This window comes from Streptomyces sp. NPDC006544 (assembly GCF_040611715.1).
Taxonomy (GTDB): domain Bacteria; phylum Actinomycetota; class Actinomycetes; order Streptomycetales; family Streptomycetaceae; genus Streptomyces.
Map to the genome: position 1 here is coordinate 1 of NZ_JBEXOV010000009.1, position 56,593 is coordinate 56,593.

The window sequence follows — 56,593 nt, forward strand, 5'->3', positions numbered from 1 at the left end:
CGCAGATGGTGTTGGTGTGCTGTTTGGGGGGCGCCCAGGCCCCCCGGGCGAGCGCGCGGGCGGGGGGGGCGCCGGCCGGGCCCGGCCCGCCCGCCCGGTCCGCGCCGCCGACCGCCAGGACCGGCGCCGTCGGCGAGGTGTGCCGGTGACCGCAGGGATCGAAGACCAGGACCACCGGCCGGCCCGGGCGCTGACGCCAGGAGATGCGTTCCGGTGCGCCGTCGCACACCGGGCAGCAGGGCAGCGCGCCGCTCTCCGGCCGGCAGTCGGGGGCGGCCGCGAGCGGCGTGGAGTGCGGATCGCGCATGGAGACTCCCTGGTCGTGCGGCGGGGCTGCTCGCACTGTGCCATGGACGGACCCCTGTCCGCACGGGTGAATCCGCCCGGGTTCCGGCTGGTCAGCGCCGCCGTACGCAGGTGGCCGGCGCGCGAAGGACCGTAAGGGGTCCTTCGCGCGCCGGCCACCTGTCACCACGCGCCCCGGTCACGAACCCGCTCGGGCCCGGACCCGGCTCACGCCAGCTTGTCGACCTCGGGGTGCTCGGTCAGCCAGGTGCGCACGGCCTCCTGCTCCTTGCCCTTGCCCGACTCCTGGATCTCCGCTTCCAGACCGGTCAGCTGGGCCTCGGTCAGCTTGAACGAGGAGAGCCACTGGGCGATCTTCGGCTCGTCCTCGGCAAAGCCCTTGCGGGCGATGTTGTGGATGCCGTCACCCTGGCCCCATACGCCCTTCGGGTCCGCGAGCTTCGTCAAGTCGTAGGTGGAGTAGGCCCAGTGCGGCGACCACAGCACGACCGCGACGGGCTCCTTCTTCTCGTACGCGCGCTTCAGTTCGGCGAGCATGCCCGGGGTCGAGCCGTCGACGACCTTGTACTCCCCGTCGAGGCCGTACTCCTGGAGGACCTTGTCGTTCAGGATCCCCATCGCGCCCGCGCTGGGCTCGATGCCGATGATCCGGCCCTTGAACTCCCCGCCCTTGCCCTTCAGATCGGCGAGGGACTTCACGTCCTTCATGTAGGACGGGACGGACAGCTCCAGGGAGGTGGGTCCGTACCAGGAGCCGAGGTCGTCGAGCTCGTTCCCGTACTTCTTCCAGTACTCGGCCTGCGTCACCGGCAGCCAGGAGTCGGTCTGGAAGTCGACCTGGCCTCCCGCGAGCCCCGTGTAGAGCGCGCCGAGCTCCAGCTGCCGGGCGTCGACCTCGTACCCGCGGCGCTCGAGGAGCTCCTTCCAGAGGAAGGTCGACGCGATGCCCTCGTCCCACGGGATGTAGCCGATGCTGACCTTGCGGCCCTTGCCGATGTTCGCGGCGCCGGCCCCGGCGGCCGCGTTGACCTGCGACTTCCCGGAGTCTCCGAAGACTCCGAGGCCGCCGGCGACCAGGGACAGCACCACGGCCGAGGCCACGGCGAAGACGGGCTGCGGACGGTGGCTCCACACCTTGGCGGTGCCGGTGGCGGCGGAGCGCGCCTTGGCGAGGGCGCGGCGGCCGAGCGGGGAGACCTGGCGGCCGAGCGCCCCGGTCATGCGGTCCAGGTACATGGCGAGGATGACGATGGAGATGCCCGCCTCGAAGCCGAGGCCGATGTCCACGCTGCCGATGGCGCGGTAGACGGCGCCGCCGAGGCCGCCGCCGCCGACCATGCCGGCGATGACGACCATGGACAGGCCGAGCATGATGACCTGGTTGATGCCCGCCATGATCGTGGGCAGGGCCAGCGGGAGCTGGACCCGTACGAGGGTGTCGCGCGGGGTGGTGCCGAACGCCTCGGCGGCCTCCACGAGTTCGGCGTCGACCTGCCGGATGCCGAGCTCGGTCATCCGGACGCCGGGGGCCAGCGAGAAGATGATCGTGGCGATGATGCCGGGGACCACGCCGACCCCGAAGAAGATGATGCCGGGGATCAGATAGACCATGGCCGGCATGGTCTGCATGAAGTCCAGTACGGGTTTCAGCACGGCGCTGACCCGGTCGGAGCGTGAGGCCCAGATGCCCAGCGGGATCGCGAAGAGCAGCGTGACCAGGGTGGCGACCACGACCAGTGCGAGCGTGGACATGGCGTCGGGCCACAGCCCGACGGAGTCGACGAGCGCGAAGCCGGCGAAGGCGAGCAGCGCGGCGAGCAGCCCGCGCAGCCACCACGCGGCCACGGCCAGTACGCCGGCCAGGAGCAGCGGGTTCGGCGCGGACAGCACGGCTTCGATGCCGTCGTAGAGCCCGGTGACGACGGAGCTGATGGCGTCGAACAGCCAGGACAGGTGGCTCTGGAGGAAGTCGACACCGCTGTCGACCCAGGCGCCGAGGTGCAGGCGGGGCATCACGCGGCCACCTCTTCGCAGTGCAGGGGGGATCGTCGCTCGTCGCCGATGAAGGCGACCAGGCGGTCCTGCGGGACCGAGCCGACGACGGCGCCGTCCGCGTCGGTGACGCGGACGGGATGCGGGACGCGGGCGCTGACGGCGCACAGGTCGGCGAGCGGGGTGTCGGCGTCGACGGTGGGGCAGTCACAGACGGCCCGGTCCCCCGCGTCGTCCGTCATGACGGCGTCGGCCGTGAGCACGCGCGAGCGGTCCACGTCCTGGATGAAGGAGGCGACGTAGTCGTCGGCGGGACGGGTGAGGATGTCCTCGGCCGTGCCCTGCTGGACGATGCGGCCGTCGCGCATGACGGCGATGCCGTCGCCGAGCCGCATCGCCTCGTTGAGGTCGTGGGTGATGAACACGATGGTCTTGCCCAGGCGTTGCTGGAGTTCGAGCAGCTGGTCCTGCATGTCCCTGCGGATCAGCGGGTCGAGCGCGCTGAAGGACTCGTCCATCAGCAGCAGTTCGGCGTCGGTGGCCAGGGCGCGGGCCAGGCCCACGCGCTGCTGCATGCCGCCGGAGAGCTCGTCGGGCCAGGACTTCTCCCAGCCGCCGAGCCCGCACAGCGCGAGCGCCTCGGCGGCCCGCCGTTCGCGCTCGGCCCGGGGGACGCCCTGGACCTCGAGGCCGTAGCCGGCGTTCTCCAGGACACTTCGGTGCGGAAACAGCGCGAAGTGCTGGAAGACCATGCTGATCTTGGTGGAGCGAACCCGGCGCAGCTCGCGCGCGGAGAGCGCGGTGAGGTCCTCGCCGTCGAAGAGGATGCGTCCCGCGGTGGGCTCCAGCAGTCCGTTGAGCATGCGCAGCAAGGTGGACTTGCCCGATCCCGACAGACCCATGACGACGAAGATCTGGCCGGGCTCGACGCGGAAGGAGGCGTCGATCACCGCGGCGGTCGTACCCTCGGCGCGCAACCGGTCGCGGTCGGTGGCGCCGCTCTCGAGCGCGCCCACCGCCTTCGCGACGGCCGGGCCGTTGTCGGGTCCTTTGCCGAACACCTTGTACACGTGCTCGGCTATGAGCGTGGACACATACACCTCACGGGTCGTACGGGGGACGGCCCACCGGCGTGGCATACGTGCGGCCGGCGGGCCATGGAGCGCGACGGGATCCGCCCGTCGCCCGCGCTTCGGCCGTGTCGGCCGGCGGACGGGTCCGCTCCAGGGCCGCTACTGCCCTGCATTAACCCGCGCAAACAGTGAAGTGAGTCATGTCACTTGGGTACGCCGCCGCCCGCGCCCCGGGACGCACCCTCCGGGCCTGATTCCGCTTCCTGCGCGGCCCCCGCTCCGTCCTGGTCCGCGTCGGCCAGCATGGAGGTCCTCAGATGCGCGAGGACCCGGGTCAGCAGACGCGAGACCTTCATCTGCGAGATGCCGAGGGCGGCGCCGATCTGGGCCTGGGTGAGCTCCTCGCCGAAGCGCATGGACAGCATGCGGCGCTCCTGGTCGCTGAGCTGTTCCAGCAGCGGTGCCAGGCTCTGGATGTTCTCGACGTGCTCGAGGGCGGGTTCCTCCGCTCCCATGGTGTCGGCGAGGGAGTGGCCGTCGGTGCGGCCGTCGCCGTGGTCTGCCTGGAGGGCGTCGAGGGAGCCGCTGGTGTGGCCGTTGGAGGCGACGATGCCCTCGATGACCTCCTCCTCGGTGAGGTCGAGGTGTGCGGCGAGGTCCGCGACCGTCGGCGGCCGGTCGAGGAGCGCGGTCAGGCCCTCCTTCGCCTTCGCGAGGTCGATGCGCAGCTCCTGGAGCCGGCGGGGGACGCGGACGGCCCAGCTGGTGTCGCGGAAGTGCCGCTTGATCTCGCCCCTGATGTACGGCATCGCGAGGGAGGAGAACTCGATCTCCCGGTCCGGGTCGAACCGGTCGATGGCCTTGATCAGGCCGATCGTGCCGACCTGGAGGAGGTCTTCGAGGTCGCCGCCGTCGCTGCGGCTGCGGAAGGGGCGGATGGCGAACTGGACGAGCGAGACGTTCATCTCGACGAGCGTGTCGCGGACGTAGCGGTGCTCAGCGGTGCCTTCGGTGGTTTCGCGCAGCCGTCGGAAGAACAGTCTCGACAGCTCGCGCGCGTCCGCCGGGGCCACCTCGCGGGGTTCGTCGATCCGGGGCAGGGGGACGGACGGTGCGGGGCCGGTCGACGGCTCGGCGGCCGCGCGGGCGGCTGGGCCGGCGAGCGGTCCGGTGCGGGGGCCGGCGGTATGGGAGAACTGTGCGGGGATCAGCATGGTGTCGCTCCTTGGGCTGGTCGGCTTGCGGCGCGTGACCTTGATGGTCGTCCACCTTAGCCGGTTCCGCATTCCATCCCCAGCCCCGGCTCCGCATCCCAACCGGCCGGGCCCGGGCCACATTTGTTGCCCGCTCCCGTTCCGGTTGCACATCAGCCGGGCGCGCTGAGCGCGGTGAGTCGTCGGTCACTCCCCCACGGCGGCGCGGGGAAATGCGGCGTCCGCGGCGGTGCATGTGGCCGAGGTCACGGCCCTTTCGCGTCGCCCGCCCGGGGAGAGGGAGGGGAGAGGAGGGACCCCCCGTCCGCGCCGCGCTCGCACGGTTCCCCCCGTCTGTGAGCTCGGTCTCGCACCGGGCCCACCTGTACGTATAAGGATTCTGTTGGGGTGACCTGGGAGGGTTCGGCGGAGAAAGACCCCAGGGCGGGAGGCTCGGTTCCCCCTCTTGCGCCCCATCGCCCCCGGTACCCCCGGGCGTCACCCCGGCACCCTTGTGGGAAGGGCGTCCCCGGCAGCTACCTCGTCGTCCTCGATCCGGCCCGCGCACAGGCCCGTACGGCGTCCGGCCCGTCCCTCCTCGCACGGTACGTCGGGACGGTCCGGCACACGTACGGCTCCGCACTGAGCGGCTTCTCCGCCCGGATGACCGAGCGCCAGGCCCGGCGGCTCGCCGCCGACCCGGCGGTCGCCCAGGTCGCGCAGAACCGCACGCTGCGGCTCGACTCCACCCAGCCGGGCCCGCCGTCGTGGGGCGTGGACCGGGTCGACCAGCGCCGGCTGCCGCTGGACGAGGCGTATACGTACCCGAGTTCGTCGGGACAGGGCGTGACCGCCTACGTCATCGACACCGGGATCAACATCGGCCACCAGGACTTCGGCGGGCGCGCCTCCTACGGCTACGACGCGATCGACGACGACTTCGAGGCCGAGGTCGAGCACGGGCACGGCACGCACGTCGCCGGGACCGTCGCCGGCACCACCTTCGGGGTGGCCAAACAGGCGAAGGTGGTGGCCGTCCGGGTGCTCGACCGGTCCGGGGAGGGCACGACCGAGCAGGTGGTCGCCGGGATCGACTGGGTGACCCGCAGCGCGGTGAAGCCGGCCGTCGCGAACATGAGCCTGGGCGGGGATCCGGACGACGTCCTGGACGCGGCCGTGCGCGGCTCCATCGCCTCCGGGATCACCTACGTGGTGGCCGCGGGCAACCAGGGCATGGACGCCTCGGGGCACTCGCCGGCCCGGGTCTCCCAGGCCCTGACGGTCGGGGCGGCCAACGATCACGACGCCCGCTCCTCCTACTCCAACTTCGGCCCCGGACCTGTTCGCCCCCGGCGACCACATCACCTCGGCCGTCTACTGGGACGAGGAATGGAGCACCGTCATGTCCGGCACCTCGATGGCCACCCCGCACGTGACCGGTGCGGCGGCGCTCTACCTCTCGGACCACCGCACCGCCACCCCGCCCCAGGTGGCGGCCGCCCTGACGGCGTCGGCCTCCACCGGCGCCGTGCTCGACGCCGGACCGGGCTCGCCCGACCGCGCCCTCTACGTGGGCAGCACCCCGAACCGGGTGCCCGGCAAGCGTTTCGCGAACACCACCGACCTCCCGGTCGGGGACCTGGAGACCGTCGAGTCGCCGATCACGGTCAGCGGGGTGCCGGGCCGGGCGCCCGCCCAGTTGGAGGTGGAGCTGTACGTCAAGCACCCGGCTTCCGGAGAACTGCGGATCGACCTGATCGCACCCGACGGGTCGGTGTACCCGGTCAAGGACGAGTACACGGGCTGGGGCGAGAGCGACCTCGTCGCTCTGTACGCGGTGGACGCCTCCTCGGAGACGGCGGCGGGGGTGTGGAAACTGCGCGTGTTCGACGCCTGGGCCGGATACACCGGCTACCTCGACGGCTGGGCGCTCCGGTTCTGAGCGGTCACGGGCCGCTCGCGGACGCGTGACCCGGGGGTGCGGCGCGGGCCGGCGGGCCCGCGGCGCACCCCCGCCTCGCGAAGGCCGGTCAGGCGCCCGGGACCGTGTCCACGAAGGCCGTGCCCGCCGTGCGGTAGGCCCCCACCTTGGCCGCGACCTGGGCCGGGGTGAGCACCTGGTCCTTGACGTGCAGGACGTAGTCGACCTTCTGGTCGTAGGCGCGGGGCGTGGATCCGGGCTGGCCATTGAGGTCGATCAGCCATTGGTTGAAGTTGATCGACATCGGGCGCTCGGGCAGGTACCCGGCGTCGTGCGTGCCGAAGACCCGACCGTCGATGAAGTAGGTGATGGCGTTGCCGTCGATGGTCAGCACCAGGTCGTGCCAGCCCGCGTAGCTGGTCCGGGACTCGGTGTGCTGGTTGACGGCTTCCCACGGGTCGGGGCGGTACGTCTCCCAGGACGTGGTGTAGAGGATGTCCGAGGGCTCGCCCCAGCCGCCGTTGGGGAGGTACTCGAAGTCGTACTCGGCGTAGTCGTCGGCCATCGGGGCCTTGAGGTCGTTGATGGTGAAGAAGGTCTGCACGAGGTGGTCGCCGTCCGGGCCGTACTTCGGCGCGTCGGAGAACTTCACGCGCGCCGCGTACGTGCCGTTCTTGAACTTCGTCGCCTTGGTGAGCACCTCGGTCTGCTTGGTGCTCTCTCCGGAGCCGGCCGTGGAGGTCTCCAGGTTCATGATGGAGTTGCCGCCGTCGGCCGCGAAGGTGACGTTCTCCGGCGACCAGGCCGCTCCCGGGACTCCGGGGCCGCCGGAGTTGGAGCGCACGCTCCAGCCGTGGGCCGCGATCGCCGGATCCGTGGACGAGGTGTACGTCAAGTCGTCGAAGAGGGTGGCTCCGGCCGGTCCCGGGTCGGTCGGGGTCGGGGTGGGGCCGGTCGGCGTGGGCGTGGGGTCCGGGGTGTCGCCTCCCGGCGCGGTGCCCCAGACGGTGGTGGAGCCCAGCTGGGCGGTCACCTTGTCCCAGTCCCCGTACGCCGTGCGGGACCCGTCGAAGGAGTAGTCGTCGGACTGCCGCAGCGGCTGCCAGTCGGCGCGGTAGAAGCGCAGCTGCATGTCGCCGGTGTCGGCGCCGGGCGCGAGGGTGCCCGCGCCGGCGGCGAAGGTGATCTCCAGGTAGCGGTCGGCGGTGGCCGTGGGGTGGGCCAGGGTCCCGAAGGTGCCGGTGATGTCGGCGCAGCCCTTGACCGCCCAGGAACAGGCGTAACGGTACTGGGTGTCCGGACCGTCGGCCTTGAAGTAGTAACGGAGTGTGACCTGGCCGAGGGAGACGGCGGCGGCGCCGTTGTTGACCACCTTGAACCAGGGCTCCACCTGGTCGGCCGTGGCCCCGGTGGCGCTGGTGCGGTACTGGACCTTGACGGAGTCGGCCGCGGCGGTCGCGGGCAGGGCGGTCAGGGCCGCCGAGCCGAGTCCGGCGGTCAGGGCCGCGGCCAGGGCAAGGGCCGTACGGCGCTTGCCGGTTCGGCTGCCTCGGGGGACCTCGGCGGTTCGGAGCGTTCGCATGCTGCGTCCTCTCGGGTGGGGGGGATCTCGGGGTGGGGGGGATCACGGGATGAGCAGAGGGGGGTGCGGGGTTCGGCCGCGCACGCCGAGGGCGGCGAGCCGGGTCTGGTGGTGGTCCTGCCGGCGGCGGAAGTGCGGCCAGTCGCGGTGCGCCGACCAGGCGGTGTCGGCCAGGGCGCACAGCCTCGGGAAGGCCAGGTACTCGAGCTCCGCCGGGGTGCGGGCGTACTCGGTCCACAGCTGCGCCTGGGTGCCCAGTACGCGGCGCGCCGCCTCGGGCTCCCAGTGGGCGGGGACCGGCTCGTTCTCGTAGACGCCGCGCAGGTCGAGCACTCCGTCCTGACCGCGTGGCTCGCCGGGGTCGGCGGACTGCGGGTAGTCGAGGTAGGTGGAGCGGTACGGGGCCATGACCACGTCGTGGCCGCGCAGTGCGGCGGCGCGTCCGTGCTCCGCGTCACGCCAGGCCAGGGCCGTGAACTCCGCGGGGAGTTCGCCGCCGGTGTCGGTCCAGCCGAGCGGCCGGCGTCCGAGCCGGTCCAGGTGTGCGGCGACGGCTCCCAGGAACCAGCCGTGGAGCGCTCCCGGCCCCGGCAGTCCCTCGGCGGCGATGCGTGCACGGGCGGCCGGCGAGCGTTCCCATTCGACGGTGGGGCACTCGTCACCGCCGACGTGGACGTACGGCCCGGGGAACACGTCCGCGACCTCGTCCAGGACGTCCCGGCAGAAGTCGAGCACCGCGTCGTGGACCCCGAAGACGTTCTCGCAGACTCCCCAGCGGGTCCACGGCTCCAGCCGGACGCCGGGCCGGTTGCCGAGTCCGGGGTAAGCGGCGAGCGCGGCGCGGGCGTGGCCGGGCATCTCGATCTCGGGGACGACGCTCACCCCGCGCCGGGCCGCGTACGCGACGAGCTCCACCAGCTCGGCCCGGGTGTAGGCCCCTTCGTGCGGCGTGCCGTCCCCCGCGCTTTCGGCTCGGCGGCCGCCGATCTCGGTGAGCCGGGGACGGGCGGCGACGGGCATCCGCCAGCCCTGGTCGTCCGTGAGGTGCAGGTGCAGGACGTTGAGCTTGTGGAGGGCGAGGAGGTCCACGAAGCGACGCAGGTACGCCACGGGCTGGAAGTGCCGGGCCACGTCCAGCATGGCTCCGCGCCAGGCGAACCGGGGCCGGTCGGTGATCCGCACACAGGGCAGCGACCAGCCGGGGGCGGCCGTACGGGGCTGCGGGCCCCCGGCGGCCAGCACCTCGGACGGCAGCAGCTGGCGCAGGGTCTGGACCCCGTGGAGCAGCCCCGCGGGGCGGGCGGCCCGCAGCAGGACGGCGTCGGGACGGACGGTGAGGACGTACCCCTCGGCGCCGAGGCCGGCCTCGGCGGGATCCAGGAGGAGGGCGATCCGGCCGTCGGGGCTCGGCCCCAGGGCCGATCCGGTCGCGGGGGTGAGCAGTTCGCGCAGGAGTGCGGCCGCCGCCTCGGCGCCGGGTCCGGCGCGCAGGCCGTCGTGCCGGTCCAGGGCGAAGCGGCCGGGCTGGACGGTGAGCGCGTCGGGGCGCGGGACGAGCCCGAGGTCGGGAGGGAGGGCAGCGGCGGCGGACACGGCGTCGGGGATTCCTCACCTGGTCGCGGGCCAACTCCCCCGGGAAGACGGCGGGTTGACCAATTGACCAATTGGTTAGCTGAGTGGCTAGAAGGTGACACGGCCCGCGTGCGCCGTCAACCCCGAACGTACCCATGAGTTTTGGCGGACACCTCGCAGCCCCCCGCGTCCGAGTGGTTAGATGGGCATGACCAGTTGGACAGGTGACCGGAAGAATGTGGAGCGGACCATGGAGAAGGACGCGTCCGGCTCTCCGCACCCCTCGGGGGCGGTTCTCAAGCGGGAGCGGGTCCGCGAGCACCTGCTGGGCCTCATCGACATCCGCCGGCCCGGTGACGCCATCCCCTCCGAACGCACCCTGTGCGCCACCCTGGAGGTCTCCCGGCCCACCCTGCGTGCGGCGGTCGACGAGCTCGTGGCCACGGGCGCCCTCGTACGGGAGCACGGGCGCGGGATGTTCGTCGCCCCGGCCAAGATCACCCAGGAGCTGGCTTCCGACGAGGCGGCGTTCGCCATGCGCCAGGCGTCGGGGCACTGGTCCAGCCGGGTCCTGGAGCACTCGACCGTCCCGGCGGGCGCCCGCATCGGCCGTCGGCTGCGGATCTCGCCGGGCGCGCAGCTGCTGTACGTCGCCCGGCTCCGGCTGGTGGACGGGGCCCCGATGGCGATCGAACACCTGCACATCCCGGCCGCCCTGGTGCCCAGCCTGAGCCCGGCGGAGCTGGAGGCCGGGGACCTCTACGAGCACCTGCGCAACCACCACGGCGTCTTCGTGCACGAGGCGCGGCAGTCCATCGAGCCGACCGTGGCGAACGAGGCGGAGGCGGGCCTGCTGGACGTCCCGCCGCTCTCCCCCGCCCTGCTCATCGAGCGGCTCACCACGGATTCCACCGGCCGCCCCGTGGAGTACGTGCATTCCGTCTACCGGGGCGACCGCTACCGGATCGTCTCGCGGCTGGCCCTCGGGGTCTCCCCGGGAGCCGGGCGGCCGGGCGGCCACCATCCGGGGATCCCGCCGGGCGACCTCGGCCGTCGGGCGGTCATCACCTCCACCACCTCCGGGGACATCCACACCGGGTCCTGACGGCTGCGGGCCCGGCCCAGGGAGGGCCCCGGGCCCCTATGTCACCCGCAAGCCGTTCACGGGATGGGTCCGGTCGAAGGTCAGCCGGTCCCAGGCGGGGAAGGCCAGATCGGTGACGGCGAGCAGCCTTCCGGCGGCGTCGTAGAGGGTGCGGCGTACGGAGAGGCCGCCACCGGCCGGGGCCGCGGCCCGGGGGAAGGTGATCCGGGTCATGGTGATGGTCTCGGCGATCCGGCCGGCCTGGGTGGTGCGCTCCAGCCAGAGGTGGAGGGGGCGCAGGTCCTCGTCCCTCACGCCCGCCGCGGCACGCTCGCGGTAGCCGGCGAGTTCGGGGCTCTCGGCGACGGTGCGCGGGCAGAGGTACGTCACCGCGTGCCGCCGCGTCTGGCCCCCCGGCCCGTTCTCGCGGTGGTGGTGGACCAGGGTCCGTTCGCCGCCGGTCATGCCGAGCTGGTCGGCGAGCGCGGGGGCCACGGTGACGAGGGTGAGCCAGTCCTGCGTGGGGCCCGGGTCGGGCGCCGTCGGCGGGGACACGGGCGCGGCCGTCGTCGGTGCGGGCCCCGACGTCAACGCGGGCGCCGGCTGCCGGTCCGGCCCCTGCGTCCGCTCCGGCACCTGGTGCTGGTGGGCCGGCCGGGTGCCCCGGCGGCCGGTGACGGCGAGGCCGCTGTCGCGCAGGTGCTGGAGGGCGGCGCGGATGGTCTGCCGGTTGACCTGGTAGCGGACGGCCAGACTGCGCTCGGAGGGCAGTTTGCCGCCGGGAACGAGAGCCGTGCGGTCGAGTTCCTGCCGCAACGCTGCGGCGATCCGCTGGTACTTGGGCATGACGGCCGGGCCGCCGCCCCGCGAAGGGGAGGGCATGGCTTCTCCTCTGACGGGTGGTCAAGGACTGCGCGGTCTGCCCGACCAACGTAGCATTGGTCTATACCTCTCAGGCCCCAGGTATCCGGATTCCGGACCGGTTTGGCCAAAAGCGCACTCCCCCTCAGCAGTGCAGCGGATTGGGAAGCGGCAGGTAGCGGGCGTCCGCGCCGTCGGCGCGGGTCCAGCGCAGCAGCAGGTTGGTCTTGGCCGGGAGGGTGGGGGCGGCCAGCAGGGCCGCGATCTCGGGGAGACCGCGGGCGGCGTCGAACCGCCGGAACTCCGCGCGGGCCGCGGGCCAGAGCCCCGCGGCCGCCTCCGGATGGCACGCCGCGAGGGCTCCCGCCACCTCCGTCAGGTGGTTGACCACCAGGCAGTAGACCAGGCGCTGCCAGGCGGCCCCGCGCTCGATGTCCGGCAGGAGCTTCACGCCCTCCGCGTCCCGGAAGAGGGCCTGCGCCGGTACGCCCGCGGCGTCGACGGCGACCAGGGTGTTCTGGAGGTGGGCCTCCAGGACGATGCCGTGCCGGGCGAACAGGTGCAGCACGGGCGGCACCACCTGGCGCAGGTACGCCCGCCACCATCCGGCCGGGTCGGACGTGCCCGCGAGCGGGCTGCCCCGGTACCCCTCCGCCAGCGCGGCGGCCAGCAGCGGCGTGAGCCCCGGCTCCCGGTGCGGCCGCAGACCGTCGCGGACCAGCACGGCGAGCTCCTCGAACGCGAAGGCGGCCGTACGGTAACCCCGGTCGGGAAGCCAGGCGGCCCTCGAGCCGGTCCGGCGCAGCTCCTCGAAGCCCGCCTCGACCGCCGCGTCGGTGCGCCGGAGTTTCAGCAGGTCGTGGCGCCAGAGCCGGCGCACGTCGTTGGTGATCCGTACGTCGAGGCTGAACTTCACGAAGAGGTCGCCCGCCCCGTCGCCCGCGCGGTCGCCGCCGGCCGTGCCGCCGGCACCGGCCCGGGAAGCGCCGCCGGCACCGGCCCGAAAAGCACCGCCCGCACCCGCGTCGCCCTCGTCAGGCTCTTTTGCCCCGGGCACGTAGAGGGTGCGGACCGAGGCGGTCGGCCAGACGGGCTGCCGGCCGGTCCCCAGCCGCAGCAGCCGCCCGTCCGCGAAGGCCTCGCGCACCGCCCCCCGGGCCCCGACCAGCTCGAGCTGCCAGGGATGGGCGGGCAGCAGCCGGTAGCCGGCGGGCGGGCGGGGCCCGCCCCGTGCCGCCGCCAGCGAGTCGATCGCGGCGGCCGCGCCCGGTCCGCCCTCCTCCACCACCTGGTCCTCCCGCAGCCCCAGGAAGACGAGCGGGAACCGCGCGAACGCCTCGGGGGCGTAGGGCAGCCAGCTCGCCGCCGGCGCGCCGCCCCGGGCCTTGGGCGCCGGGTGGTGCGGATGGCCCATGACCAGGGACTGTTCGGAGCGGACGTACGGGTCCACGGGCGGCTCGGCCGCGGCGCGGGCGGCCAGCAGCGCGGCCACCGTCTCCCGGCTGTCGGCGATCTCGACCGGGAGCTCGTCGTTGGACACCCCGGTGTACTGGCGCAGTTCGTCGGAGACGAGTTTGACCAGCTCGGTATGGCTGAGCGGGTGCCAGGCGCCCGCCGTGCGCAGCTCGGGACGTTCGGGCCGGCGCCCGGCGCGCACGCGCAGCAGCCTGCCACTGCCCAGCAGCCGGTAGGAGCGATCGGCGCCCTCACCGCCCCCGGTGCGCTCGGCCGCCTCCCTGAGCAGACAGTTCAGCAGCGGGGCGGCCGCGTAGGCGTCGGCCGCGGCGTCGGCGTCGGCGTCGGCGTCGGCGGGGCGGGCATCGTCGGCGGAGTTGAGGTCCACTGCTTCCATTCGGTCATTCCGGTACGCCGGTGGTCCGCGGGACGGGACCACCGGCCGTGATCTTCAGTATCCGCGATGATGAACTGATCACCACGCCATCCGAGAGGACCGGACCCTGCGCCCCAGCATGCACCTCCCCGACACCCCGGCCGAAGAAGCCGTGGCCGCCGAGCTGGCCGCACCGGCCGGAATCCGCCCCGGCCTCGGACCCGCGTACGCCGCCGCGCTCCCCGGTGCCCGCGCCGCCGTGCTGACCCGGCTGTGGCGGGCACTCGCCTGTGAGCCCCTGCCGTGGGTGGAGGGTGTCGAACGGGGCTCCGCCGGCCTGGCGCTCCGGCTCGCCTCGGGCGCCCGGCTGGAGGGGCCGCACCCGGATCCGTACGCCACCGCGCCCTACGTCACCGAACTGCTGCTCGACGGCCGCCCGTACCGGCACGCCGCGCGGCTGGTGGCGGCGCTCGGGGTGGCGCACGGGGAGGAGTTCGCCGCCGAGCTCGACGGCAGTACCGCCTCCCTCGCCCTGTCCCGGGCCGGGCAGCCGGCCGGTTTCGACCCCGAGCCGCGGACCACCTGGGATTGGGAGCAGCGGGTCGTCGACGGGCACCCGTACCACCCCAACTGCCGGTCCCGCCCGGGGTTCACGGTCGCCGAGGAGCTGGCGTACGCGCCCGAGCACCGGCCGTCGGTCCCGCTCGGGCTGGCCGTCGTACCGGCGGGCGAGTGCCTGGTCGCCGGGGACTGGCCGGAGAGCTGGCGGGAGGCCGGGCGCATCCTCGTGCCCGTCCACCCCTGGCAGGCCGAGCACGTCGTGAAGCAGGGGGGTCCGCCGGGGCGGGAACTGCGGCCCGGACCGGACGCGCATCCGCTGATGGCCCTGCGCACGCTCTCCCCCGCCGACGGCGGCCCGCACGTGAAGACCGCGCTCAGCACCCGCCTCACCTCCTCGGTGCGCGACATCTCCGTCTACTCCGTCGAGACGGCCGCCGCCGTCTCGGCCTTCGCGCAGCGCCTCGCCGAACGGCTCGACGGCCGCCTCCACATCACCCGCACCCTGGGCGCCGTCACCGCGCGCACCCCGGACCTCGCCGCCGTGCTCCGCGAACCGCCCGAGGCGTACGCGGACACCGGCGCGGGCGAGCGCGTCCTGCCCGTCGCCGCCCTCGCCCTCACCCCGTACGCGCGCTCCGCGCCCTGGCGGGCCGGTTTCGCCCGCCTCGCGCTGTCCGTGTGCCTGCGGGTCCTGGACCTCGGGGTGGCCCTGGAGGCCCACGGGCAGAACCTGCTGGTCGTCCTCGCGGCGGACGGCGCCCCCGTGCGCCTGGTCTACCGCGACCTCGCCGACATCCGCATCAGCCCGGCCCGGCTCGCCCGCCACGGCCTGCCCGTGCCGCCGCTGTCCGGCCGCCTGATCACCGACGACGTGACCGCCCTGCGGCGCAAGCTCTTCGGCTCCCTGGTCGCCGGGGCGCTCGGCTCCACGGCGGGTTCGGCCGCCGCCCTCGGTGCGGACCTCGCGGCGGCGGCGCCGGGCCTCGCGCGCACCGCCGACACCGAGGCGCTCCTGACCGGCCCGCTGCCCACCAAGGCGCTGGCCCTGATGCGGCTGAGCCCCGGCGTGCCCGGCGATCAGTGGGCCGGGCTGGACAATCCGCTGGGGGTTTCCTGATCCGGCCCGGGTCCCGCGGCGCCGGCGGGCTACTGTCCGGGGGCATGGCATCGACTTCGCACCTGAGCACCGTCCGGGCGTCCTACGACGCCGTCGCCGCCGACTACGCCCGCCTGCTGAGCACCGAACTGGCGCGAAAGCCCCTGGACCGTGCCGTGCTCGCCGCCTTCGCGGAGTGCGTGCGCGGCGAGGATCCGTCGGGCGGCCGGGTGGTCGCGGACCTCGGCTGCGGTCCGGGCCGCGTGACGGCCCACCTCGACGGGCTCGGCGTACGGGCCTTCGGCGTCGACCTGTCCCCCGCGATGGTGGCGGTGGCCCGCCGGTCGTATCCGGGGCTGCGGTTCGAGGTCGGCTCGATGGGCGCGCTGGACGTGGCGGACGGGGTGCTGGGCGGGGTGCTGGCCTGGTACTCCACCGTCCATACACCGCCTTCCGAACTCTCCCCGCTGTTCGCGGAGTTCGCGCGGGTACTGGCCCCCGGCGGGTACGCGCTGATCGCGTTCGAGACGGGCGACGAGAAGATCCGGCTGGAACACGCGTACGGGCATCCGGTCGAGCTCGACGTGTACGGGGCCCCGCCCGAGCACGTCGCCGCGCTGCTGGCGGACGCCGGTCTGGCCGAGGTCGCCCGCCTGATCCGGGAGCCGGACGCCCAGGAGAGGTCCCCGCAGGGCTTCCTGCTGACCCGGAAGGCAGCCGGGGCCGAGCCGGCCTGACACGCACTTCCCCGCTGGCCTCGTCGGCCGGCCGACGGCCCGACTCCGGGAATACGCCGTTCGGGGGGCAACTCGGCTCCCGTGGGCCCGCCTTCGCCCCGAACGTGTCCGGCGGTGGCAGGAAGGAGGGATGAGCCTCCACCGCCGCCAGGTCCTCGCGGGCGCCACCGCCGGCGCACTCGCCTCGGTCGGTGCGACGGCCCGCCGCGCGGGCCCGGACCACGCGGCCCTGGCCCGCGCCCTCGACGGCCGGGTCGTGACGGCCGGGGACCCGGACTACGCCGAGGCCCGGCAGCTCTTCCAGCCCCGCTACGACACGGTCCGGCCGGGCGCCGTGGCCTACCCGGCCCACCCGGGGGACGTGGCCGCCTGCCTGGACTTCGCGCGCCGCTCGGCCGTCCCGGTGGTCGCGCGCGGCGGCGGCCACGGCTACGCCGGCTGGTCCACCCGGGAGGGCGGCCTCGTCATCGACGTCGGGGCGATGGCCGAGGTGTCCGGTGCCGCCGCGGCCTCCGGGAGCTCCGGTGCCGCCGCGTCCTCCCGGGCCTCCCGGGCCTCCGCGGCCACCGCGGCCACCGCGGCCGCCGGGACCGAGGTACGGATCGGGGCGGGCGCCCGGCTCGGGGAGGTGAACGCCGCCCTCGCCTCGCGGGGGCTGGCCGTCCCGACGGGGCTCTGTCCCTCCGTCGGCATCGCGGGACTCACCCTCGGCGGCGGACTGGGCCTGGCCTCGCGGTCCTACGGGGCCACGTCCGACCAGCTCACGGGGGCCACCGTGGTGACCCCCGACGGCACCGTCCGCGAAGTCGACGCCGACAACGATCCGGCCCTGTTCTGGGCCCTGCGCGGCGGCGGGGGCGGAAACTTCGGGGTGGTCACCGGATTCCGGTTCCGCGCCCATCCGGTCGCCGACTGCGCCTTCGCCGAGCTGCACTGGTCCCCCGCCGAGTCCGCCGCCGTCCTGGGCGGCTGGCAGCGCTGGCTGGAAGAGCTGCCCGATCCGTTCTGGAGCCAGGTGGAGTACGTCGTCGACGGCGGCCCGGTCGGCGCCCCAGCACTGCGGGTGCTCTGCCTGGACGGCGGACGCGCCGAGCTGGAGCGGCAGCTGACCCGGCTGTCCGACCTGGTGGGCCGCCCGCCCCGGGACAGCTGGATCGTGGTCCGCGGCTACGGGGACACCATCCGGTCCCTGTCGGGGTGCCTGGACCTCGGTCCCGCCGAATGCCGCCTCCCCGGCTCCCTGCCCGGACACGATCCCCGGGGCCGGCTCGGCCGGGACTCCTACGCCGCCCGCTCCGACTTCTGGGCCCCGCGCGCACTGACCGAGCAGGCGGCCGGGACCGTGCTGGCGGCCGTCCGGCGCTATGCCGGGAGCGTGCCCCGCGGCGGGCTGGGGGTCGTGCAGTTCGACGGGGTCTGCGGCGGCGCCCTGAACCGGCTCCCTGCCGGGGCGACCGCCTTCGCGCACCGCGCCGCCGGCTTCCTCGCCCAGTACCTCGTCTACTGGCCCGGCACGGCCCCGGCCGCGGACATCGCCCGCCACCAGGGCTGGCTCGACGGGCTCTGGCAGGACCTGCGCCCCTGGGCGAGCGGAGCCGCCTACCAGAACTACGCCGACCCCAAGCTGACGGGCTGGCGCGCCTCCTACTACGGGCCGAACCTCGCCCGTCTCGAAGAGGTCCGGCGCACCTACGACCCGGACCGCCTGTTCCGCTTCCCCCAGGCCCTCTAGTGCCCTGGCCCGGAGGTCTGCCCGCGAGAGCGCGGCGGCGCCCCGGCCCCTGCTCCATCCCCCTCCAGCGAAGACGAAGAGGAGACGGAAATGCGACGTGCGTTGACGGTTGCGGCGACGACGGCCGCCCTGCTGCTGCCGGCCGGACCGCTGCCCGTGGCCCAGGCCGGGAACGTGCCGACGCAGACCGGGCGGTGGTCGGCCCGGGAGGCGGAGACCTTCTGGACGCCCGACCGGATGGCGTCGGCGGTGCCGATCAGCCGCGGCGGGGCCCCGGCGGCGAACAACGGCACCGGGCAGGACTTCGACGGCATCCCGGTCGTCGGCCGCATGTTCGTCATGAAGGGTGGCGGCGCGTACTTCTGCACCGCGAGCGTGGTCTCCTCCCCCGGCCGCGACCTGGTCCTCAGCGCGGCGCACTGCCTGCTGGGGACGGACGCCCGGCAGGTGGCCTTCGTACCGCAGTACACGGCCGGGAACCCGCAGCCGTACGGGATGTTCCCGATCCTGCGCAACGCGGCCGGCCGTTCCAAGGTGTGGATCGACCCGCGCTACCGGCAGCTGGGCGCGGACCGGGGCGCCACCCTCGACGTGGCCTTCGCCCAGGTCGGCCCGGACGCCGACGGGTTCCCGGTGGAGGACGTGGTGGGCGGCAACCGCCTGGTCACGGGTGCCACGTACGCGCACAAGAAGGTGTCGCTCATCGGCTACCCGGCCTCGGCCGCCCGGCCGCGGCTGTGCGTGAACCGGACGACGAAGTTCACCAGCACCGATCCCGGGATCCCCGGATCCTTCCTGCGGATCGACTGCACCGGCTATCCCGGCGGCACCAGTGGCGGGCCCTTCCTGACCGGCTTCGACGAGCGGACCGAGACCGGCGACGTGGTCGGGGTGATCGGCGGCTGGAAGACGGGCGGGGACACCGCCGACACCTCCTACAGCTCCTACTTCGGTCCCGACGTCAGGAAGCTGTACGAGACGGCTCTTGCCGGGGCAAAGGTGGCATGAGCACCCGCTCCCAGCGGGTGCGGCGCGGGTTGCCCACCGTCCGCGGGGTCGCCGGCAGCCCGTCGCCGGTGAGCGGTTCGGCGGCCGCGAGGCCGAGCTGACGGCGCAGGTCCGCGAGGGCGGTGTGGACCGGGGCGAGGATCACCTCGGCGCGCGGGTGCGCGTACGCGAGGGCGTGCGCGGCCGTCTCGATGGCCTCGGCGGCGTCCTCCGCGGCCGTCCGGCTCCACCCCCCGGGCGGGGCGTGCCCCCAGGGCGCGACGGTGTCGTACAGGTGGCAGGCGGCATCGGCCACGGTGTCGGCCTGTTCCCCGACTCCGGGCGCCGCAAGGGTCGGCAGCTCCATGCCGGATCAACGAGCGGAGCCCGCCGGGGGAACGAAGGGGCCCGGGCGGGCCCGCCGCGACGTGCCTACGAGGCCAGGGCCACCGTCGGCAGCCAGAGGGGCAGGAGCAGCAGGGACACCACCGAGCTCTTGATCACGACGGAGGCGGAGAGGTCCACTCCGACGTCGTAGCGCTGGGCGAAGATGAACAGGTTCTGCGGAGTCGGCATCGCCGCGATCAGCACGAGGTACGTCAGCCACTCGCCCCGTACCCCGAACAGCGCCCCGCAGACCGCCCAGGCGAGCAGGGGGAAGACCAGGCACTTGAACCCGATGAGCGCGAGCTCCTCGCGCGTGGTGCCCCGGACGTCGAGGCCGATGCCGCCGAGGTGGAGGCCGAGGGCGAAGAGGGCCACCGGGGAGGCGCTGTCGCCGACGAAGGCGGCGCCGTCCAGCACCACCTTGGGGACGTGAACGGAGAGCAGGTTGAGGAGGATCCCGGCGTTGCAGGCGAGCACGAGCGGGGTGGCGAGGGAGGAGCCGACCGCTCGGGCCAGCCGCCGCGCGGGGCCGCCCGCGCCCGGACCGGAACGGCCCAGTTCCATGACGGAGATGACGACCAGGGACAGGACGCAGACCTGGAAGAGCAGGACCGGGAAGATCGGGGCGGCCGTCCCGAAGAAGGTGATGAAGACGGGGACGGCGAAGTAGGCGGTGTTGACCTGGACCCCGGCCATGACGCGCAGCGCGACGTCGCGGGGATCCCGCAGGCCGGCCAGGGCCGAGGCGAAGGCGAGGGCGCAGCCCGCGAGGGCGGCGGCCGCCGCGTAGCCGCCGATGGCGCGCCAGTCGAAGAGGGCGGAGAGGTCGGCGGCGTAGATGTTGCCGAACAGGTAGCAGGGGACGGCGAAGAGGAAGGCGTAGTCGGCGAACGCCTTGGAGGCCTCGGCGGGCACCACCTTGCGGCGGGCGAGCAGCACGCCGGCTCCGAAGGCCAGGACGACCGGCATCAGTTTCTCGAGCGCGACCGCGCCGCCCATAGGTACCCGCTCCCCCGCCGTGCCGTGCCGTGCCGTATGCCGTATGCCGTATGCGTGTGCCGTGCCGGGCCGTCGGGCCCGGCGCAGTCTATGCCGGGCGCGCGGGTGCGCGGCGGGCGGCATCACCCGTGCATAAGGTGGACCGATCATGAGCGACCGAGCCCGATTCCGATCCCCGTCCGCCCAGGCCGCGGCCACCGGCGGCGCCGCCACGCGGACGCCGCGCTCCCTGGGCCAGTTCGCGGTGGCGCTCCGCACGCCCGCGCGGGCGGCCGAGCCGCTGTTCGCTCAGGCGCCCCGGATGTGGCAGCGGATGCTGCCGTACGCCGTGGCCGCGGTGTGCGTGGTGACGCTGCTGCCGGTCACGATCGTGGTGCTGACCACCGCCTACGTGGCGGGCGGAGGCTGGGCCGGCGCGCTCGGCGTGGCCCAGACCGTGCCGCTGCTGCTCGCCGTGACCCGGCCGCTGCCCGCGTGGGCGCTGATGCTGTGCGCCGACGTCGTCGGGGCCGTGGTCCTGACCCAGGCGGACCGGGTGGCCGGGCACGCCTGGCCGTGGACGCCGATGGCGATCATCGGCTACCTCGTGCTGATGGTCTGTCTGGGCCTGCGCGAGTCCATCCGGACCCTGATCGGGGTGTGGCTGGTGACCGGCGCGGCCGGAGTCGTACTGGGCTTCTTCCATCCGCCCGAGGTGATCAACACCGTCGCGCTGCTGTTCGTGCTGAGCGGGGTGGTGCTCGCGCTGACGGGGGCGCTGCGCGGACTCGGGGACGCGCGTCAGAAGATCGCCGAGCAGGAGAGCATCAGCGAGACCGAGCGGGCCCGGCGCACGCTGCTGGAGGAACGGGCCCGGATCGCGCGGGAGTTGCACGACGTGGTGGCCCACCACATGTCGGTGATCACGGTGCAGGCGGATTCGGCGCCGTACCGGCTGCCCGGCATGGCGGAGCCGGTACGGGAGGAGTTCACGGCGATCGCGGCGAGCGCGCGGGAGTCGCTCGGTGAGATGCGGCGGCTGCTGACGGTCCTGCGCGGCGACGAGGCGAACGGCCGCGACCTGGCGCCGCAGCCGGGGCTCGGGAAGCTGCAACAGCTGGTGGAAGCGACCGTACGGGCCGGGCAGCCGGTGGAATTGTCGCTGGCCGCGGGCGCCGCGGAGGCCGCGCCGCCGGCCGTGGACCTGTCCGCGTACCGGATCGTGCAGGAGGCCCTGGCGAACGTGGTGCGGCACGCCCCGGGGGCGCCGACCCGGGTGTCGGTGACCTACGACGCCGACGAGGTGCTCGTCCTCGTGGTGAACGGTCCCGCACGGGACGCGGTGGTGGCCCTGGAGACCTCGGGCACCGGGCACGGTCTGGTGGGCATGCGGGAGCGCGTACGGTTGACGGGCGGGACGCTGGACACCGGCCCGATGCCCGACGGCGGCTTCAGGGTCGCCGCCCGGCTGCCCCTTCTGCCCCCGAACGAGACGGACGAGGAAGCCAGTTGACCATCCGGGTGATCATCGTCGACGACCAGGCCATGGTGCGGGCGGGATTCGCCGCGCTGCTGTCGGCGCAGGCCGACATCGACGTGGTGGGCGAGGCGCCCGACGGCCGCCAGGGCATCCAGGTCTCCCGTACCGTCCATCCCGATGTGGTGCTGATGGACGTGCGGATGCCCGAGATGGACGGGCTGAGCGCGGCCCGCGAGCTCCTCGACCCCCCGCCGGGGGTGGTGCACCGGCCGAAGGTGCTGATGCTGACCACCTTCGACATCGACGACTACGTGTACGAGGCGCTGCGCGCGGGAGCCTCCGGGTTCCTCCTCAAGGACGCACCGCCGGCGGATCTGATCGCGGCGGTCCGGGTAGTCGCCTCGGGCGAGGCCCTGCTGGCACCGTCGGTGACCCGGCGGCTGATCGCGGACTTCGTCGAGCGGCGGCCGGCGCCGCGCAAGGACCCGGCGCTGCGGCTGAACGGCCTGACCCCGCGTGAGACCGAGGTACTGGAACTCATCGCGCGCGGGCTGTCGAACCAGGAGATCGCCGGCCATCTGGTGCTCGCCGAGCAGACGGTCAAGACGCACATCGGCCGGGTGCTGGGCAAGCTGGACCTGCGGGACCGGGCCCAGGCCGTGATCTTCGCCTACGAGGCGGGGCTGGTGCGTCCGGGCGACGCGCGCAGCGCCTGATCCGCCCGCCTCCTTCTCCTCCACCCCCTACCGGGGTATGACATCCGGGTTGGCTCCCCGGTGCGACGCCCCCACCGGTATCTCCTTCTTACCTTCCTCCTCGTCACGAGGAGAGGAGAAGGGGCATGCGCCGCTTCGCAAGGACACTGGTCACGGCCGCACTGGCGGTGGCCGTCGTCACGGGTACCGCGGGATGGGCTTCCGCCGACACCCAGACGGCGGTCACCGGCCCGCCGCCGGGCGCCGCGTCCTGGCTGGCCGCCGCGGTGCCCGGGCAGCCGGTGCCGGATCCGGCGGGCGCGTCCCCGCGCGAGGTCGCACGGTTCTTCGCCGGGCTGGACGGGGCGTGGCAGCAAGGCCTCGTACGGTCCCACCCGCTGGTGGTCGGCAATCTCGACGGGGCCCCGATCCCCCTCAGGTACGAGGCCAACCGGCTGGCCGTGCTCGCGACCGGCGAGGCCCGCTTCGCCTCCCTCGCCGCGCCCGGCCGGCAGATCCTGGCCTTCGACCCGCGCGGGCGGGGCCAGGTCGCCGAGGTGTTCGGGGACCTGGGACGGGCTTCGCGCGTCTCGGTGATCGTGCCGGGTTCGGACAACGACGCCGCCGGATACGACCGCGGGCGCGCCCCCTACACCGGTCCGGCCGGCATGGCGCGGGCCCTGCGCTCCGCCGTCCCGGACGCCACCGCCGTCATCGCGTGGACCGGCTACACCACTCCCGTGGGGGTCGGACTGGACGTGGCCAACGGGCGGCTCGCCCGGGCCGGCGCCGGCCGGCTCGCCCGGTTCACCGAGGGCCTCGACGCGGTCGGCGCTCCCGACCCGGTGCTGTTCTGCCACAGCTACGGCTCGGTGGTCTGCGGGCTCGCGGCCCGGCACACGGACGCCACCGACATCGTGGTCTTCGGCTCCCCCGGCATGCAGGCCGACACCGTTCGGGAACTGCACACCAGCGCCCGTGTCTGGGCGGCCCGCGGGCCCCGCGACTGGATCTCGAACGTGCCGAACGTCGAGTTCGCGGGGCTCGGCCACGGAGCCGACCCCACCTCGGCGGCCTTCGGGGCGCGCCGAATCCCCGCCGCCGACGTGGCCGGCCACACCGGCTACTTCACCCCCGGCACCCAGTCCTTGAAGGCCTTCGCCGCGATCGCCACGGGAGAGAACCGATGAACCTCCTCACCCAGGCGCGGGCGACCGCCGGCCGGATCGAAGCGAAGACCCCGGCCCACCGCGACCGGGCCGTCGACGGACTGCGGGCCCTGGCCCTGCTGGCCGTCCCCACCGGGCACTGGCTGCTCGGCGGTTTCACCCTCGACTCCGACGGCGCCCTGCGCAACGCCAGCCCCCTCTCCGCCTTCGGCGGCCTGGCTCCGGCCAGTTGGGTGCTCCAGATGCTCGGCATCTTCTTCCTGGTCGGCGGCTACGCCTCGGTGCTCTCCTTCCGGCGGCGCGCCGGCTCCACGGGGGCCTGGCTGAAGGGCCGCACGGCCCGGCTGGGGCGGCCGGTGCTCGGGGTGACGGCGGTGTGGGCGCTGGCCGCGCCCGTGCTGTACCTGTGCGGGGTGCCGGAGGTCACGCTGCGGACCGGGGCCACGTTGGTGATCCAGCCGTTGTGGTTCGTCGGGGTGTACGTGGCGGTCACCGCCCTGACGCCGTACTGCGTCCGGGCCGCACACCGGCTCGGCGGCTGGGCGGCGGCTCCGCTGCTCGCCTCGGTCGCACTCGTCGACTTCCTGCGCTACGGGCCCTTCGCGGACTCGGTGCCGAGCTGGCTGGCGCTGGTGAACATCCTGCCGGGCTGGCTCTTCGCCTACCAGCTGGGCGTGTCCTGGGGCGAGGGTCGGATCGGCCGGCGCGGGGCGTGGCTGCTGCTCGCGGGCGGCGGCGCGCTGTTCGCGGTCCTGCTCGTGGTCTTCCACTACCCGGCGTCGATGGTCGGCGTACCGGGTGAGGCGCGCACCAACTCGCACCCGCCGTCGTTGCTGGTGCTGGCTCTGGCCTCGGCCCAGTCGGGGGCGGCGATCCTGCTGCGCGACCGGCTGGCGCGGCTGCTGGCCCGGCCGGCGCTGTGGGCGCCGGTGGTCGTGATCAACCTGTGCGCGATGACGATCCTGTGCTGGCACCAGACGGCGATGCTGGCGGCCGCCGTGCCCGGATCCTTCGTGGGCGAGCTGGCGGGGCTGACGACGGCGCCGGACAGTCTGGGGTGGATCGTGGCGCGGCTGGCGTGGATGCCGGTGTTCGGGGCGCTGCTGGTGGGGATCGCCCGGTACGCCCGGCGGTTCGAGCAGCCGTGGACGAAGGTCTCGGCGGTGCGCAGGACGGTGGCGGGCCTGCTGGCGGCCTCGTTCGCGGTGTTCGCGCTGGGTCTCGCGTAACGGGGAAGCAGCACCCCGGTACACGACGAGAGCGCCGCTCCCGGGAAGGAGCGGCGCTCTCGTCGTGCCCAGCTCTTGTCTTGTCCCGTCCTGCCCTGCCCTGTCCTGCGGTCAGGCGATGGAGGCGGCGACGATGGCCGCCACGGCGATGTTGCAGGAGGCCGTCACCCACACGGCGGGGTGCGGCTCGGGGTCGACCACTATGGCGCCGAGCTTGCCCGGGGTCACCAGGTCCAGCACAAGGAAGGCCACCCCCATCAGGACGAGGCCGAGGACGCCGAAGGCCGCGGTGGACAGCAGGCCCTTGCCGAAGTCGTCGTAGGTCGTCCAGATCGAGGTGAAGACGATGCCGCCGATGCCGAGCAGCGCGGAGCTGAGCAGGAGGGCGGCGTTCCGGTTGCGCTCTTCCCAGATCTGCTTCGGCAGCTTGCCGGGGGTCAGCACGTCCACCAGCACGATGCCGAGGATGAGCAGCACCAGACCGACGCCGCCGAATGCGGTGGTGCGGCCAAGTCCGTTGATGATGTCGCTCATTGAGAAGCCGTCTCCGGGTGGGTAGGAAGTACGTCGCGTGCCCTGTCGTCGCGGTGGCCGAATCTATCGCACGCGGTGCCGCCGGAACACGGGGAGGCCGGGAAATGGCAAAGCTCAGGCCCGCGCGGGCCGGGGAGGCCGAATGGCTGTCGGGGCTGGTCATGCGGTCGAAGGCGCACTGGGGGTACGACGCCCCGTTCCTGGCCGCGTGCGCGCCGCAGTTGCGGATCGAGGCCCGGGATCTCGCGGGGCGGCGGCGACGGCCCGGACGCCGGGGGTGTCCCGCGCCCACCGCTCAAAGCGGGACAGGACGGTGTCGACGGTGGGCCGGCTGGAGGGCGCGGACTCGGATCCCTGCGTCGTGACTCCTCCCCGCCGTAAATGGCGGGGTTTCCTGTTACGCCGTGTTGGCGTTGCAGCGGGCCAGCCCGGCCCGGTTCAAGACGTTGATCGCGCCCACGGTGTCTGCGTGCGCGGTGTGGCCGCATGAGACGCAGTGGAATTTCTCCTGTGTGGGACGGTTTGCCTTCGCGGTGTGCCCGCATGGGGGACATGCGCGCGAGGTGTTGCGGGGGTCTACCGCGACGATTTTCCGGCCGGCGCTTTCAGCCTTGCTGGTGAGGATCGCGAGGAACACCCCCCAACCCGCGTCGTGGATCGATTTGTTCAGTGCGGCTTTGGCGGTGGCCCCGTTGGGCAGGAAGCTGTCCGTGTTGTCGGGGTCGGGCTTCGGCTTGGGGGCCCGCACCATGTTGGCGATGGACAGTTTCTCGTGCGCTATCGCGTCGTGGACGCGGACGAGGTGGAGTGCGGTCTTGTGCGCGTGGTCGAGCCGCTGGCGCCGTACCTTTGCGTGCAGCTCGGCGACTTTCCCGACGGCGGCGCGGTGCTTCTTGGTCCGCTTGTCGCGGCGGACGCGGGGGAAGACGGCGAGTGCCCGCTGGGCCTTCGCCAGAGCGTGGGCGTTGGCCTGGCCGTGGCGCGGGTTGGGGACGAACTCGCCGTTGGAGTCGGCCAGGAAGTTGGCGATCCCGACGTCGATCCCGACGGCGGAGCCCGTCGCGGGCAGTGGCTCGGGCTGGGGCTGGTCGGTGGTCAAAACCACGTACCAGCGCTTGCCCTCGCGCTTGAGCGACACGGTCTTGACCTTGCCGGCCACCGGCCGGTGCTGGTGAACCTTGACGTGTCCCACGCCCTGGAAGCGGACGCGGGTCGCGCGGTTGGGGAGGGAGTCCCACCGGCAGCCGTCGCCGTCCTTGGGGAAGTCGACGGTGTCGAACCAGTTCACCCCACGAAAGCGCGGGTATCCCGGCGTATCGCCGGACTTGACCCGGCGGAAGAACGCGGCGAACGCCTTGTCGAGACGGCGCAAGGTGGCCTGCTGGCTGGAGAACGACCACCGGCCGTGACGCTCAAGGTCGAAGGCCCGGATGTCCTTGAGCTGCGCGGACTGCGTCCCGTACTTGATGCTCGTCCTCGAGGCGTGACGGTAGGCGTCGCGGCGTTCTTGCAATGCGCCGTTGTAGAGCGAGCAGTGATCGCGCAGCATCTCGCCGAGCGCGATCGCCTGACCCGTGGTGGGTCGCATGAGGAACTTGTACGCACGGATCATCCGGCCCACCCCCCTTCGGCTCGTCAACGCGATCACAGGGCGTCAGCTCTCACTACCTGCGCGCGGAATACACCGGCCGAATTAACCTCATCGGAATGGGGTCACATCGGGTGCGCACGCGTACGAGGGTCCGGAAAATACCTCATGTGAGCGGGAGTTGGCGCCGCATCGGAGTGAGCGACCCCCTCCGTTGACCTCGAGTCCGGTTGAGGTCGTAGCGTTCGGAGCATGGACATGGAAGTCACCGCCTGGACCTCGCTGCACAGCGCGATCAACGCCCAGCAGGAGCGGCGCCCGCTCTCGCGGGCGAGCCTGCGCCGGATCGCCGCTTTCGCCCTCCCGCACCGCCGCGGGCTGACGCTGTTCCTGCTGCTCAGCATGGTGACCGCCTTGCTGGCGGTGGCCACTCCGGTGCTCGCGAGCCGCGTGGTCACCACGATCGTCGAGGGCGAGGAGGCCGGCACGGTCACCCGCCTCGCCCTGCTCATCGCGCTGATCGCGGTGGCGGAGGCGGCCCTCGGACTGCTCATCCGGCGGCTGTCGGCCACGCTGGGAGAGGGCCTGATCCTGGATCTGCGCACGGCGGTCTTCGACCACGTGCAGCGGATGCCGGTGGCGTTCTTCACCCGGACCCGCACGGGCGCACTCGTGAGCCGCCTCAACAACGACGTGATCGGGGCACAACGGGCCTTCAGCAACACCCTGTCGGGCGTCGTGGCCAATACCGTGACCCTGCTGCTGACCCTCACCGTGATGCTGGGCATTTCCTGGCAGATCACGCTGCTGGCCCTCGTGCTCCTGCCGGTCTTCGTGCTCCCGGCCCGCCGGATGGGCGCGCGGATGGCTTCGATGCAGCGGGAGGCCTCGGCGCTGAACGCGTCGATGGGCACGCAGATGACGGAACGGTTCTCGGCGCCGGGCGCGACGCTGGTGAAGCTGTTCGGACGGCCGGCCGACGAGTCGGCGGAGTTCGCCGCGCGGGCGGCCCGGGTACGGGACATCGGGATCCGCACGGCCATGGCCCAGTCGGCCTTCATCACCGCCCTGACGCTCGTCTCGGCCCTGGCCCTGGCGCTCGTGTACGGGCTCGGCGGCTACTACGCCCTGCGCGGCACCCTGGACGCGGGCTCCGTCGTCGCCCTCGCGCTGCTCCTGACCCGCCTGTACGCGCCGCTGACCGCGCTCGCCGGGGCCCGGGTCGAGGTGATGAGCGCCATGGTGAGCTTCGAGCGGGTCTTCGAGATCCTCGACCTGAAGCCGCTGATCTCCCAGAAGCCGGACGCCCGGCGGGTCCCGGACGGTCCGGTGACGGTGGAGTTCGACCGGGTCTCCTTCGGGTACCCCTCTCCCGACAAGGTCTCGCTCGCCTCACTGGAGGAGGTCGCGACCCTCGACGCCCGCGGTGGTACGCAGGTGCTGCACGAGGTGTCCTTCCGCGCCGAGCCCGGCCAGATGATCGCCCTGGTGGGCTCGTCGGGCGCCGGCAAGTCGACGATCGCGCAGCTGCTGCCCCGGCTGTACGACGCCGACGCGGGGGCGGTCCGCCTCGGCGGGATCGACGTACGGGACCTCACCGCCGACTCCATCCGCGAAACCCTGGGCATGGTCACGCAGGACGGCCACCTCTTCCACGAGTCGGTACGGGCCAACCTGCTGCTGGCCCGCCCTGGCGCGGCGGAGGAGGACATCTGGGAGGCCCTGCGCCGCTCGCGGCTGGACGGTCTCGTGGCCTCCCTCCCGGACGGCCTCGACACGATCGTCGGTGAGCGCGGCTACCGGCTGTCGGGCGGCGAGCGCCAGCGGCTGACCATCGCCCGGCTGCTGCTGGCCAGGCAGCGGGTGGTGATCCTGGACGAGGCCACCGCCCATCTGGACTCCACCTCGGAGGCCGCGGTCCAGGAGGCCCTCGGCGAGGCCCTGGCGGGCCGGACCGCCGTGGTGATCGCCCACCGGCTGTCGACCGTGCAGGCCGCCGACCTGATCCTGGTGGTGGAGGACGGCCGGATCGTGGAACGCGGCACCCACACCGAACTGCTGGCGGTGGGCGGGCGGTACGAGGAGCTGTACCGCACCCAGTTCGCAGCGGCCGACACGCCGCGCGCCGACACCGTCCCGGACGGCGCGCCGACCGTGTCCGGTGGATGATGGCCGACGGGCAGTCCGCCGCGGTCACGACGAGGAAGCAGCCGATGGACATCAAACTGGAACTGGTCGCCGTCCCGGTCACCGACATCGACCGGGCCAAGGCCTTCTACGAACGCTTGGGTTTCCACGCCGACCACGACGTCACCGTCAGCGAGGACATCCGTTTCGTCCAGCTGACCCCGCCGGGCTCGGCCTGTTCCATCGCGATCGGCAGGGGACTGACCCGGATGGCCCCCGGCTCCCTGGACAACCTGCAGGTGGTGGTCACGGACATCGAGGAGGCCTTCGCCGATCTCAGGGGCCGGGGCATCGAGGTGACGGAGATCGAGGACATGCCCTGGGGCTCCTTCGTCTACTTCAGCGACCCGGACGGCAACGGCTGGGCGGTCCAGCAGACCACTCCGCGCACCGCCCCTGGCGGCTGACCCGCACCGCCCCGGGGTGGTGAGGACGACCCGGGGGAAGGCGATGTGGTGGCGGAGGTGTCCGTCGAGCCGGCGGCGCACGAGGTACGCCCCGTACCGAGGGGCCGCCTCCGTGGGCTCGGCGCACTGCTCCGGGGTGGCCCGGGGCGCCCGGGCGGATGACGCGCAGGTCGTCGACGTAATAGGTTGCAGTGGTGCCCTGGCGTCGGGCGGGCCGACGTCGGCGAGGACGGCGAAGCGAGGTACGCGGTGGAGCGCGTCATTGTGGTGATGGGCGTGGCCGGGACGGGCAAGACGACCGTGGGCCGGCTGCTCGCCGACGCACTCGCCCTCCCCTACGCGGAGGGCGACGCCTTCCACCCCGCGGCCAACGTCGCCAAGATGTCGGCCGGCACGCCCCTGGACGACACCGACCGGTGGCCCTGGCTGGACGCCATCGGCGAGTGGATGCGCAACCGGGCCGGCCGGACCGGCGGGGTCGTGGCCGCCTCCGCGCTCAAGCGCGTCTACCGGGACCGCTTGCGCGCCGCCTCGCCGGGAACCGTGTTCGTCCACCTCACCGGCGAACGGCCCTTGATAGAGAAGCGCATGGCGGAGCGCAGCGGCCACTTCATGCCCACCACGCTGCTGGATTCGCAGTTCGACTCGCTCGAGCCGCTCCAGGCGGACGAGCTCGGCGTACGCGTCGACGTGTCCGGAACCCCGGAGGAGATCACCGAACGGGCACTGGCCGCCCTGCGCGGCCTCCCCGCGCCGACGGCGTAGACCGCGGGTCACGCCGGCCAGGACCGAGCCGCCGAAGCGGGCAGGACGCCTGCGGAGCGAGAGGCTCGGGCCGCCGCCCCGACCGTGCGGCAGGGCGGAGCGGAGCACTACGGGCGGTCCGGGTCGGCGAGTTGCGCCGCCGCGAGGTCGAGGCCGCCGGCCGCGGTGGTGCAGCGGTCGGCCAGAACGGCCACTTCCGCACGGAAGGCGTCGGCCCGCGGGCCCCGCCACCTCAGGTCGCCGGCGGCGCGACGGAGCCGGTCGGCGTGCGAGCGCAGGGCGGCCGAGTGGGCGCGCAGGCCGTCGGCGGGGGCGGGTTCGGGGCGGCTTCTCACAGCGCCCTCCCCGGGAGGAGGACATCGGGAAGGCCCGGCACGCCCGTGAGGTGGGTGGCGGTGACCCGGCCCCGGAAGGCTGCCAGGCCCGCGAGATCCGCCTCGGGACCGGACTCGGGACCGGACTCGGGGCGGCAGCAGAGTCGGGCGGCCGGGTAGACGGTGATGAACTCCTTGCTCAGGGAAAGCCGTTCGGCCGAGCGCGCGCCCGGGCCGCGGCCGACCAGGGCGAGTTCGGTTCCGGACGCGACGAGGCGGCGCACGGTCGCGGCCACCGCGCGGGCGTACGCCTCGTGGGCCTCGTGGGCGTCGTGCCGCTCGTGCGCGGCCTGCGGGGCCTGCGGGCGGCCTGGTTCCCGGGGTGGACCGGCGAGCTGGACCACGCACCGTTCGGTCCCGTCGGCCACGGTGACCCGTTGCAGCAGGACGGCTCCGGCGGCCGAGGCGATCACATCGGCATTGCGCAGGTATCCGGCCGGGGTACCGGTGGTGTCCAGCTCCGCGAGGAGGCCGGTCTCCGGTGCGCCGGCGGCCGGGCCCCGGTCGAAGAAGGCGAGGAGGGCGGCGCCCAGCCCGAGAAGCGGTTCGGCGGCCATGGCGCGGCCGGTGGCGACCTGCCACCCGGCATGGTCGTTGAAGGGATTGTCGTCGGTCAGCGCGTTCCAGGCCAGGATGTCGGCGAAGGAGGGGTTCAGCAGCGCGAAGGCCGACCCGGCGCCCTGCCTGCGCATGAGGTCTCGGAACTCCCGCACCGCGTCGGCCTGCCGTTCCTCCTCGACGGCCCGCAGGACCACGGCCGCGTCCGGATCCTCCTTCAGCGCGGGATTGCGCGTACTCGCCGCCCTGATCCGGCCCTTGAGTCCGCACACCGCGAGGCTGACGGCGAGGCTCTCGCGGCCGGCGAGGACTCCGGCGAGCCAGCCGGCCCGCGCCACTCCCCGGCCCCTGGGGGCCCAGCCGAGACCGGCCGGGTCGGTGAGGGCGCGCAGCAGCGTACGCCAGGCCGCGCGGCGGCGGCTGCCGAAACTCAGGGCGGTGACCGGCAGTCGGGAGCCGAGGGCCATGCGGGAGGCGTAGCGGGCGGCTTCGCCGACGGCGTCGGCGGCGTCGGCCAGCTCCCGGCACAGGGCGCCCAGTTGGTCGGCGTCCGGGTCGGTGAACTCGGAGGTCGCGGCGTCGGACATGGATTCCTCGGGTGGTCGGGTGGTCGGGTGGTCGGGTGGGGCCGGGCTGAGGCAGTGGTCCGGTCGGGTCGGCCAGGGCGGGCCGGGCGCGCAGGGGGAGCGAGACCTCGGCCGGTGCGGGCCGCGTTCGGCAGTTCCGGTGGTGCGGCGAGGGTCAGCCGGATCTGCGGGATCTTCTGGGGGTCCAGCGGGTCGGGGAACGGTCCGAGCGGGTCGGGTACGGGCCGTGCGGCGGGGACCCGGTGACCGCGAGGCCCGGGTGGGGAGCGAGGGCGAAGGCGCCGGACCGGCCGGGCCCGGCGTGCCCGCGCGCCGCCCGGGGCCGGGTGCGCACGAAGCCCCGTACGAGGACGGGCAGGGCGGGGGCGTCGTGCACGGGGGCCGGAATCCGGACCGGGGGCGCGAGCACAGCGAGGGTGGTCCCGTGGACCGTACGCATCCGTGCACCTCCGCGCAGCCGGGGACTGGGCCGTCTCCTGGGGCGGACCCCGCGGCTCGACCGCCGAGATCCGAAGGAGACGACCGTAACGATCGGCGATCTCGCGCTCACCGTACGTCGATCACCCCGGGTCCGCGCTTCGGGGGGCGTCCGCGGACTACGGGAGCGGATCGATCTCCGAAGCGGGGTCCAGGTCGACGAGCATCGCCGCGACGTCCAGTCCGGAGGCGAGGTAGGCGGTGAAGGACCCGTTGTGCAGGGCCCACGGCGAGCGCTTGCGGCGGACGAGGCCGATGGCGTCGGCCGGCGCGAGACCGCCGTCGACGAGGCACTGGGCCACGACGAGGCCGGACCGGTTGTAGCCGGAATGGCAGCGGACCAGGATCGTCCGTCCGGAGTCGAGCGCGGCGCGGGCCGCCACGGCGAGCCGCTGGACGGTACGGAGCTGCGCGCCCGTGAGCGGGGCGTCGGGCATTTCGCCGACCAGGTGTTCCACGGACGGGTCGGGGCCGTGGCCCGGCCGGGTGAAGAGGCTGATCACGAGGTCGAACTCGGCGCCGGCGACGACCGGCCACAGCTCCCCCGCCGGGTCGGTCCAGTGGTGGCCGCCCATCCAGAGGCCGGGGACGATCTCGTCCCAGGGACTCTGCGGACCGGGTACTTCCGAGTCCCGTCGGTGGGCTCTCCTCATGGTCTGCCGAGAATACAACAGCGTTGCAGTGGTGGGCAGTTCAGGCGAATGCCGCCTCACGGAAGGCGGTACGGAGCGGACCCGACGGGACCGTCGGGACGAGGGCGGCCCACCGTTGCCGGCGCGGTGAGACCCACACGGCCGGGCCTTCGCCGTGGGACCAGGCGCCGTGGGGGGCCGGGTACCAGAGGAGGCCGCGGGCCGGGACGAGCTCGCCGGTGCGGATGCGCAGTGATTCGGCGGTCCAGGCGCGGCTGACGGGCTCGTCCGCCGGGGCGAGGAGGTGGCTGAGGAACCGGGCGAGGTCGGCGACGGGCGCGTGCAGGGTTCCGTCGGCGGCGAACCCGGTCCGGGTCATGCCGAGGGGGCCCCAGACCCGGTCCGCGGCGAACCCGGCGAGGGGACTGCCGCACAGCCGCTCGGCGAGCCCGACGAGGGCGCGGGCGGGTGACGGTCCCGCGCCGTGGGTGAGCAGATGGTGCGCGGTGGTTCCGGCGGGCAGCCCCCCGCCCGCCCCGTACGCGGTGAGCGGGGTGTGCAGGCTCAGCTCGCCCGCGTCCACGAGGATCCCGATCACCGGCCAGAGCGCCAGGACGGCCGCCAGGCCGCCGACGTCGAGCACGCCGTCCGGGGCCGGGACCGGGACCGGGACCGGGGGCTCGGTCCCGGCTCGCTCCGCCACCCTGTCCGGCCCGTCGGGGCCGTCAGGGCCGTCAGGGCCGTCGGGGCCGCCGACCGCCCATGCGGCCTCCGGGTCGATGTCCCGCACGACCGCCCGGATCCGGCCGGCGTCCCCGGCCGGACCGTGCGCTCCGGCCGGCAACTGCGTCGATGGGGGTACGGGGAGCGCTGGGGGCGCGGGGAACGCGGTCGGCGCGGTCGGCTCGCTGTGCTCGGCCTGCCCGGCCCGGTCGCTCTGGAGCGTCATGGACAGCCACGGTACGGCGCCCCCTGCCCTCCCGCGCGTCCCTCTCGGGCCGGTCACCGCCCGCCACCCGAATGGCCGGGCGCCGCAGCCCTGACACAAGGGCGGGGCGCCCGCAGGCGCCCCGCCCGTCGGACCACCCCCGGGATCAGCCCTTGTCGGGGCGGTCCGTCACCCGCAGGGAGTTCAGCAGGGGTTTGCCGTAGCCGCTGTGGGCGACGAAGCGGACGTTGAGGACTCCGTCCGTGACCGTGACCGTGTACGTGCGGGTCAGGGCCGTGTACGGGCCCGCCTCCAGCGAGATGTCCAAGGACGGCAGCACCAGGGCGCCCTCCGCCAGGACGTCGAAGACGCGCTTGTTCGGCTTGGTGGAGGAAAGCTCCGCGAAGCCCAGTTCGACGGTGTAGGTGCCGTTCGGGACGTTGTCGAAGCGGTACTCGTACATGCCCTCGCGGGCGTTGCGCAGCAGCCGCTGGTCGTCCGTGCCCGCGATCGTGCGGCTGGTGGACTGGACCGAGCCGCTGCCCTGGTACCCGTAGGAGCCCTGCGTGTACTTGCGGTCCGGGGACCAGCCGTCGCCCAGGGAGTCCGTGCTCGCGCCGGTGGAGCCCGCGTCCACGGCTGCCTGGTAGCGCGGGACGACGAGCTTGACGGGAACGGTGAGCACCGGGGTGCGGCCGCTGACCGATGTGATCTTCAGGTCGGCGGTGAGGACGGTGCCCGGGGTCAGGCCCGCGCTGTCCACCGACAGCGTGAGCGAGGCCTTGCCGCCCGTCGGGAGGTCCCCCGAGCCCGGGGTCACGCTCAGCCAGCCCGCGTCCTCGGCCACCCCGAAGGCCGTGCCGAGGCCCGCGTTGGCGAGGTCCAGTGTCCGCGTCCGCATCTGGCCCGGCGGAAGGACGATCTCCACCGCCGGTTTCGCGGCCGTCACCTTGCCGGTGCGCAGGGACCGGGTCACCGTCGTGACGTCGGCCGCCTTGACGTCCACGGTGGCCGCCGCCGGTTCGTACTGCGCGGCGGTCAGCGTGAGGTCCCGCGCTCCCGAGGGGCTCTGGACCACGTAGGCGCCGTCGGCCGCCGTGACGGCCGAGACGGCCGTGGCACCCGTACCGACGGTCACCGTGGCTCCGGCCACGCCGTTGCCGTCGTTCGCGTCGAGCACCCGGCCCGCCACCACACCGCTCTTGGTGGTGCGGAAGGCGATGGACAGCCCGTCCGTGATGACGGCCGTGTTGAAGGAGTACCGGTACGCGTCGATGCCGGTCGCGTTCTCCACGCCGACCGTGGCCGTGGACCCGCCCTTGATGCCGGTGCCGCCGGTCCCCTTGTAGGAGTACCGCACGGTGCCGTCCTCGCCGATGGCCGCGGAGAAGGAGAACGTGTCGGCCTGCGCCGACCAGTGCGACACCCCGCGCCACTCGATCACGTACTGCCGGTGCGGCGCCGTGCCGGTGACCGCGGTGAAGACGCCGGATCCGCTGCCCGCGGCGCCGACGACGAGGTCGTCCCAGAAGGGGTAGAGCGCCGCGTTGGGGGTGGCCGAGCTCGGGATGTCCGTGTTGACGTCCGCGGTGTTGTTGCCGCCGAAGCTGATGGTGCCGTTCGTGCCGATCCAGGCCTGCCCGTAGGTCTTTCCGTACAGCGGCAGCGGGAAGGGAAGGTCGACGCGTTCGGTGGTGTTGTCACCGGTCAGCGCGATCTGCCGGTCCCCCGCCCGGTACGGGCCGCCGCTCGCGGTCGCGCAGGCGTAGCCGTAGCCGTCGGTGCGTTCGGGGAGGTCGACCGCGACGGTGGTGTCCCCGGCGACGGTGACCTTGGCGGTGCCGCCGGTGAGGCAGCGGGAGGAGTGGGTGGCGCTCACGTCGTACGTGCCGTGCGGCAGGGTGACCTCGAAGCGGCCCTGTGCGTCGGTGGTCGCGGTGACCGGGGTGTCCGCGACGCTGACGGCGGCGCCGGCCAGCGGGCCCGCGGCCGAGGAGACCGTGCCGGTGACCTTCCCGGAGGCCGCCTCGGTGAGCGCGAGGTCTCCGGTGGCGGTGGTGTTCTCGGTGACGGCCACGGTCGCGGTCTGCGGCCCGTAGCCGAACTTCGAGGCGGTCAGGGAATACTCCCCCACCGACAGGGCGGGGAAACTGTACGTGCCGTCGGCCGCGGTGGTGGCCGTGCGGTCGATCGGGCCGTCCGCGAAGACCTTCACGCCGGCGAGCGGCTGCCCGCCCGCGCGGACGGTGCCGCCGAGGGCCCCGATCGCGCCGCGCGGGGCGGCGCTGACGGCGGCGAGCGCGTCGAGCTTGCCCTCGCCGAAGACGTTGTTGTCGGCGGTGGTGCCGCCGCACTGACTGCTGTCGGTGTCCAGGGCGGTGCCGTCCAGGAGCGCCTCGGTCTGCGCGATGTCTCCCACGAGCGCGGGCGCGGCCGACCAGAGCAGGGCCACGGTCGCGGCCGTGTGCGGCGAGGCCATCGAGGTGCCGGAGAAGGACGCGTATCCGCCGCCGGGAACGGAGGAGCGCACGTTCACGCCGGGGGCGGCGATGTTCGGCTTGACGAGTCCGCCGGGGCCCGCGCCGCGCGAGGAGAACGACGCGATCGCGCCGTTGATGTCGAAGGCGCCGGAGCTGTAGGAGCTCGCGTAGTCGCCGGGCGAGCCGCTGGTGGAGCAACCGGGGCCGGAGTTGCCGTTGGAGAAGGCGGGGAAGATGCCGGCGGCGCGCCAGGTGTCGACGATCTCCTGGTACCAGGAGTCGCCGCCCGTGCCGCCCCAGGAGTTGTTGACGACGTGCGGGGCGAGGTCGGGACGGGGGTTCTGCCCGTGCAGGTCGGTCGGCGCGACGATCCACTGGCCGGCGGCGAGCAGCGAGGCCTCGGAGCAGGAGGTCGTCTCGCAGCCCTTCGCGGCGATCCACCGGGCGCCCGGGGCGACGCCGATCCGGTTGGCGCCGCCGTCGTCACCGACCATGGTGCCCATGGTGTGCGTTCCGTGGTCGTTGTTGTCGCACGGGGCGGAGGTGGGGCACACGCCGGCGGGGTCGAACCAGTTGTAGTTGTGGTCGTAGGCGCCGTCGGCGCTCTTGCCGCGGTACTGGCCGGCCACGGCCGGGTGCGTGTAGTCCACGCCGCTGTCGATGTTGGCGACGACGATGCCTTCGCCGCGCACGCCGAGCTGGTCCCACACCTGAGGTGCCTTGACTCGGTCGATGTTCCACTCGACGGCGTCGGCGGAGGCCTTCTCCCGCTTGCCGTCGGCGGGCTCGGGGAGCTCGACCTTGTCGTCGGCGTCGATCCGGGAGACCTCGGGTCGCTGGGCGAGGGCGCCGGCGAGTTTCTCCGTGCCGACGACGCGGACCGCGTTCACGATCCAGTACGAGGTGTACTCGGCCCGCGCGCCGTCCAGGGCCTTGATCACCTCGGTCTGGCTGCGTGCCGCGTGGTCCTTCTTGAGCCGCAGCACCGTCGCGGCCTTCGCGGCGCGGGTCTGCTGCCCGTCGGCGGCGGTGAGGTCGGCGGCGCTGTCGAGGTAGACCCAGAAGACGGCCTTCGCGGAACCGTCGAGCTGGGCCCGGAGACTCGGTTCGATCTTGCGCTCGGCCGTTCCCGGGCCGGGGGCCGGGTCCGGGGCGGCGGCGGCGACGCCCGCACCGAGGGGGAGGAGCAGGGTCGCGCCGAGGGCGGCCATCCCCGTGCGCAGGAAGCGTAATCGCGATCTCGAAGATCGCCGGCTGTCGGTCTGTGCCACGTGTGGTCTCCTCGTACGCCGTGTGCGGGTCGTGCGGAAAGGGTGTGCGTGACGTGCGCGGGCCATGGTGCGGGAGCTGTCATGCGCAGTACAAGAGGGCCTCATGAGCCGAACCGGCACCGGCGTCCCTCCGTCGGGCCGCCGGGTGGCCTTTCGGGGCCGCGCGGTCCAGCCTGAAGGAATGACCGACCCCGCCCTCGCCCCGCCGTCCCCCGGTGTGCGGCTCGGTACCCCGCGCGGCCGGTGGATCGTGCTGACCACCGTGCTCGGATCCGGGATGGCGCTGCTCGACTCGACCGTGGTCAACGTCGCCCTGCCCCGGATCGGGCAGGACCTCGACGCCGATCTGGCCGTGCTCCAGTGGACGGTCAACGCCTATCTGCTGACCCTCGCCGGGCTGATCCTGGTCGGCGGGGCGCTCGGCGACCGGTTCGGGCGGCGCCGGATCTTCGTGCTCGGAGTGGTGTGGTTCGCCGTGGGCTCGCTGCTGTGCGGGATCGCGCCGAACGCCGGGGTGCTCATCGCCGCCCGCGCCCTGCAGGGCATCGGCGGCGCGCTGCTGACGCCCGGTTCCCTCGCCCTGATCCAGGGCTCGATCCACCCCGCCGACCGGGCCCGCGCGGTGGGGCTGTGGTCGGGTTTCGGCGGGGTGGGCGCGGCCGTGGGGCCGTTCCTGGGCGGCTGGCTGGTGGACGGTCCGGGCTGGCGCTGGGTGTTCCTGTTGAACGTGCCGGTGGCCGCGCTGTGCGTCCCCATCGCCCTGCGGCACGTACCGGAGTCCCGGGATCCGCGGGCGCGCGGAAGCTTCGACATCGCCGGGGCCGTCCTCGGCGCGTCGTCGCTCGCCCTGCTCACCTACGCCCTGATCGAGGCCCGGTCCGGCTCGGCGCTCGTCCCGGCCGCGGCCGTCGGCGGCGTCCTGCTGGCCGGCGCCTTCGTCTACGTCGAGCGGCGGCGCGAGAACCCGATGGTGCCGCCGGACATCTTCGCCTCGCGCCAGTTCACGGCCGTCAACCTGGTCACGTTGTGCGTGTACGCGGCCTTCGGCGGGTTCTTCTTCCTCGTCGTGCTCCAGCTCCAGGTGGTCTCCGGCTACTCCGCCCTCGCCTCCGGGGCCGCACTGCTGCCCACCACCGCTCTGATGCTGCTGCTGTCGGCCCGGTCCGCGGAGCTCGGCGAGCGCATCGGGCCACGGATCCCGCTGACCGTGGGGCCGCTGCTGTGCGCGGCGGGAATGCTGCTGATGCTGCGGGTCGGCGAGGATGCCTCGTACGTGCGGGACGTGCTGCCCGCGCTGCTCGTACTGGGCATGGGCATGGTGACCTTGGTGGCTCCGCTGACGGCTGCCGTCCTGGCCTCGGTGGACCCGGGCAGGGCGGGCCTGGCCAGCGGAATCAACAACGCCGCCGCGCGCGTCGCCGGCCTCCTCGCGGTGGCCGGCCTGCCCCTGCTCGCCGGGATGGGGCCCGAGGCGTACCTCTCGGCCGACGCCTTCGACGCCGCGTTCGGGCGGGCGATGCCCTGGTGCGCGGGGGTGCTGGTGGTGGGCGCCGTCCTGGCGTGGGCCACCGTACGGTCGCCCGCGCCCGGGGCGTGCCACCCGCAGTGCCGTACCAACTGTGCGGTCACCGCTCCGCCGCTCGAACCCCCGGGAGCGGCGCAGCGGTGATCCGGGGCTGCCCGGCGGCCCTACCAGGGGCCGGGGGCGGGCGGTGCCACGACCGGCGGGCGGTCGTCGCAGGTGAGGGTGTTGGGCAGTTCCCGGCCGGCCAGCCAGCACGCGACCGCCGGTCTGACGGCGGGTACGGTCGCCACCGCCTGGGCGGTGATCGCCCTGCCCCTGCTGCCGGTCCGGGTGCCGCTCGGGGTGCTGCTCGCCGCGGCCCCGCGCGGGCTCCGTCGTCTCGGCGCGCTCCCGGCGGCCGGGGCGCCGGCCTGCTCGGCGCCGTAGAGGCTGGAATTCGCTTCCCCCTGGGGCGCCTTCGCGGCCGCCGCCTCGGCCCTGATCCTGGTCTGGACCGGCCGTCCGGAGGCTTCCCCTTGTGTACGCAAGACGCTCGGAGGGAGATCAGCGGGCCTGTGACACCGGTACGGGCCACGCACGGATCCGCTCGGCGAAGGTAAAAAGATTCCGGACGGATCATGGGCCCACGCTGCGGTTCGTCACCTTTCGGCCGCGGCCCCCGCAGGACACAGCCATGACGGAGTGGCTGCGTCCCCCGCGATCCCCGGCCGTCCGGGACCGGACGCCGCGTCGTCGCGCGTTCGACTCCTGACGTGCCGGATTCGAGGGAGGACGGACCGTCCGGTCCGCACGGGCCCCGCACGGGCCCCGCACGGGTCGCCCGCGCGGCCGTCACTCCCGGGCCTCGCGCGCGCACGGCCGGTGGTCGTTCCCAGCGCCCGATGGGACCTTCGGGGCCGCCACACCCGCCCGCTCACGGCGCCGCCAAGACCATGATCAGCCAAAAGATTCCCCGACGTATCTAGTGACTTCACATGCGCTCGGCAGTAGAACTCGTTCTCATTCAGCCTAGCGTGAGGAAGGTCACATGACCGACAAAGGCCTGCACAAAACGAGCTCCAACGGAGTCTCGCGCCGCGGGTTTCTGAGTAGAACTGGTTCCATTCTCGGGGCTATGGCCCTTGCGGGTCAGATCGCCCCGACCCAGGCACAGGCCGCCACGGCCGACTCGGCCGCCGCCGGGCCCATCGACAACGGGGCCCACGTGCCGGCCCTGGTGATCGGGACCGGGTACGGCGGTTCCGTCGCCGCCCTGCGGCTCGCCCAGGCCGGCGTGGACGTCCACATGATCGAGATGGGCATGGCCTGGGACACCCCCGGCTCGGACGGCAAGATCTTCTGCAACACGACGGCCCCGGACTACCGGGCCTACTGGCTCCGGACCAGGACCAAGGCGCCGCTGAGCAACTTCCTGGGCTTCCCGATCGACAAGAACGTCCCGCGCTACACCGGCATCCTGGACGCCGAGGAGATGGGCGGGATCATCGTCTACCAGGGCCGCGGCGTCGGCGGCGGGTCCCTGGTCAACGGCGGTATGGCGGTCACCCCGAAGCGCTCCAGCTTCGCGGCGGTCCTCCCGTCCGTGGACGCGGAGGAGATGTACAGCACCTACTACCCGCGCGCCAACGCGGGCCTCGGGGTCGGCCTGATCGACCCAGCCTGGTTCGACACCGTCGACTGCTACCAGTTCGCCCGCGTCGGCCGCAAGCACGCCCAGCGCGCCGGGTTCCCCTTCGTCTTCGTCCCCGACGTGTACGACTGGGACTACATGAAGAAGGAGTCGGCCGGCACCGTACCCAAGTCCGCCGTGGCCGGCGAGATCCTCTACGGCAACAACGCCGGCAAGAAGTCGCTCCAGCAGACCTACATCGCCCAGGCCAAGGCCACCGGCAAGGTCACCATCTCCCCCCTGCACAAGGTGACCTCGGTCTCTCAAGCCGCCGCCGGCGGCTACACGGTCGCCATCGACCAGATCAACACCACCGGAGACACGGTCGGCACCAAGACCGTCCGCGCGGACAAGGTCTTCTTCGCGGCCGGCAGCGTGGGCACCAGCAAGCTCCTCGTCCGGCTCAAGGCCACGGGCGCGCTGCCCCGCCTCAACAGCGAGATCGGCCAGGGCTGGGGCGACAACGGCAACGTCATGTGCGGCCGGGCCAACCACATGTGGGACGCGACCGGCCAGGTGCAGGCGTCCATCCCCTGCGGCGGCATCGACAACTGGGACGCGGGCGGCGCCTTCGCCGAGGTGGCCCCGCTGCCGACCGGCATCGAGACGTACGCCTCGTTCTACCTGTCCATCACGAAGAACCCGAACCGCGCGCAGTTCACGTACAACGCGGCCTCGGGTGCGGTCGAGCTGAACTGGCAGACGGCCTGGAAGCAGCCTTCCATCGACATGGCCAGGACCATCTTCGACAAGATCAACTCCAAGGAGGGAACGATCTACCGGACGGATCTCTTCGGCACCAACAAGATCTGGGGCGACCACCTCACCTACCACCCGCTCGGCGGCGCGGTCCTGAACAAGGCCACCGACAACTACGGCCGCCTGCACGGCTACACCGGCCTGTACGTCATCGACGGCGCGCTCATCCCCGGCAACACCAGCGTCAACCCGTTCGTCACCATCACCGCCCTCGCCGAGCGCAACATCGAGAAGATCATCGCCACCGACCTGTAAGCACGGCCGGGCACACCGCCGGACAGGACGGCCGGGGACCGCCGCCGGCCGGAACAGCGGACGGAGCAGCACACAGGACAAGGGCCCGCGGCCGTCGACCCACCGACGGCCCCGGGCCCGTGGCCGCGCGGCTCCCGCCCGGACTCAGTGGCCTGGGAGCACGCACACGCTGTCGAGGCCGAGCACGTGGTTGAGGCGGCCGAAGGCCAGCCAGGACCCGATGCTCATCGTCAGCTCCACGATCTCCACCTGGCTGTAGCGCGCCGTCATCCGCTCCCAGAACTCCTCGTCCAGGCCGTGGTGGTCGAGGCAGTACCGCTCCGCGTACTCCGCGGCCAGCCGGGTGCGCTCGTCGAAGCGGTCCGTGGTGCGCCACTCGGTGACGGCGTCGGGGAACGCGTCCTCGACCTTCTCCCCGTCGCGGTCCGTCCGCCAGTCCAGGCAGAAGACGCACCCGTTGATCTGCGCCACGCGCAGCCGGGCGGCCTCGAACTCCCGAAGCCCCAGAGTGGTATGGGCGTACACCGACAGCGAGAAGTTGGCGGCGGCCATGCCGATGCCCGGTACCAAGTCGCCCCAGACGTACTCGATGGGGTGCTGGCCTTCGGGTACGTCGATCCTCATGACTGTTTCCTTCCGAGTTTGCCGATGGCGGGGCGCAGGGGGACGTCCAGGGCGTCGTAGAGACCCGGTGCGGCCTCCACCAGCCAGTCGATGGCGCCGACCAGCCGGCCGACGGCGGTGGCGTTCCCGCCCGCGGAGCGGTTCTCGCCCTCGTCCGTGGCCTCGATGGTGACCTCTATGCGCGGGCGTCCCTCGATGACGACCCGGTGCGCGCCGTCCCCGCCGTGGGGCGGGGACGGCCAGTCGGGGGCACAGGAGCCGTGGATGCGGGTGACGTGCTCGATGATGATGCGCGGTTCGCCCTCTACGATGCCCTGCACCTCGAAACGGATGGCGCCCTGCGTGCCGGCCTCGAACTCGCCCATCGTCCGGGTGGTGACGGTGGTGTCGAGGGCCCGGCGGTCCACCGTCTCGCGGATGTCGTCGAGTTCGACCCCGAGCGCGCGGGCCATCATCCGTATCTGACCGCCCCACACCATGGTCGGAACGGACGGCATGAGCATCATCGGCTCGAAGTCCATGGGCTGGCCCATGCCGACGAGGAGGCGGACCGAGTCCGGCTGGTCGTAGGTGGAGTAGTCGAATATCTCCTGGCAGCGGATGACGTCGATCCTGGTGCCGAGCCCGCTGAGCAGGAGCGGCAGCACGTCGTTGCCCCAGCCGGGATCGACGCCCGAGGCGAAGAGCGAACCGCCGCCCTCCGCGACCGCCTCGGTCACCGGATCGAGGAACTCCGGTGGTGCGCTGCGGTAGTCGTAGAGCGGATAGAGGGCAGGGCTGACGACGACCGCCCCGGAGCGGATCGCCCGCGTGATGTCGGCCAGCGCGTCGTCGGGGCGGACGTCACCCGAGGCCGCGTAGACGACGGCCCGCGGACGGGCGGCGAGCACCGCCTCGATGTCGTTGGTGGCCGACACCCCGACTTCGTGGTCCAGTCCGCCGAGTTCACCGGCGTCGCGGCCGACCTTGCCCGGATCGTGGACGACGACGGCCGCCAGTTTCAGCGCCGGATGGGCTTCTACGGCACGGATGGCCAAACGGCCGACGTTGCCGGTACCCCAGACAACCGTGGAAATCATGCGCGGAGGGTAGCTTCAGGACTTGCAGGTTCCTAGAGCCGCGAGCGGAAACTTCGGGCCCCGCCTCACTGGTTCCGGCCGCCGAGGACGAAGAGCAAGTAGACGAAGAACGCGAAGAGATGACCTACGAACAAGTAGGCAATGAGCCGGATGACCAGACCGCGCGGGAACTTCGACTCGAAGCGCGTGCGGACGCTGGTCTGCCCCGCGGCCGCCGCCGGCTGGACGGCCCCCGCCTCGGACGGCCGGGGTTCGGTGGCCGGGACCTCGGTGGCCGGGACCTCGGAGGTCGGGGCCCCGGAGGTCGGGGCCCCGGAGGTCGGGGACTGCTGCTCCGTCTGGGACATGGGTGGGGCTCCTCGGCTGTCGGTCGTGTCGGGGGTCGGTCGTGTCGGGTGACGCGTCGGCCGTCGGTGGGCTACGGGTGGTGCGTCGCGGTGGTGCCCGCGCCGAGGCACAGCCCGGCCAGACTGCTCTGCAGCAGGGTGTGGACGAACAGCAGGTCCGCACCGCCGGACGAGGCCGCGCCGATCCGGTGCGCCGTGAGCGAGTCGAAGTGCGCGCTGTCCCCCGGCTCCAGCAGGTGTTCGCTCTCCCCGAGGTGCAGCCGCAGCCGTCCCTCCAGGACGTACAGCCACTCCTCCCCGGGATGCACGCGGACCAGCTCGCCCTGGCTGCGGCCGTAGGGGACGTGCACGCGCAGCGCCTGCATCCCGCGGCCCGGGCCGCCGGCCTGCCAGTACGTCCAGCCGTCGGCCTCGCGGGCGCCCGGCCCCCCGGCCCGTACGATGGGATCGGCGACGGCCGGGGTCTCCCCCAGCAGCTCCGAGACGGTCGTACCGTAGGTGCGGGCCAGACCGAGCAGCAGCGGGAGCGAGGGCTGGCGCCGGCCGGTCTCCAGCCGCGACAGGTGCGCGGGCGAGAGCCGGGCCCGCGCCGCGGCGGCCTCCAGGGTGAGGCCGGCCCGGCGGCGCAGCTCGCGCAGCTGCGGGGCCACGGCGGGAAGCTCGACGCCGCTGTCGGGGCGGTCGGATCCTTCGGATCCGTCGGTGTCGAAGCGGGCCGCGTCGTCGGTGCCGGGAGCAGAGCCGGTTGTCATGCCCCGATTGAGCCAGAGAATTACCTCAGTGGCAATCTCCTTTGCCTCTGAGGCAAAGTCGTGCGCCGGATGCCCGCGGGAGCCGGAGCCTTCCCCTCACGAGGACCGGCCCGGGCCTCCTTCGGCCGGGCGGTCCGGGCCGAACCACCCGAGCACCGTCTCCACCGTGTCCGCCTCCGCCGCCGGCTTGTCGGGTCGGTGGCGCAGGACCCGTGCGAAGCGCAGGGCGACTCCGGCCGGGTAGCGCGGGGAGCGCTGCAGGCCGTCGTAGGCGATCTCCACGACCAGTTCGGGGCGGACCCGGACGGTGTACCCGTCGTCCTCGACCGCGAGCTCGCCGAGCCGCTCGGTCTGCCAGCGCAGCATCTCGTCGGTGAGTCCCTTGAAGGTCTTGCCGAGCATGGCGAAGGTCCCGTCGGCGGTCCGGGCACCCAGGTGCAGGTTGGACAGGAGGCCGGTGCGCCGGCCGCTTCCCCGTTCGACTGCGAGGACCACCAGGTCCAGGGTGTGCACCGGTTTCACCTTGAGCCAGTGTTTGCCGCGCCGCCCGGCCGCGTAGGTGGAGTCGAGGGCTTTGGCCATGACCCCCTCGTGGCCCCGGCGCAGGGTCTCGGTCCAGAACTCCTGCGCCTCGGCGCCCTGCGCCACCGGGTCCTCCACCACGAGGCGGTGCACCCGGGACTCCTCGGGGACCAGCGCCGCCAGGGCCTCGTACCGGTCGCGCACCGGCAGGTCGAGGAGTACGTCGTCGCCCGCCGCCAGCACGTCGAAGAAGAAGGGGACGACGGGAAGGACCCGGCGGGCGGCCTCGACGTCTGTCCGGGAGCCGACCCGGCTCGCCACCTCCTGGAAGGGCACGGGCCGCCCGTCCGCCGCGGACCTTCCGATGACCTCCCCGTCGAGGATGAACCGCTCGCCGGGCAGTGACCGGGCCAGTTCGGCCACCTCCGGCAACCGGTCGGTGATCTCGTCGAGGGAGCGCGTGTACACCCGGACCTCTTCCCCCTCGCGGTGGACCTGCACCCGGATGCCGTCGAGCTTCTCCTCCAGCGCGCACGGCCCGAGCGCGGCCAGGGCCTCGGCCACCGATTTCGCGGAGTTCGCCAGCATCGGCTGGACGGGCCGCCCCACGGTCAGTGTCACCTCGCGCAGGGCCGCCGCCCCGCGGGTGAGGACGGCGGCCGCCACCCGGGGCAGGGAACCCTCGAGCATCGCGGCCCGGCGCACCTCGGCGGCCGGCACCCCGGCCGCGGCGGCCACACCCTCCAGGGCGACGGCGTCGAGCGCGCCCTGGCGGACCTCACCGGAGAGGAGGCTGCGCAGGAACCCCTGCTCCGGTCCGGTGGCGGCGCGGAAGAGGCCCTCGAGGATCCGGCGGCGTTCGGCCTGCGCGCCGGCCCCCGCGACGGCGGCGAACCGGGTCACGGCCTCGTCGACGGCCGACACGGTCAGGGTGGCTTCGGCGGCGGGCTCCGTCTCCCGCGCGAGGGCGCGCCAGCCGATTCCCGGGCGGCCCTGCGGGAGCCGTCCCGCGAGGTAGGAGACCACCAGCTCGGCCTCCTCCCGGGGCACGGCGGCGAACAGCTCCGCGAGCAGGGCGGTCTTCCGTGAGCGGGCGGAGGTCTCGGCGACCTCCCGGGACACGCGCGCGACCTCGGCCAGCAACATGCGGCCATCCTCCCGCCGGTCGGCGCGGGGCGCAGGTCGGGGCGGGGGATCCGGGTCCGGTCCGGTCGGGGTCAGATCCGGGCCGGGGCCGGGCCCGGGTCCGGGTCGGTCACCTGTCGGCCGTGTACCCCGCCGGGCCGCCCCGCGTACCGCAGGCGCGGTACGCGGGGCGGACGGCGTAGTCCTTGAGAAGGTCGGCAGTTCACCCTGCGGGAGCGCCGGCGGCACGAGCCTGGCGATTAGGGTTTCCCCATGAAGCTCCGACTGCCCCGGCGCCGCCGAAGCCGCCTGCTCGCGGGCGCGGCCGCGCTCGCCGTCGTCGCGGGCGCGGGCACGCTGACGGCCACCTCCGCGGCCGGCGACGCTCCGGCCGTGCACCGCGAGGACCGCGTCCTGGACATGCCCGGCGCCGGCATCGACATCTCGTACTTCACCTCCGGAACCGGCGGCGGCCAGGAATCGGACGGCGCGGCGAAACGTCCCGCCGTCCTCCTCGCGCACGGTTTCGGCGGCAGCAAGGACGACGTACGGCCGCAGGCGGAGCGCCTCGCCCGCGACGGGTACGCGGTGCTGACCTGGTCGGCGCGCGGCTTCGGCCGCTCCGGCGGCAAGATCGGGCTGAACGACCCCGACCACGAGGTCAAGGACGTCTCCCGGCTGATCGACTGGCTCGCGGCCCGCCCCGGGATCCGGCTCGACGCGGCGGGCGATCCGCGCGTCGGCATCGCGGGCGGCTCGTACGGCGGTGCCGTCTCCCTGCTCGCGGCCGGTCACGATCCGCGCGTGGACGCCATCGCCCCCTCGATCACGTACTGGAACCTCGCCGACTCCCTCTTCCCCGACGGCGTCTTCAAGAAGCTGTGGGCGGGCCTCTTCTTCACCACAGGTTCCGCGGGCGGGCTCCAGCCGGGCGCCGCCGGCGCCCAGGCAGCGCGTCCTACCGCCGCGTCCGCACCCGGCTGCGGGCGGTTCCAGCCCGAGCTGTGCGCCATGTACGAGCGGGTCGCGGTGGCCGGCAAGCCCGACCCGGAGGCCCGCGAACTGCTGGAACGGCGCAGCCCTTCCGCGGTCGGCTCGGCGATCAAGGTGCCGACCCTGATCGTGCAGGGCCAGGACGACTCGCTCTTCCCGCTGGACCAGGCCGACGCCATGGCCAGGGCCATCGCCGCCAACGGAGCACCCGTCTCCGTGGACTGGGCGGCCGGCGGCCACGACGGCGGGATGCGCGAGGCGGGCCGCGTCGAGGACCGGGTGAAGGCCTGGTTCGACCGCTACCTCAAGGACGACACCGCCGTGGACACCGGTCCCGCCTTCCGCGTCTCACGGTCCGGCGGCATCGACTCCACCGACGGCGAGGTCAAACTGCGCGGAGCGAGCGGCTCCACGTACCCCGGGCTGCTGTCCGGGCCCCGGGAATTCGCCCTGTCCGGCCGGGAGCAGACCTTCGCCAACCCGGCCGGTGGTGCCCCGCCCGCGCTCTCCGCGCTGCCGGGCATCGGCGGGCAGCTGGCCGCCCTCGGAGGCGGGGTCTCGCTGGACTTCCCCGGGCAGAACGCCCGCTTCGATTCGGAGCCGCTGGCCGAGGGGATGCGGATCACGGGCAGCCCGGCCGTCACCCTGAAAGTGAGGTCGACGGCCGCGGACGGTTCCGCCGTCCTCTTCGGGAAGGTCTACGACGTCGGCCCCGACGGACGCCAGCAGGTGCTGCCCAGTCAGCTCGTGGCGCCGGTGCGCGTGGAGAACGCCCAGCAGGACCGGACCGTCGAGCTGCGGCTGCCCGCGATCGACCACGCGGTCGATGCCGGGCACCGGCTCCGGCTCGTCGTCGCCGCCACCGACCTCGGTTACGCGTCCCCGGCGGCGCCGGCGGCGTACACCGTGTCGGCGGCGGGCCCGCTAGCCGTGCCCGTCGCCGACGGCGTGCGGACGGCGTCGTCCGGGCTGCCGGCCTGGACGTGGGGGATGCCGCTCGCCGCGGCGCTCCTGGCCGCGGGGCTGGTGGGCCTCCGCAGGACCGGCCGGGGGCGGGGCGGGATGCGGGCGGGCGCGCCGCGGCCCGAGCCCGCGCCGGACGACGTACCGCTGGAGATCACCGGGCTGACCAAGCGCTACGCCAAGGCGCAGGACCGCTATGCCGTACGGGACCTGTCCTTCCGCGTGGAACGGGGTCAGGTGCTCGGCCTGCTCGGGCCCAACGGCGCGGGCAAGACCACGACCCTGCGGATGCTGATGGGTCTGATCACCCCGGACGCCGGGGAGATCCGGGTGTTCGGGCACCCGGTCCGGGCCGGTTCCCCCGTGCTGTCGCGGGTCGGCGCGTTCGTGGAAGGAGCCGGATTCCTTCCGCACCTGACCGGGCGGGCCAACCTGGAGCTGTACTGGCAGGCCACCGGGCGCCCCGCCGAGGACTCCCACATGGAGGAGGCCCTGGCGATCGCCGGGCTGGGTGACGCCCTGGAGCGCGCGGTGCGCACGTACTCGCAGGGCATGCGCCAGCGCCTCGCGATCGCGCAGGCCATGCTCGGCATGCCGGACCTGCTGATCCTCGACGAGCCGACGAACGGCCTGGACCCGCCGCAGATCCGCGAGATGCGCGACGTGATGATCCGGTACGCGGCGGCCGGGCGCACGGTCATCGTCTCCAGCCACCTGTTGTCGGAGGTGGAGCAGTCCTGTACGCACCTGGTGGTCATGGACCGCGGCCGCCTCGTGCAGGCGGGCGAGGTCGCCGAGATCACCGGAGGCGGGAACGTCCTGCTGGTGACGGTGGCCGCACCGGTGGACGAGGCGACGCTCGGGAAGATCGCCGCGCTGGAGGGAGTGGAATCCGTGGTCAGCGGCGACGACGGGCTGCTCGTACGGCTCGACGGCGCACACGCCGCGGAACTGGTCGCCGAACTCGTACGGCTGGAGGTGCCGGTGTCGGGAGTGGGGCCGCACCGCCGGCTGGAGGACGCTTTCCTCACCCTGATCGGAGGAGCGGCATGAGCGCCGTGACGGATGTGGACCGGGGCAGCGGCCCGGCCGAGGTCGCCCACGGCTACCGGGCGAACCGGACACTGCCGCTGCGTGTGGAAGCGCTGCGGCAGTGGCGCCGGCGGCGGACGCTGGTGATGGGCGGGATCCTCGCCGCGCTCCCGTTCGTCCTGATGATCGCCTTCGCGGTGGGCGGCGGCCCGGGCAGCCGCGGCGGCGGCAACGGCCGGATCACCCTGATCGACACGGCGACGGCCTCGGGCGCGAACTTCGCGGCCACCTGCCTGTTCGTGTCGGCCGGGTTCCTGCTGGTGGTGCCGGTGGCCCTGTTCTGCGGGGACACCGTGGCGTCCGAGGCCAGCTGGTCCTCGCTGCGCTACCTCCTGGCCTCGCCCGTGCCGAGGGCGCGGCTGCTGTGGAGCAAGCTGGTGGTGGCGCTCGGGTTCAGCCTGGCGGCGATGGTGCTGCTGCCGGTGGTGGCGCTGGCGGCGGGCACGGCGGCGTACGGCTGGGGTCCGCTGAAGCTCCCGACGGGCGGCGCCCTCGCGGCCGGGGACACGGTGGGCCGGCTCGCTCTCGCCGTCGCCTTCGTCTTCGTGTCTCAGCTGGTCACGGCCGGGCTGGCGTTCTGGCTGTCGACGCGGACGGACGCGCCGCTGGGCGCGGTGGGCGGGGCGGTCGGACTGACGATCGTCGGCAATGTGCTGGACGCGGTGACGGCGCTGGGGTCGTGGCGCGAGTTCCTCCCGGCACACTGGCAGTTCGCGTGGGCCGATGCCTTGCAGCCGCAGCTGGAATGGGGCGGGATGATCAAGGGCGCGGCGGTCTCGTTCTCCTACGCCCTGGTGCTCTTCGCGCTCGCGTTCCGCGGGTTCGCGCGCAAGGACATCGTGTCCTGACCCCCTCAGCCCCCTTGGGGCAGGACGCGCAAGGGGACGCCGTCCAGGAACGCCCGAATGTCCTCGACCGCGTCCCCGTAGTACGTGGCGTAGTTGTCCCGTGTCACATAGCCCAGGTGCGGGGTCGCCAGCACCCCCGGGGTCGTGCGCACCGGGTGGTCGGCGGGCAGCGGTTCGATGTCGAAGACGTCGAGCCCGGTGCCCGCGATCCGGCCCGCGCGCACCGCGTCAAGCAGGGCCTCCTGGTCGACGACGGCCGCGCGGGAGGTGTTCACGAGGTACGCCGTCGGGCGCATGAGTGCCAGTTCGGGGGCTCCGACCAGGCCACGGGTGCGCTCACCCAGGGCGAGGTGGACGGAGACGAAATCGCTGCTCGCGAGGAGCTCCTCCTTCGAGCCGGCGAGGATCGCGCCCACGTCTTCGCAGCGTTCCCGGGTGAGGTTCTGGCTCCAGGCGGCCACCTCCATCCCGAAGGCGAGGCCGATCCGGGCGACCTGGCTGCCGATCTTGCCGAGGCCGAGCAGTCCGAGGCGCCGCCCGTGGAGGTCGGCGCCGAGGGTCTGCTGCCAGGGGCCACCCTCCCGGAGCCCCGTACTCTCCAGGACCAGGTTGCGGGCGAGCCCCAGGAGCAGGGCCCAGGTGTGCTCCACGGGCGGGGTGCTCGCGCTGCCGGTGCCGCAGACGGTGACGCCCGCGCGGGCGGCTGCCTCGTAGTCGATGACCGAGTTGCGCATGCCGGAGGCGACGAGCAGGGTGAGCCGCGGCAGCCGCTCCAGCAGGGTGGCGGGGAACGGTACGCGCTCGCGCAGGGTGACGACGATGTCGAAGTCGGCGAGCCGGGCTGCCAGCGCGTCCTCGTCGACGAGGTGGTCCGTGAAGCCGACCACTTCCACGCGGTCGGCCACCGGGGACCAGTCGGCGGCGGTCGCGGCCGCCGACTGGAAGTCGTCGATGACCGCGCAGCGCAGGACGTCCGTCACGCGGCGGCCGCCGCGACGGCGTCGACCTCGGCCAGCAGCGTGGCGTCGAGCGGGCGGTCGGCCACGGCCGCGTTGGCGCGGACCTGTTCGGCGGAGGTGGCGCCCGCGATGACCGAGGCACAGCCTGGCTGGGCCGAGAGCCAGCCGATGGCGAGTTCCAGGACGGTGCGGCCGTGCTTCTCGGCGAGCGCGGCCAGCGCTTCCACGAGGTCGAGGCGCTCGTCGGTGAGGTAGCTGTCGCGGCCCTCGAGGCGGGAGCCCGCGGGGACGGGGGCGCCGCGGCGGATCTTGCCGGTCAACAGTCCGTTGGCGAGCGGGAAGTACGGCAGCACGCCGACGCCGTAGTGGAGGGCGGCCGGGACCAGCTCGCGCTCCGCCGACCGCTCGAGCAGCGACCATTCGTTCTGGGCGGACACGAAGGGGGCGGCGCCGGTTTCGCGGGCGGTGTGGGCCGCTTCGGCGAGCTGCCAGCCGCTGAAGTTCGAGTGGCCGAGGTAGCGGATCTTCCCCTCGGCGACGAGCTCGGTGAGCGCGGCGAGCGTCTCGGCCACGGGAACGGACGGGTCGGGGCTGTGCAGCTGGTAGAGATCGATGTGGTCGGTCTGCAGGCGGCGCAGCGACGCTTCCACGGCGCGGCGGACGTACGCGCGGCCGCCCCGGGATCCGGCCGCCGGTCCGTATCCCATGTCGACGCCGGCGAAGCCGAACTTGCTGGCGAGGACGACCTGGTCGCGGCGGCCCTTGAGGGCTTCGCCGAGGTGGGTCTCGGAGCCGCCACCCCCGCCGTAGATGTCGGCGGTGTCGAGCAAGGTGATGCCCGCGTCGAGCGCGGCGTCGACCACGGAGCGCGTGGCGCCGGCGTCGAGGCGACCGCCGAAGTTGTTGCAGCCCAGCCCGATCGCGGACACTTGAAGACCTGAACTGCCCAGGGGGAGATAGCGCATGCGTTTCGTCCTCCACACTCGTCCGGAACATGATCGACCAAGTCGCCAGTCTAGGCGGTGCGGTTCGGGCCGGTCGGTGCCTGTGGACAATCCTGGGCGGCCGCCCGTACCGATTGCCGATTGCCGATTGCCGACTGCTGGCTGCCGGCTGCCGGTCAGCAGTCGATGTCGACGACCGCGGGGCGGCCGGGGTCGGGCGCGTCGTGGCCGGCCCGGTGCCGGGAGCCTTTAGGCGCGGTAATGGATCAGGCCGTGGTCCTGGCCGAGCTTCTCCACGGACTCGGGCGCCGGGCGCAGGACGGGTGCGCCCGCGAGGAGGTCGAGGTGCGCGAGGATCGGAGCGGATCACGCGGGGACGGCCCGGGCGCGAGCCGTCCGGGGCGGCTGTTCGGGCAGCGGGCCCTCGGGCAGCGGCACGTACTTGCCGATGACCTCGCGGAACGCGCGGAACTTCGCGGTCAGTTCGCCGGCCTCCCCGATGGGGGCGTCGTAGTCGTAGCTGGTCACGGTCCGCTGGTAACCGGGGTCGCCGGGGCGGGAGCCGCAGTGGTTGGCACCGGCCCGGAATCCGAAGTGGGTGCCGCCGTGGGCCATGTAGAGGTTGACCGGTGAGGTCGGCCTTGCCCGGGGCCGTTCCAGGGGACGTAGGTGTCCACGGTGTTGACCCCCAGGGCGCGCAGCCGGGTGAGGCGGTCCTTCCACAGGTCGGGATGGACCCGGAAGTAGTGCAGGGCCCCCGAGACGATGCGGTGGGGGCGGTCTGCGCACCGGGAGCCTCCTGGTCGTGCGTGAGCATGCGCTGGCTCCCGGGAGAGGCCGTGATGCTGCCGTGAGGTGCGGGACGTGGCCGGATATATGAACGCGCCGCCCATGGCGTCAACGACCGACTGATCGATTCGACCGATTCGATCGATCCGGCTCCTTATGATGGACGGACCGCGTCCGCCGACCGCAGGGAATCCCGTGAGACCACATGTAGACCAGCGTCAGGCCCGGGTGCTCGAGATCGTCCAGGTGCGGGGCAGTGTGCGCGTGGCGGACCTCGCGGGGGAGTTCGGCGTCTCGCCCGTGACCCTTCGGCGGGACGTCGAGGCGATGGCGGCGCGCGGCGAGATCCGGCGGATGCACGGGGTGATCAGCCGGGTGGAACCGGGCCGCACCGTCCCGGGCGGAGCAGCCGGAGGAGGCGGCGCGGGCGGTCTGCGACGTCGGTCCGGACCGGGCCGCGCGGGCGGCGAGGGCGGCGCGCACCGCGCCGGGGGCGCGGCCCCCGGCGGCACCGGGCTGGTGGTCGGGATGGTGGTGCCGACCACCGAGTACTACTACGCCGACGTCGTGCGCGGCGCCCGCGAGGTGGTCGAGGCGGGGGGCGCACGGCTCACCGTAGGGCTGACGCGCTATCTGCCCGGCGAGGACCGGACGCAGGTGGACCGGCTGCTGTCCACGGGAGCGGACGGACTGCTGCTGACCCCCAACTGGGCCACCGGGTCGCCCGGACCCGGGGAGGGTGCGTGGACGGCGGAACTGCCGGTGCCGACGGTCCTGGTGGAGCGGTGGGCGCCGCCGGGGCATCCGGCCGCGTCGCTGGACCGGGTGGCCTCGGACCACGCGCACGGCGCGGCGCGGGCGGTGCAGCACCTGGTGAGGCTCGGGCACCGGCGGATCGCGCTGGTCAGCCGTGAGACTCCGACCTCCGCACGGCTGCGGGCCGGGTTCGGGACGGCCGCGGCCGCGCTGGGGCTGGAACCGGCCCCGGCCTGGCCGGCGGCCGGGCCGGGGCCGCTCACGGAGGCGGAGGTGTTCGCTCGTGCGCTGGAGTACCTGTGCGCGGCGGTCACGGAGGGCGGGGTGAGCGCCGCGCTGATCCACAGTGATACGGATGCGATCATGCTCATCCCGCGGCTCCAGGCGCTGGGGGTGCGGGTGCCGGAGGACCTGGCGGTGATGACCTACGACGACGAGGTGGCCGGGCTGGCCGACGTACCGCTGTCGGCGGTGGCGCCGGCCAAACGCGAGGTGGGGGCGCGGGCCGCGGAGCTGCTGCTGGACCGATTGACCAGTGAAGAGGGTCCGCGGGAGCACCTGGAGCTGTTGCCCCGGCTGACCGTCCGCCCGTAGGACGCGGGCGCAGCGGGCAGGCGCCGGGCGGCGAAGGCACCCGAGGCGCCAAGGGGCCACGACAGTGAATTGACTGTTTCGATCGTCTTGCGCGTTCGCTCTTTTGACGCCATGGTGGGCGGTGCGAAGGGGGACCTCGCACGAACGGCTACGGGTCCGTCTCCTCGGGGCGGAGGGCACCGGGCCCGCCGCCCTCCGCCCCGTCCGGACGGGGCGAGTGAACCGCCGCGCCCTCGCACCCGTGTCGTTTCCCGATGCGGCGGCCGGGGTTTGTGACCATCTCCCTGTTCACCTTCGAGGCCGCCCGGGACGACGTCGGATCTCACCGCAGGAGCCGCCAAGTGACCCACCCAGCCCCCTCGGCCGGCCCGGCCTCCGTCCCGGCCGGCTCGCCATCCCCCGCGCCGCCGTTCCGGCCCGTCACCGTGCTCGCTATGAGTTCCGGCACCCGGGCCTCCGTCCTCACCGGCCAGACACTGCCGGAACTGGTCAGGGTCGCCGACGTGGACCCCGACCTGCTCGTCACGGACTTCGCTTCCGCCTTCGCCGAGGACTCGTCCGCGCGTCGGCTCGCGGCGGCCGAGGTGTTGTTCACCGGTTGGGGCTGCCCTCCACTGGAGGCGGAGGCACTGGACCGGATGCCGCGGCTGCGGGCCGTCGTGCACGCCGCCGGCAGCATCAAGCACCATGTCACCCAGGCCTGTTGGGAGCGCGGCCTGCTCGTCTCCAGCGCCGCCGCCGCGAACGCCCTGCCGGTGGCCGAGTACACGCTCGCCGCCATCCTCTTCGCCAACAAGCGCGTGCTGGAGTCCGCGCACGCCTACCGGGCGGCCCGCGGTCCCATCGACCTGTTCCGCCGCTACCCGGCGGTCGGCAACTACCGGCGCACGGTCGGACTGGTCGGCGCCTCCCTCATCGGACGCCGCGTACTGGACCTGCTGCGCCCCTTCGACCTCCGGGTCCTCGTGCACGATCCGTACGCCGATCCGGCCGAGCTCGCGGCCCTGGGCGCGGAGGCCGTCCCGCTCGACGAACTGCTCGGCCACAGCGACGTGGTGAGCCTGCACGCTCCCGCGCTACCGCAGACCCATCTCCTGATGAACGCCTCGCGGCTGGCCCTGATGCCGGACGGAGCCACCCTCGTGAACACCGCGCGCGGCTCGCTCGTCGACACCGCCGCGCTCACCGAGGAACTGGTCTCGGGGCGGCTCCACGCCGTACTCGACCACACCGAGCCGGAGGTGCTGCCCGCCGTCTCCCCTCTCTACAACCTGCCGAACGTGCTCCTGACCCCCCACGTGGCGGGGTCGCTGGGCGGGGAGCTGGACCGGCTCGCGGCGACGGCCGTCGAGGAGCTGGAGCGCTACGCCCTGGGCCTCGGCTTCCGCCACCCCGTCGACCCGGGCCGGCTCACCTACTCGGCCTGACGGCCTCCGCGGACCCGCCGGCCACCAGCCCCTCCAGGTACTCCCGGCCCCGCGCGAGCTGCCCGGGCAGTTCCGCGGCGCCGGGATACCAGCGCTTCTCGTACTCCCAGCAGAGCCAGCCGTCCCGTGGAACGAGGGCCACCGCCTCGGCGAGCGGCAGCGCTCCCCCGCCGAGTCCGACCGGGGTCGGATCCTGCGCGGACGCCACGTCCTTGACCTGTACGTACCCCAGGTGCGTGGCCAGGGCCCGGCTCGACTCGGCGGGCGACTCGCCCCCGAGCCAGGTGTGCAGTACGTCCCACAGCACTCCCGTGGCCCGATGCGCGACCCGGTCCAGCACCCGGGCGGCCGCGGCCGCAGTGCGGTGCGAGTCGTGGGTCTCGAGGAGGATCCGCACCCCGTGCCGCTCCGCGAGGGGGGCCGCGGCCCGCAGCCTGCGGACGGCTCGGTCGTCGGCATCCGCGGCGGGCTGTGCGCCGCCCCCGGGGAAGACCCGCACGTAGGGGGCCTCCAGGTCGGCGGCGAGCCGGACCAGCGCGTGGATCTCGGCGAGGACCACTGCGTCGGGCCCGGGCGCGGCCACCTTGGCGTACCCCGCGATCCCGAGGACGGTGACGCGCTCGGCGGTCAGCGTCCGCAGGCCCGCCGCGCGGTCGGCCGCGGAGCTTTCGGGGTTCAGGGGCTCCTCGGGGTGGGCGCGCAGCTCGAGGCCGTCGTACCCGTGGGCGGCGGCGAGGGCGACGCTCCGCTTGAGGGGGGTGCCGGGCAGGCCGAGCGTGGAGAAGGCGTACCTCAAGGACGTCTCCCTCGGGTGGCGGCGGGCGGCGCGGCGGTGGAGGCGCGCACCATCAGCTCGGCGGGCAGCGTGGTGATGCCGCCGGGGGGCAGCGCTCTGCGGCCGGTGACCAGTTGGGCCGCGAGCGAGCCCGCTTCGCGCAGCGGCAGCCGGACGGTGGTGAGGGCGGGTGCGGTGTCCAGGCAGACGGGCAGGTCGTCGAAGCCCGCGACGGAGACGTCCTCGGGTATCCGCAGGCCCGTTTCGCGCAGGGCGGCGGCCACGCCGGTGGCGACGGTGTCGTTGGCCGCGGCGACGGCGGTGAAGGGGGAGCCGCGGCGGAGCAGTTCGCGGGTGGCGTCATAACCGGCGGAGCGCTCGAATCCGGCGTGCACGGTGAGGTCCGCGCAGCGCCCGGGCAGTTGGGGATCGTGGTCGCGCAGGGCGTCCCGGTGGCCTGCGAGCCGCTCACGCGTGGTGCTCAGTCCGGGCGGACCGGCGACGTAGGCGATGCGGTGGTGGCCGAGGGTCAGCAGGTGCTC

At 73.6% G+C, this 56,593-nt stretch carries 46 protein-coding genes and 3 pseudogenes (1 of these 49 cut by a window edge); 20 read left to right on the forward strand and 29 right to left on the reverse strand.

Features of this window, described 5'->3' with window-relative positions:
- From ABZY44_RS06635 to ABZY44_RS06650, 4 genes and pseudogenes are all read right to left on the reverse strand, one after another.
- Positions 1-307 (reverse strand): annotated as a pseudogene (locus tag ABZY44_RS06635) (hypothetical protein); the annotation flags it as partial.
- Positions 308-513: 206 nt separating this feature from the next.
- Entirely contained in the window at positions 514-2,319 is a 1,806-nt protein-coding gene (locus tag ABZY44_RS06640; RefSeq protein WP_356650590.1) for an ABC transporter permease/substrate binding protein, read from the reverse strand.
- The gene (locus ABZY44_RS06645) at positions 2,319-3,437 is read right to left on the reverse strand and encodes a betaine/proline/choline family ABC transporter ATP-binding protein (RefSeq protein WP_356650592.1); all 1,119 of its coding nucleotides are present in this window, start codon (positions 3,435-3,437) and stop codon (positions 2,319-2,321) included. Before ABZY44_RS06645 ends, ABZY44_RS06640 begins: the two co-directional genes overlap by 1 nt.
- Before the next feature lie 137 nt (positions 3,438-3,574).
- Positions 3,575-4,585: a SigB/SigF/SigG family RNA polymerase sigma factor gene (locus ABZY44_RS06650; RefSeq protein WP_356650594.1), complete on the reverse strand. Its 1,011-nt coding sequence runs from the start codon at positions 4,583-4,585 to the stop codon at positions 3,575-3,577.
- An 825-nt stretch (positions 4,586-5,410) separates the two neighbouring features.
- On the opposite strand from ABZY44_RS06650, the pseudogene ABZY44_RS06655 reads away from it, so the two are divergent.
- Positions 5,411-6,506: pseudogene (locus tag ABZY44_RS06655) on the forward strand (S8 family serine peptidase).
- Positions 6,507-6,594: 88 nt separating this feature from the next.
- Here the strand turns inward: ABZY44_RS06655 and ABZY44_RS06660 are convergent.
- Entirely contained in the window at positions 6,595-8,067 is a 1,473-nt protein-coding gene (locus tag ABZY44_RS06660; protein ID WP_356650596.1) for a cellulose binding domain-containing protein, read from the reverse strand.
- Positions 8,068-8,109: 42 nt separating this feature from the next.
- A complete protein-coding gene (locus ABZY44_RS06665; RefSeq protein ID WP_356650598.1) occupies positions 8,110-9,660 on the reverse strand; it encodes a beta-N-acetylhexosaminidase in 1,551 nt (516 codons plus the stop codon).
- A 229-nt stretch (positions 9,661-9,889) separates the two neighbouring features.
- Here ABZY44_RS06665 and ABZY44_RS06670 point away from each other — a divergent pair, with 229 nt between their 5' ends.
- Positions 9,890-10,744, forward strand: a complete 855-nt coding sequence (locus ABZY44_RS06670; protein WP_356650600.1) for a GntR family transcriptional regulator — start codon at positions 9,890-9,892, stop codon at positions 10,742-10,744.
- 36 nt (positions 10,745-10,780) lie between these two features.
- On the opposite strand, the gene ABZY44_RS06675 is transcribed toward ABZY44_RS06670, so the two are convergent.
- Together ABZY44_RS06675 and ABZY44_RS06680 are read right to left on the reverse strand one after the other, a co-directional pair.
- Entirely contained in the window at positions 10,781-11,605 is an 825-nt protein-coding gene (locus tag ABZY44_RS06675; protein WP_356650602.1) for a GntR family transcriptional regulator, read from the reverse strand.
- Between the two features lie 124 nt (positions 11,606-11,729).
- On the reverse strand, positions 11,730-13,436 hold the full coding sequence (locus ABZY44_RS06680; protein ID WP_356650604.1) for an IucA/IucC family protein: 1,707 nt from the start codon (positions 13,434-13,436) through the stop codon (positions 11,730-11,732).
- A gap of 118 nt (positions 13,437-13,554) precedes the next feature.
- Between ABZY44_RS06680 and ABZY44_RS06685 the strand changes: the two genes are divergently transcribed.
- The 4 genes from ABZY44_RS06685 (at position 13,555) to ABZY44_RS06700 (ending at position 18,549) form a co-directional block, all read left to right on the forward strand.
- On the forward strand, positions 13,555-15,093 hold the full coding sequence (locus tag ABZY44_RS06685) for an IucA/IucC family siderophore biosynthesis protein (RefSeq protein ID WP_356650606.1): 1,539 nt from the start codon (positions 13,555-13,557) through the stop codon (positions 15,091-15,093).
- Positions 15,094-15,137: 44 nt separating this feature from the next.
- Positions 15,138-15,809: a class I SAM-dependent methyltransferase gene (locus tag ABZY44_RS06690; protein ID WP_356650608.1), complete on the forward strand. Its 672-nt coding sequence runs from the start codon at positions 15,138-15,140 to the stop codon at positions 15,807-15,809.
- Between the two features lie 130 nt (positions 15,810-15,939).
- Positions 15,940-17,541: an FAD-binding oxidoreductase gene (locus tag ABZY44_RS06695; RefSeq protein ID WP_356650610.1), complete on the forward strand. Its 1,602-nt coding sequence runs from the start codon at positions 15,940-15,942 to the stop codon at positions 17,539-17,541.
- 90 nt (positions 17,542-17,631) lie between these two features.
- Positions 17,632-18,549 (forward strand): serine protease, encoded by a 918-nt coding sequence (locus ABZY44_RS06700; protein WP_356650612.1) that lies wholly within the window; start codon positions 17,632-17,634, stop codon positions 18,547-18,549.
- Here ABZY44_RS06700 and ABZY44_RS06705 read toward each other — a convergent pair.
- Together ABZY44_RS06705 and ABZY44_RS06710 are read right to left on the reverse strand one after the other, a co-directional pair.
- Positions 18,503-18,895: a hypothetical protein gene (locus ABZY44_RS06705; protein ID WP_356650614.1), complete on the reverse strand. Its 393-nt coding sequence runs from the start codon at positions 18,893-18,895 to the stop codon at positions 18,503-18,505. The genes ABZY44_RS06700 and ABZY44_RS06705 overlap by 47 nt on opposite strands.
- A 65-nt stretch (positions 18,896-18,960) precedes the next feature.
- Positions 18,961-19,914 carry an AEC family transporter gene (locus ABZY44_RS06710; RefSeq protein ID WP_356650616.1) on the reverse strand — a complete coding sequence of 318 codons (954 nt, stop codon included), beginning with the start codon at positions 19,912-19,914 and terminating at the stop codon, positions 18,961-18,963.
- Positions 19,915-20,062: 148 nt separating this feature from the next.
- Between ABZY44_RS06710 and ABZY44_RS06715 the strand changes: the two genes are divergently transcribed.
- The 4 genes from ABZY44_RS06715 to ABZY44_RS06730 all read left to right on the forward strand — a co-directional run bounded on the left by ABZY44_RS06715 (position 20,063) and on the right by ABZY44_RS06730 (position 24,466).
- A complete protein-coding gene (locus tag ABZY44_RS06715) occupies positions 20,063-21,406 on the forward strand; it encodes a sensor histidine kinase (protein ID WP_356650618.1) in 1,344 nt (447 codons plus the stop codon).
- Positions 21,403-22,089: a response regulator transcription factor gene (locus ABZY44_RS06720; protein ID WP_356650620.1), complete on the forward strand. Its 687-nt coding sequence runs from the start codon at positions 21,403-21,405 to the stop codon at positions 22,087-22,089. Before ABZY44_RS06715 ends, ABZY44_RS06720 begins: the two co-directional genes overlap by 4 nt.
- 125 nt (positions 22,090-22,214) lie before the next feature.
- Positions 22,215-23,258 carry an alpha/beta hydrolase gene (locus ABZY44_RS06725; RefSeq protein ID WP_356650622.1) on the forward strand — a complete coding sequence of 348 codons (1,044 nt, stop codon included), beginning with the start codon at positions 22,215-22,217 and terminating at the stop codon, positions 23,256-23,258.
- Positions 23,255-24,466, forward strand: coding sequence for an acyltransferase (locus ABZY44_RS06730; protein ID WP_356650625.1), 1,212 nt, complete (start codon positions 23,255-23,257; stop codon positions 24,464-24,466). The genes ABZY44_RS06725 and ABZY44_RS06730 overlap by 4 nt, the downstream gene beginning before the upstream one ends.
- Before the next feature lie 111 nt (positions 24,467-24,577).
- Here the strand turns inward: ABZY44_RS06730 and ABZY44_RS06735 are convergent, their stop codons facing one another.
- Complete coding sequence (locus tag ABZY44_RS06735) at positions 24,578-25,000, reverse strand: DUF350 domain-containing protein (RefSeq protein ID WP_356650627.1); 423 nt, start codon at positions 24,998-25,000, stop codon at positions 24,578-24,580.
- A gap of 397 nt (positions 25,001-25,397) precedes the next feature.
- Positions 25,398-26,612: a transposase gene (locus ABZY44_RS06740; protein WP_356650630.1), complete on the reverse strand. Its 1,215-nt coding sequence runs from the start codon at positions 26,610-26,612 to the stop codon at positions 25,398-25,400.
- Between the two features lie 228 nt (positions 26,613-26,840).
- Between ABZY44_RS06740 and ABZY44_RS06745 the strand changes: the two genes are divergently transcribed.
- From ABZY44_RS06745 to ABZY44_RS06755, 3 genes are all read left to right on the forward strand, one after another.
- Positions 26,841-28,757 carry an ABC transporter ATP-binding protein gene (locus ABZY44_RS06745; protein ID WP_356650632.1) on the forward strand — a complete coding sequence of 639 codons (1,917 nt, stop codon included), beginning with the start codon at positions 26,841-26,843 and terminating at the stop codon, positions 28,755-28,757.
- Between the two features lie 44 nt (positions 28,758-28,801).
- Positions 28,802-29,182 carry a VOC family protein gene (locus ABZY44_RS06750; RefSeq protein ID WP_356650634.1) on the forward strand — a complete coding sequence of 127 codons (381 nt, stop codon included), beginning with the start codon at positions 28,802-28,804 and terminating at the stop codon, positions 29,180-29,182.
- Positions 29,183-29,452: 270 nt separating this feature from the next.
- Complete coding sequence (locus ABZY44_RS06755) at positions 29,453-29,947, forward strand: gluconokinase (RefSeq protein ID WP_356650822.1); 495 nt, start codon at positions 29,453-29,455, stop codon at positions 29,945-29,947.
- 107 nt (positions 29,948-30,054) lie between these two features.
- Here ABZY44_RS06755 and ABZY44_RS06760 read toward each other — a convergent pair whose 3' ends face one another.
- The 6 genes from ABZY44_RS06760 to ABZY44_RS06785 all read right to left on the reverse strand — a co-directional run bounded on the left by ABZY44_RS06760 (position 30,055) and on the right by ABZY44_RS06785 (position 37,254).
- On the reverse strand, positions 30,055-30,282 hold the full coding sequence (locus ABZY44_RS06760) for a hypothetical protein (protein WP_356650636.1): 228 nt from the start codon (positions 30,280-30,282) through the stop codon (positions 30,055-30,057).
- Positions 30,279-31,466, reverse strand: coding sequence for a hypothetical protein (locus ABZY44_RS06765; RefSeq protein WP_356650638.1), 1,188 nt, complete (start codon positions 31,464-31,466; stop codon positions 30,279-30,281). Before ABZY44_RS06765 ends, ABZY44_RS06760 begins: the two co-directional genes overlap by 4 nt.
- A gap of 154 nt (positions 31,467-31,620) precedes the next feature.
- Entirely contained in the window at positions 31,621-31,905 is a 285-nt protein-coding gene (locus ABZY44_RS06770) for a hypothetical protein (protein ID WP_356650640.1), read from the reverse strand.
- 157 nt (positions 31,906-32,062) lie between these two features.
- Positions 32,063-32,596 (reverse strand): protein phosphatase, encoded by a 534-nt coding sequence (locus tag ABZY44_RS06775; protein ID WP_356650642.1) that lies wholly within the window; start codon positions 32,594-32,596, stop codon positions 32,063-32,065.
- Between the two features lie 40 nt (positions 32,597-32,636).
- Positions 32,637-33,524, reverse strand: coding sequence for a hypothetical protein (locus ABZY44_RS06780; RefSeq protein WP_356650644.1), 888 nt, complete (start codon positions 33,522-33,524; stop codon positions 32,637-32,639).
- Between the two features lie 145 nt (positions 33,525-33,669).
- Complete coding sequence (locus ABZY44_RS06785; RefSeq protein ID WP_356650646.1) at positions 33,670-37,254, reverse strand: S8 family serine peptidase; 3,585 nt, start codon at positions 37,252-37,254, stop codon at positions 33,670-33,672.
- 181 nt (positions 37,255-37,435) lie between these two features.
- Here ABZY44_RS06785 and ABZY44_RS06790 point away from each other — a divergent pair, with 181 nt between their 5' ends.
- The 3 genes from ABZY44_RS06790 (at position 37,436) to ABZY44_RS06800 (ending at position 41,462) form a co-directional block, all read left to right on the forward strand.
- Positions 37,436-38,923, forward strand: coding sequence for an MFS transporter (locus tag ABZY44_RS06790; protein ID WP_356650648.1), 1,488 nt, complete (start codon positions 37,436-37,438; stop codon positions 38,921-38,923).
- An 81-nt stretch (positions 38,924-39,004) separates the two neighbouring features.
- A complete protein-coding gene (locus ABZY44_RS06795; protein WP_356650650.1) occupies positions 39,005-39,205 on the forward strand; it encodes a DUF6629 family protein in 201 nt (66 codons plus the stop codon).
- Positions 39,206-39,806: 601 nt separating this feature from the next.
- Positions 39,807-41,462 carry a GMC oxidoreductase gene (locus tag ABZY44_RS06800; protein ID WP_356650652.1) on the forward strand — a complete coding sequence of 552 codons (1,656 nt, stop codon included), beginning with the start codon at positions 39,807-39,809 and terminating at the stop codon, positions 41,460-41,462.
- 144 nt (positions 41,463-41,606) lie between these two features.
- Here ABZY44_RS06800 and ABZY44_RS06805 read toward each other — a convergent pair whose 3' ends face one another.
- The 5 genes from ABZY44_RS06805 to ABZY44_RS06825 all read right to left on the reverse strand — a co-directional run bounded on the left by ABZY44_RS06805 (position 41,607) and on the right by ABZY44_RS06825 (position 45,932).
- A complete protein-coding gene (locus tag ABZY44_RS06805; protein WP_356650654.1) occupies positions 41,607-42,086 on the reverse strand; it encodes a carboxymuconolactone decarboxylase family protein in 480 nt (159 codons plus the stop codon).
- Entirely contained in the window at positions 42,083-43,165 is a 1,083-nt protein-coding gene (locus ABZY44_RS06810) for a dihydrodipicolinate reductase (RefSeq protein ID WP_356650656.1), read from the reverse strand. The genes ABZY44_RS06805 and ABZY44_RS06810 overlap by 4 nt, the downstream gene beginning before the upstream one ends.
- A gap of 65 nt (positions 43,166-43,230) precedes the next feature.
- Entirely contained in the window at positions 43,231-43,512 is a 282-nt protein-coding gene (locus tag ABZY44_RS06815; protein ID WP_356650658.1) for a DUF6126 family protein, read from the reverse strand.
- Positions 43,513-43,583: 71 nt separating this feature from the next.
- A complete protein-coding gene (locus ABZY44_RS06820) occupies positions 43,584-44,264 on the reverse strand; it encodes an XRE family transcriptional regulator (RefSeq protein ID WP_356650660.1) in 681 nt (226 codons plus the stop codon).
- Positions 44,265-44,360: 96 nt separating this feature from the next.
- Positions 44,361-45,932, reverse strand: coding sequence for an ATP-dependent DNA ligase (locus tag ABZY44_RS06825; protein WP_356650662.1), 1,572 nt, complete (start codon positions 45,930-45,932; stop codon positions 44,361-44,363).
- 252 nt (positions 45,933-46,184) lie between these two features.
- Between ABZY44_RS06825 and ABZY44_RS06830 the strand changes: the two genes are divergently transcribed.
- Both ABZY44_RS06830 and ABZY44_RS06835 read left to right on the forward strand, forming a co-directional pair.
- Entirely contained in the window at positions 46,185-48,920 is a 2,736-nt protein-coding gene (locus tag ABZY44_RS06830) for an alpha/beta fold hydrolase (RefSeq protein ID WP_356650664.1), read from the forward strand.
- Entirely contained in the window at positions 48,917-49,807 is an 891-nt protein-coding gene (locus ABZY44_RS06835; RefSeq protein WP_356650666.1) for an ABC transporter permease, read from the forward strand. Before ABZY44_RS06830 ends, ABZY44_RS06835 begins: the two co-directional genes overlap by 4 nt.
- Before the next feature lie 5 nt (positions 49,808-49,812).
- On the opposite strand, the gene ABZY44_RS06840 is transcribed toward ABZY44_RS06835, so the two are convergent.
- From ABZY44_RS06840 to ABZY44_RS06855, 4 genes and pseudogenes are all read right to left on the reverse strand, one after another.
- Positions 49,813-50,787, reverse strand: coding sequence for a D-2-hydroxyacid dehydrogenase family protein (locus tag ABZY44_RS06840; RefSeq protein ID WP_356650668.1), 975 nt, complete (start codon positions 50,785-50,787; stop codon positions 49,813-49,815).
- Entirely contained in the window at positions 50,784-51,731 is a 948-nt protein-coding gene (locus tag ABZY44_RS06845) for an aldo/keto reductase (protein WP_356650670.1), read from the reverse strand. The genes ABZY44_RS06840 and ABZY44_RS06845 overlap by 4 nt, the downstream gene beginning before the upstream one ends.
- A gap of 345 nt (positions 51,732-52,076) precedes the next feature.
- On the reverse strand, positions 52,077-52,433 hold the full coding sequence (locus tag ABZY44_RS06850) for a beta-galactosidase (RefSeq protein ID WP_356650672.1): 357 nt from the start codon (positions 52,431-52,433) through the stop codon (positions 52,077-52,079).
- A pseudogene (locus ABZY44_RS06855) lies at positions 52,373-52,603 on the reverse strand (beta-galactosidase); the annotation flags it as partial. The pseudogene ABZY44_RS06855 and the gene ABZY44_RS06850, both read right to left, overlap by 61 nt.
- A 91-nt stretch (positions 52,604-52,694) precedes the next feature.
- On the opposite strand from ABZY44_RS06855, the gene ABZY44_RS06860 reads away from it, so the two are divergent.
- Together ABZY44_RS06860 and ABZY44_RS06865 are read left to right on the forward strand one after the other, a co-directional pair.
- The gene (locus tag ABZY44_RS06860) at positions 52,695-53,849 is read left to right on the forward strand and encodes a substrate-binding domain-containing protein (RefSeq protein ID WP_356650674.1); all 1,155 of its coding nucleotides are present in this window, start codon (positions 52,695-52,697) and stop codon (positions 53,847-53,849) included.
- Positions 53,850-54,283: 434 nt separating this feature from the next.
- Positions 54,284-55,276 carry a hydroxyacid dehydrogenase gene (locus ABZY44_RS06865; RefSeq protein ID WP_356650676.1) on the forward strand — a complete coding sequence of 331 codons (993 nt, stop codon included), beginning with the start codon at positions 54,284-54,286 and terminating at the stop codon, positions 55,274-55,276.
- Here ABZY44_RS06865 and ABZY44_RS06870 read toward each other — a convergent pair.
- Both ABZY44_RS06870 and ABZY44_RS06875 read right to left on the reverse strand, forming a co-directional pair.
- Positions 55,260-56,072, reverse strand: coding sequence for a sugar phosphate isomerase/epimerase family protein (locus ABZY44_RS06870; protein ID WP_356650678.1), 813 nt, complete (start codon positions 56,070-56,072; stop codon positions 55,260-55,262). The two genes, ABZY44_RS06865 and ABZY44_RS06870, sit on opposite strands and share 17 nt — an antisense overlap.
- A protein-coding gene (locus tag ABZY44_RS06875; protein ID WP_356650680.1) for a LacI family DNA-binding transcriptional regulator crosses the window boundary here: on the reverse strand, positions 56,069-56,593 show its 3' portion. Its footprint extends 558 nt past the window's final position; only the last 525 of its 1,083 coding nucleotides appear in the window; its start codon lies beyond the right edge, outside the window; it ends in the stop codon at positions 56,069-56,071. Before ABZY44_RS06875 ends, ABZY44_RS06870 begins: the two co-directional genes overlap by 4 nt.

Coding starts and splice junctions, on each gene's coding strand:
- ABZY44_RS06640 (WP_356650590.1), bottom strand. CDS start 2,319: ATGCCCCGCCTGCACCTCGGCGCCTGGGTCGACAGCGGTGTCGACTTC.
- ABZY44_RS06645 (WP_356650592.1), bottom strand. CDS start 3,437: ATGCCACGCCGGTGGGCCGTCCCCCGTACGACCCGTGAGGTGTATGTG.
- ABZY44_RS06650 (WP_356650594.1), bottom strand. CDS start 4,585: ATGCTGATCCCCGCACAGTTCTCCCATACCGCCGGCCCCCGCACCGGA.
- ABZY44_RS06660 (WP_356650596.1), bottom strand. CDS start 8,067: ATGCGAACGCTCCGAACCGCCGAGGTCCCCCGAGGCAGCCGAACCGGC.
- ABZY44_RS06670 (WP_356650600.1), top strand. CDS start 9,890: ATGGAGAAGGACGCGTCCGGCTCTCCGCACCCCTCGGGGGCGGTTCTC.
- ABZY44_RS06675 (WP_356650602.1), bottom strand. CDS start 11,605: ATGCCCTCCCCTTCGCGGGGCGGCGGCCCGGCCGTCATGCCCAAGTAC.
- ABZY44_RS06680 (WP_356650604.1), bottom strand. CDS start 13,436: ATGGAAGCAGTGGACCTCAACTCCGCCGACGATGCCCGCCCCGCCGAC.
- ABZY44_RS06685 (WP_356650606.1), top strand. CDS start 13,555: ATGCACCTCCCCGACACCCCGGCCGAAGAAGCCGTGGCCGCCGAGCTG.
- ABZY44_RS06690 (WP_356650608.1), top strand. CDS start 15,138: ATGGCATCGACTTCGCACCTGAGCACCGTCCGGGCGTCCTACGACGCC.
- ABZY44_RS06695 (WP_356650610.1), top strand. CDS start 15,940: ATGAGCCTCCACCGCCGCCAGGTCCTCGCGGGCGCCACCGCCGGCGCA.
- ABZY44_RS06700 (WP_356650612.1), top strand. CDS start 17,632: ATGCGACGTGCGTTGACGGTTGCGGCGACGACGGCCGCCCTGCTGCTG.
- ABZY44_RS06705 (WP_356650614.1), bottom strand. CDS start 18,895: ATGGAGCTGCCGACCCTTGCGGCGCCCGGAGTCGGGGAACAGGCCGAC.
- ABZY44_RS06710 (WP_356650616.1), bottom strand. CDS start 19,914: ATGGGCGGCGCGGTCGCGCTCGAGAAACTGATGCCGGTCGTCCTGGCC.
- ABZY44_RS06715 (WP_356650618.1), top strand. CDS start 20,063: ATGAGCGACCGAGCCCGATTCCGATCCCCGTCCGCCCAGGCCGCGGCC.
- ABZY44_RS06725 (WP_356650622.1), top strand. CDS start 22,215: ATGCGCCGCTTCGCAAGGACACTGGTCACGGCCGCACTGGCGGTGGCC.
- ABZY44_RS06730 (WP_356650625.1), top strand. CDS start 23,255: ATGAACCTCCTCACCCAGGCGCGGGCGACCGCCGGCCGGATCGAAGCG.
- ABZY44_RS06735 (WP_356650627.1), bottom strand. CDS start 25,000: ATGAGCGACATCATCAACGGACTTGGCCGCACCACCGCATTCGGCGGC.
- ABZY44_RS06740 (WP_356650630.1), bottom strand. CDS start 26,612: ATGATCCGTGCGTACAAGTTCCTCATGCGACCCACCACGGGTCAGGCG.
- ABZY44_RS06745 (WP_356650632.1), top strand. CDS start 26,841: ATGGACATGGAAGTCACCGCCTGGACCTCGCTGCACAGCGCGATCAAC.
- ABZY44_RS06750 (WP_356650634.1), top strand. CDS start 28,802: ATGGACATCAAACTGGAACTGGTCGCCGTCCCGGTCACCGACATCGAC.
- ABZY44_RS06755 (WP_356650822.1), top strand. CDS start 29,453: ATGGGCGTGGCCGGGACGGGCAAGACGACCGTGGGCCGGCTGCTCGCC.
- ABZY44_RS06765 (WP_356650638.1), bottom strand. CDS start 31,466: ATGTCCGACGCCGCGACCTCCGAGTTCACCGACCCGGACGCCGACCAA.
- ABZY44_RS06770 (WP_356650640.1), bottom strand. CDS start 31,905: ATGCGTACGGTCCACGGGACCACCCTCGCTGTGCTCGCGCCCCCGGTC.
- ABZY44_RS06775 (WP_356650642.1), bottom strand. CDS start 32,596: ATGAGGAGAGCCCACCGACGGGACTCGGAAGTACCCGGTCCGCAGAGT.
- ABZY44_RS06780 (WP_356650644.1), bottom strand. CDS start 33,524: ATGACGCTCCAGAGCGACCGGGCCGGGCAGGCCGAGCACAGCGAGCCG.
- ABZY44_RS06790 (WP_356650648.1), top strand. CDS start 37,436: ATGACCGACCCCGCCCTCGCCCCGCCGTCCCCCGGTGTGCGGCTCGGT.
- ABZY44_RS06800 (WP_356650652.1), top strand. CDS start 39,807: ATGACCGACAAAGGCCTGCACAAAACGAGCTCCAACGGAGTCTCGCGC.
- ABZY44_RS06805 (WP_356650654.1), bottom strand. CDS start 42,086: ATGAGGATCGACGTACCCGAAGGCCAGCACCCCATCGAGTACGTCTGG.
- ABZY44_RS06810 (WP_356650656.1), bottom strand. CDS start 43,165: ATGATTTCCACGGTTGTCTGGGGTACCGGCAACGTCGGCCGTTTGGCC.
- ABZY44_RS06815 (WP_356650658.1), bottom strand. CDS start 43,512: ATGTCCCAGACGGAGCAGCAGTCCCCGACCTCCGGGGCCCCGACCTCC.
- ABZY44_RS06820 (WP_356650660.1), bottom strand. CDS start 44,264: ATGACAACCGGCTCTGCTCCCGGCACCGACGACGCGGCCCGCTTCGAC.
- ABZY44_RS06825 (WP_356650662.1), bottom strand. CDS start 45,932: ATGTTGCTGGCCGAGGTCGCGCGCGTGTCCCGGGAGGTCGCCGAGACC.
- ABZY44_RS06830 (WP_356650664.1), top strand. CDS start 46,185: ATGAAGCTCCGACTGCCCCGGCGCCGCCGAAGCCGCCTGCTCGCGGGC.
- ABZY44_RS06835 (WP_356650666.1), top strand. CDS start 48,917: ATGAGCGCCGTGACGGATGTGGACCGGGGCAGCGGCCCGGCCGAGGTC.
- ABZY44_RS06845 (WP_356650670.1), bottom strand. CDS start 51,731: ATGCGCTATCTCCCCCTGGGCAGTTCAGGTCTTCAAGTGTCCGCGATC.
- ABZY44_RS06865 (WP_356650676.1), top strand. CDS start 54,284: ATGAGTTCCGGCACCCGGGCCTCCGTCCTCACCGGCCAGACACTGCCG.